This is a genomic window from Catenulispora yoronensis (assembly GCF_039531695.1).
Classification (GTDB): domain Bacteria; phylum Actinomycetota; class Actinomycetes; order Streptomycetales; family Catenulisporaceae; genus Catenulispora; species Catenulispora yoronensis.
In genome coordinates this window covers 96,481-153,263 of record NZ_BAAAQN010000013.1, presented here as the reverse complement: position 1 = coordinate 153,263, position 56,783 = coordinate 96,481, and the positions used below count along the sequence as shown (strand labels likewise).

54 protein-coding genes, 1 tRNA gene, 1 other RNA gene and 1 pseudogene (1 of these 57 running past the window's edge) are annotated in these 56,783 nt (G+C 70.7%); 27 read left to right on the top strand and 30 right to left on the bottom strand.

Annotated features, from left to right (window positions below; translation table 11 throughout):
* From gyrA to dnaA, 7 genes and pseudogenes are all read right to left on the bottom strand, one after another.
* On the bottom strand, nt 1–597 hold the start of the coding sequence (gene gyrA / locus ABD481_RS13945; RefSeq protein WP_344666071.1) for a DNA gyrase subunit A. 1,965 nt of this gene lie to the left of the window's left edge; the window shows 597 of its 2,562 coding nt (coding positions 1–597); the start codon lies at nt 595–597; the stop codon falls past the left edge of the window.
* Between the two features lie 135 nt (nt 598–732).
* Complete coding sequence (gyrB, locus tag ABD481_RS13940; protein ID WP_344666039.1) at nt 733–2,718, bottom strand: DNA topoisomerase (ATP-hydrolyzing) subunit B; 1,986 nt, start codon at nt 2,716–2,718, stop codon at nt 733–735.
* 560 nt (nt 2,719–3,278) lie between these two features.
* The gene (locus tag ABD481_RS13935) at nt 3,279–3,776 is read right to left on the bottom strand and encodes a DciA family protein (protein WP_344666038.1); all 498 of its coding nucleotides are present in this window, start codon (nt 3,774–3,776) and stop codon (nt 3,279–3,281) included.
* Nucleotides 3,773–4,918: a DNA replication/repair protein RecF gene (gene recF, locus ABD481_RS13930; RefSeq protein ID WP_344666037.1), complete on the bottom strand. Its 1,146-nt coding sequence runs from the start codon at nt 4,916–4,918 to the stop codon at nt 3,773–3,775. Before recF ends, ABD481_RS13935 begins: the two co-directional genes overlap by 4 nt.
* Before the next feature lie 38 nt (nt 4,919–4,956).
* Nucleotides 4,957–5,832 carry a phosphogluconate dehydrogenase (NAD(+)-dependent, decarboxylating) gene (gnd, locus tag ABD481_RS13925; protein WP_344666036.1) on the bottom strand — a complete coding sequence of 292 codons (876 nt, stop codon included), beginning with the start codon at nt 5,830–5,832 and terminating at the stop codon, nt 4,957–4,959.
* 82 nt (nt 5,833–5,914) lie between these two features.
* The gene (dnaN, locus tag ABD481_RS13920) at nt 5,915–7,099 is read right to left on the bottom strand and encodes a DNA polymerase III subunit beta (protein ID WP_344666035.1); all 1,185 of its coding nucleotides are present in this window, start codon (nt 7,097–7,099) and stop codon (nt 5,915–5,917) included.
* 778 nt (nt 7,100–7,877) lie between these two features.
* A pseudogene (dnaA, locus tag ABD481_RS13915) lies at nt 7,878–9,401 on the bottom strand (chromosomal replication initiator protein DnaA); the annotation flags it as partial.
* Nucleotides 9,402–10,057: 656 nt separating this feature from the next.
* Here dnaA and rpmH point away from each other — a divergent pair.
* The 8 genes from rpmH to ABD481_RS13875 all read left to right on the top strand — a co-directional run bounded on the left by rpmH (nt 10,058) and on the right by ABD481_RS13875 (nt 15,903).
* On the top strand, nt 10,058–10,195 hold the full coding sequence (gene rpmH, locus ABD481_RS13910) for a 50S ribosomal protein L34 (RefSeq protein WP_344666034.1): 138 nt from the start codon (nt 10,058–10,060) through the stop codon (nt 10,193–10,195).
* Between the two features lie 27 nt (nt 10,196–10,222).
* Nucleotides 10,223–10,573: a ribonuclease P protein component gene (gene rnpA, locus ABD481_RS13905; RefSeq protein ID WP_344666033.1), complete on the top strand. Its 351-nt coding sequence runs from the start codon at nt 10,223–10,225 to the stop codon at nt 10,571–10,573.
* Complete coding sequence (gene yidD, locus ABD481_RS13900) at nt 10,570–10,968, top strand: membrane protein insertion efficiency factor YidD (protein ID WP_344666032.1); 399 nt, start codon at nt 10,570–10,572, stop codon at nt 10,966–10,968. Before rnpA ends, yidD begins: the two co-directional genes overlap by 4 nt.
* The gene (gene yidC, locus ABD481_RS13895) at nt 10,965–11,954 is read left to right on the top strand and encodes a membrane protein insertase YidC (protein WP_344666031.1); all 990 of its coding nucleotides are present in this window, start codon (nt 10,965–10,967) and stop codon (nt 11,952–11,954) included. The genes yidD and yidC overlap by 4 nt, the downstream gene beginning before the upstream one ends.
* Nucleotides 11,955–11,969: 15 nt before the next feature.
* Nucleotides 11,970–12,545, top strand: a complete 576-nt coding sequence (locus ABD481_RS13890; RefSeq protein WP_344666030.1) for a Jag family protein — start codon at nt 11,970–11,972, stop codon at nt 12,543–12,545.
* 26 nt (nt 12,546–12,571) lie between these two features.
* Complete coding sequence (rsmG, locus tag ABD481_RS13885) at nt 12,572–13,309, top strand: 16S rRNA (guanine(527)-N(7))-methyltransferase RsmG (protein WP_425559167.1); 738 nt, start codon at nt 12,572–12,574, stop codon at nt 13,307–13,309.
* A gap of 427 nt (nt 13,310–13,736) precedes the next feature.
* Nucleotides 13,737–14,711, top strand: coding sequence for a ParA family protein (locus tag ABD481_RS13880; protein WP_344666029.1), 975 nt, complete (start codon nt 13,737–13,739; stop codon nt 14,709–14,711).
* Nucleotides 14,712–14,733: 22 nt separating this feature from the next.
* Nucleotides 14,734–15,903: a ParB/RepB/Spo0J family partition protein gene (locus tag ABD481_RS13875; RefSeq protein WP_344666028.1), complete on the top strand. Its 1,170-nt coding sequence runs from the start codon at nt 14,734–14,736 to the stop codon at nt 15,901–15,903.
* 472 nt (nt 15,904–16,375) lie between these two features.
* On the opposite strand, the gene ABD481_RS13870 is transcribed toward ABD481_RS13875, so the two are convergent.
* From ABD481_RS13870 to ABD481_RS13815, 12 genes are all read right to left on the bottom strand, one after another.
* A complete protein-coding gene (locus ABD481_RS13870) occupies nt 16,376–17,326 on the bottom strand; it encodes a D-alanine--D-alanine ligase family protein (protein WP_344666027.1) in 951 nt (316 codons plus the stop codon).
* Between the two features lie 235 nt (nt 17,327–17,561).
* A complete protein-coding gene (locus tag ABD481_RS13865) occupies nt 17,562–18,875 on the bottom strand; it encodes an aminotransferase-like domain-containing protein (RefSeq protein WP_344666026.1) in 1,314 nt (437 codons plus the stop codon).
* Nucleotides 18,876–19,101: 226 nt separating this feature from the next.
* The gene (locus ABD481_RS13860; RefSeq protein ID WP_344666025.1) at nt 19,102–19,854 is read right to left on the bottom strand and encodes a class I SAM-dependent methyltransferase; all 753 of its coding nucleotides are present in this window, start codon (nt 19,852–19,854) and stop codon (nt 19,102–19,104) included.
* Complete coding sequence (locus ABD481_RS13855; RefSeq protein ID WP_344666024.1) at nt 19,851–20,858, bottom strand: DUF371 domain-containing protein; 1,008 nt, start codon at nt 20,856–20,858, stop codon at nt 19,851–19,853. Before ABD481_RS13855 ends, ABD481_RS13860 begins: the two co-directional genes overlap by 4 nt.
* A gap of 547 nt (nt 20,859–21,405) precedes the next feature.
* Complete coding sequence (locus tag ABD481_RS13850; RefSeq protein WP_344666023.1) at nt 21,406–22,548, bottom strand: N-acetylmuramoyl-L-alanine amidase; 1,143 nt, start codon at nt 22,546–22,548, stop codon at nt 21,406–21,408.
* A 162-nt stretch (nt 22,549–22,710) separates the two neighbouring features.
* Nucleotides 22,711–23,037 (bottom strand): thioredoxin, encoded by a 327-nt coding sequence (gene trxA / locus ABD481_RS13845; RefSeq protein ID WP_425559166.1) that lies wholly within the window; start codon nt 23,035–23,037, stop codon nt 22,711–22,713.
* 122 nt (nt 23,038–23,159) lie between these two features.
* Entirely contained in the window at nt 23,160–24,113 is a 954-nt protein-coding gene (gene trxB / locus ABD481_RS13840) for a thioredoxin-disulfide reductase (RefSeq protein ID WP_344666022.1), read from the bottom strand.
* Between the two features lie 170 nt (nt 24,114–24,283).
* Nucleotides 24,284–25,228, bottom strand: coding sequence for an anti-sigma factor family protein (locus ABD481_RS13835; protein WP_344666021.1), 945 nt, complete (start codon nt 25,226–25,228; stop codon nt 24,284–24,286).
* Nucleotides 25,222–25,896, bottom strand: a complete 675-nt coding sequence (gene sigM, locus ABD481_RS13830; protein WP_344666020.1) for an RNA polymerase sigma factor SigM — start codon at nt 25,894–25,896, stop codon at nt 25,222–25,224. The genes ABD481_RS13835 and sigM overlap by 7 nt, the downstream gene beginning before the upstream one ends.
* Before the next feature lie 8 nt (nt 25,897–25,904).
* Nucleotides 25,905–27,677: a protein kinase gene (locus tag ABD481_RS13825; protein WP_344666019.1), complete on the bottom strand. Its 1,773-nt coding sequence runs from the start codon at nt 27,675–27,677 to the stop codon at nt 25,905–25,907.
* 183 nt (nt 27,678–27,860) lie between these two features.
* Nucleotides 27,861–30,698, bottom strand: a complete 2,838-nt coding sequence (gene murJ, locus ABD481_RS13820) for a murein biosynthesis integral membrane protein MurJ (RefSeq protein ID WP_344666018.1) — start codon at nt 30,696–30,698, stop codon at nt 27,861–27,863.
* Nucleotides 30,699–30,752: 54 nt separating this feature from the next.
* Nucleotides 30,753–32,897 carry a DUF6049 family protein gene (locus ABD481_RS13815; protein WP_344666017.1) on the bottom strand — a complete coding sequence of 715 codons (2,145 nt, stop codon included), beginning with the start codon at nt 32,895–32,897 and terminating at the stop codon, nt 30,753–30,755.
* Between the two features lie 55 nt (nt 32,898–32,952).
* Between ABD481_RS13815 and ABD481_RS13810 the strand changes: the two genes are divergently transcribed.
* Nucleotides 32,953–34,428: a CCA tRNA nucleotidyltransferase gene (locus ABD481_RS13810; protein WP_344666016.1), complete on the top strand. Its 1,476-nt coding sequence runs from the start codon at nt 32,953–32,955 to the stop codon at nt 34,426–34,428.
* On the opposite strand, the gene ABD481_RS13805 is transcribed toward ABD481_RS13810, so the two are convergent.
* From ABD481_RS13805 to ABD481_RS13795, 3 genes are all read right to left on the bottom strand, one after another.
* The gene (locus ABD481_RS13805) at nt 34,359–35,663 is read right to left on the bottom strand and encodes an MFS transporter (RefSeq protein WP_344666015.1); all 1,305 of its coding nucleotides are present in this window, start codon (nt 35,661–35,663) and stop codon (nt 34,359–34,361) included. The two genes, ABD481_RS13810 and ABD481_RS13805, sit on opposite strands and share 70 nt — an antisense overlap.
* A gap of 103 nt (nt 35,664–35,766) precedes the next feature.
* Nucleotides 35,767–36,063 (bottom strand): LppU/SCO3897 family protein, encoded by a 297-nt coding sequence (locus tag ABD481_RS13800; protein ID WP_344666014.1) that lies wholly within the window; start codon nt 36,061–36,063, stop codon nt 35,767–35,769.
* Entirely contained in the window at nt 36,060–36,356 is a 297-nt protein-coding gene (locus ABD481_RS13795; protein WP_344666013.1) for a type II toxin-antitoxin system VapB family antitoxin, read from the bottom strand. Before ABD481_RS13795 ends, ABD481_RS13800 begins: the two co-directional genes overlap by 4 nt.
* Before the next feature lie 85 nt (nt 36,357–36,441).
* Here ABD481_RS13795 and ABD481_RS13790 point away from each other — a divergent pair, with 85 nt between their 5' ends.
* The 3 genes from ABD481_RS13790 (at nt 36,442) to ABD481_RS13780 (ending at nt 39,143) form a co-directional block, all read left to right on the top strand.
* Entirely contained in the window at nt 36,442–37,062 is a 621-nt protein-coding gene (locus ABD481_RS13790) for a SigE family RNA polymerase sigma factor (protein WP_425559165.1), read from the top strand.
* A 30-nt stretch (nt 37,063–37,092) separates the two neighbouring features.
* A complete protein-coding gene (locus ABD481_RS13785; RefSeq protein WP_344666012.1) occupies nt 37,093–38,529 on the top strand; it encodes a hypothetical protein in 1,437 nt (478 codons plus the stop codon).
* A 116-nt stretch (nt 38,530–38,645) separates the two neighbouring features.
* Nucleotides 38,646–39,143 (top strand): FBP domain-containing protein, encoded by a 498-nt coding sequence (locus ABD481_RS13780; protein ID WP_344666011.1) that lies wholly within the window; start codon nt 38,646–38,648, stop codon nt 39,141–39,143.
* Between the two features lie 16 nt (nt 39,144–39,159).
* On the opposite strand, the gene ABD481_RS13775 is transcribed toward ABD481_RS13780, so the two are convergent.
* Entirely contained in the window at nt 39,160–39,621 is a 462-nt protein-coding gene (locus ABD481_RS13775; RefSeq protein ID WP_344666010.1) for a hypothetical protein, read from the bottom strand.
* 173 nt (nt 39,622–39,794) lie between these two features.
* On the opposite strand from ABD481_RS13775, the gene ABD481_RS13770 reads away from it, so the two are divergent.
* Nucleotides 39,795–41,105 (top strand): sensor histidine kinase, encoded by a 1,311-nt coding sequence (locus tag ABD481_RS13770; RefSeq protein ID WP_344666009.1) that lies wholly within the window; start codon nt 39,795–39,797, stop codon nt 41,103–41,105.
* Nucleotides 41,090–41,734, top strand: a complete 645-nt coding sequence (locus tag ABD481_RS13765) for a response regulator transcription factor (protein WP_344666008.1) — start codon at nt 41,090–41,092, stop codon at nt 41,732–41,734. Before ABD481_RS13770 ends, ABD481_RS13765 begins: the two co-directional genes overlap by 16 nt.
* 134 nt (nt 41,735–41,868) lie before the next feature.
* Here the strand turns inward: ABD481_RS13765 and ABD481_RS13760 are convergent.
* A tRNA-Ser gene (locus ABD481_RS13760) sits at nt 41,869–41,953 on the bottom strand.
* Nucleotides 41,954–42,006: 53 nt separating this feature from the next.
* Between ABD481_RS13760 and ffs the strand changes: the two genes are divergently transcribed.
* From ffs to ABD481_RS13710, 10 genes are all read left to right on the top strand, one after another.
* Nucleotides 42,007–42,103, top strand: an RNA gene (gene ffs, locus ABD481_RS13755) — signal recognition particle sRNA small type.
* 36 nt (nt 42,104–42,139) lie between these two features.
* Complete coding sequence (locus ABD481_RS13750; protein WP_344666007.1) at nt 42,140–44,692, top strand: DNA polymerase III subunit gamma and tau; 2,553 nt, start codon at nt 42,140–42,142, stop codon at nt 44,690–44,692.
* A 280-nt stretch (nt 44,693–44,972) separates the two neighbouring features.
* A complete protein-coding gene (locus tag ABD481_RS13745) occupies nt 44,973–45,314 on the top strand; it encodes a YbaB/EbfC family nucleoid-associated protein (RefSeq protein ID WP_344666066.1) in 342 nt (113 codons plus the stop codon).
* 20 nt (nt 45,315–45,334) lie between these two features.
* The gene (gene recR, locus ABD481_RS13740) at nt 45,335–45,934 is read left to right on the top strand and encodes a recombination mediator RecR (protein ID WP_344666006.1); all 600 of its coding nucleotides are present in this window, start codon (nt 45,335–45,337) and stop codon (nt 45,932–45,934) included.
* Entirely contained in the window at nt 45,927–46,463 is a 537-nt protein-coding gene (locus ABD481_RS13735; protein ID WP_344666005.1) for a DUF5063 domain-containing protein, read from the top strand. The genes recR and ABD481_RS13735 overlap by 8 nt, the downstream gene beginning before the upstream one ends.
* Nucleotides 46,464–46,647: 184 nt before the next feature.
* The gene (locus ABD481_RS13730) at nt 46,648–47,925 is read left to right on the top strand and encodes an aspartate kinase (RefSeq protein WP_344666004.1); all 1,278 of its coding nucleotides are present in this window, start codon (nt 46,648–46,650) and stop codon (nt 47,923–47,925) included.
* On the top strand, nt 47,922–48,983 hold the full coding sequence (locus ABD481_RS13725; RefSeq protein ID WP_344666003.1) for an aspartate-semialdehyde dehydrogenase: 1,062 nt from the start codon (nt 47,922–47,924) through the stop codon (nt 48,981–48,983). The genes ABD481_RS13730 and ABD481_RS13725 overlap by 4 nt, the downstream gene beginning before the upstream one ends.
* A gap of 159 nt (nt 48,984–49,142) precedes the next feature.
* Nucleotides 49,143–49,673 carry a SigE family RNA polymerase sigma factor gene (locus ABD481_RS13720; protein ID WP_344666065.1) on the top strand — a complete coding sequence of 177 codons (531 nt, stop codon included), beginning with the start codon at nt 49,143–49,145 and terminating at the stop codon, nt 49,671–49,673.
* Entirely contained in the window at nt 49,670–50,899 is a 1,230-nt protein-coding gene (locus ABD481_RS13715; protein WP_344666002.1) for a hypothetical protein, read from the top strand. Before ABD481_RS13720 ends, ABD481_RS13715 begins: the two co-directional genes overlap by 4 nt.
* A 35-nt stretch (nt 50,900–50,934) precedes the next feature.
* Nucleotides 50,935–51,531: a hypothetical protein gene (locus ABD481_RS13710; protein WP_344666001.1), complete on the top strand. Its 597-nt coding sequence runs from the start codon at nt 50,935–50,937 to the stop codon at nt 51,529–51,531.
* 83 nt (nt 51,532–51,614) lie between these two features.
* On the opposite strand, the gene ABD481_RS13705 is transcribed toward ABD481_RS13710, so the two are convergent.
* From ABD481_RS13705 to ABD481_RS13690, 4 genes are read right to left on the bottom strand one after another with little or no spacing between them, the layout of a single operon-like run.
* A complete protein-coding gene (locus ABD481_RS13705) occupies nt 51,615–52,097 on the bottom strand; it encodes a YchJ family protein (protein ID WP_425559164.1) in 483 nt (160 codons plus the stop codon).
* Entirely contained in the window at nt 52,084–52,311 is a 228-nt protein-coding gene (locus ABD481_RS13700; protein ID WP_344666000.1) for a DUF2277 domain-containing protein, read from the bottom strand. Before ABD481_RS13700 ends, ABD481_RS13705 begins: the two co-directional genes overlap by 14 nt.
* Nucleotides 52,312–52,371: 60 nt before the next feature.
* Nucleotides 52,372–53,325, bottom strand: a complete 954-nt coding sequence (locus ABD481_RS13695; RefSeq protein ID WP_344665999.1) for a M56 family metallopeptidase — start codon at nt 53,323–53,325, stop codon at nt 52,372–52,374.
* Between the two features lie 16 nt (nt 53,326–53,341).
* Nucleotides 53,342–53,701: a BlaI/MecI/CopY family transcriptional regulator gene (locus ABD481_RS13690; RefSeq protein WP_344665998.1), complete on the bottom strand. Its 360-nt coding sequence runs from the start codon at nt 53,699–53,701 to the stop codon at nt 53,342–53,344.
* A 161-nt stretch (nt 53,702–53,862) separates the two neighbouring features.
* On the opposite strand from ABD481_RS13690, the gene ABD481_RS13685 reads away from it, so the two are divergent.
* Complete coding sequence (locus tag ABD481_RS13685; protein WP_344665997.1) at nt 53,863–54,582, top strand: phosphatase PAP2 family protein; 720 nt, start codon at nt 53,863–53,865, stop codon at nt 54,580–54,582.
* Between the two features lie 57 nt (nt 54,583–54,639).
* Here ABD481_RS13685 and ABD481_RS13680 read toward each other — a convergent pair whose 3' ends face one another.
* Nucleotides 54,640–55,419, bottom strand: a complete 780-nt coding sequence (locus ABD481_RS13680) for an MBL fold metallo-hydrolase (protein WP_344665996.1) — start codon at nt 55,417–55,419, stop codon at nt 54,640–54,642.
* Nucleotides 55,420–55,454: 35 nt separating this feature from the next.
* Between ABD481_RS13680 and ABD481_RS13675 the strand changes: the two genes are divergently transcribed.
* Nucleotides 55,455–55,619, top strand: a complete 165-nt coding sequence (locus ABD481_RS13675; protein WP_344665995.1) for a hypothetical protein — start codon at nt 55,455–55,457, stop codon at nt 55,617–55,619.
* 42 nt (nt 55,620–55,661) lie between these two features.
* On the opposite strand, the gene ABD481_RS13670 is transcribed toward ABD481_RS13675, so the two are convergent.
* Nucleotides 55,662–56,114, bottom strand: coding sequence for a GatB/YqeY domain-containing protein (locus ABD481_RS13670; RefSeq protein ID WP_344665994.1), 453 nt, complete (start codon nt 56,112–56,114; stop codon nt 55,662–55,664).
* 88 nt (nt 56,115–56,202) lie between these two features.
* Between ABD481_RS13670 and ABD481_RS13665 the strand changes: the two genes are divergently transcribed.
* A partial coding sequence (locus tag ABD481_RS13665; protein WP_344665993.1) for a metallophosphoesterase occupies nt 56,203–56,783 on the top strand: 581 nt, incomplete at its 3' end.

Here is a 56,783-nt window from a genome sequence, read left to right as displayed (position 1 = left end):
CCGCTCGATCAGCGCTTCGAGGAGCTCCTCGTTGCCGGCCTCCGGGTTCTGCAGGAACCACTGGACGCCGTCGTTGACCTCGCGCAGGTTGTGGCTCGGGATGTTGGTGGCCATCCCGACCGCGATCCCGGTGGAGCCGTTCACCAGCAGGTTGGGGAACCGCGCCGGCAGCACCACCGGCTCGGAGGACCGGCCGTCGTAGTTGGGGCGGAAGTCGACGGTGTCCTCGTCGATGTCCCGCACCATCTCCATGGCCAGCGGCGCCATCTTGCACTCGGTGTACCGCATGGCCGCGGCCGGGTCGTTGCCCGGGGAGCCGAAGTTGCCGTTGCCGTCGACCAGCACCATGCGCAGCGACCAGGGCTGGGCCAGGCGCACCAGGGTGTCGTAGATCGGGGAGTCGCCGTGCGGGTGGTAGATACCCATGACCTCGCCGACGACGCGGGCGCACTTGTAGTAGCCGCGGTCGGGGCGGTAGCCGCCGTCGTACATCGCGTACAGCACCCGGCGGTGCACCGGCTTCAGGCCGTCGCGGACGTCCGGCAGCGCGCGGCCGACGATCACGCTCATCGCGTAGTCGAGGTACGAGCGCTGCATCTCCGTCTGGAGGTCGACCGGATCGATCCGGTCGTGCTGCGGCGTCTCGCCGACAGTTTCCGTGCTCAAGTCTCGATCCTTCGCTGTCAAGGAGAGGGTGGTGCTCCGGTCAGGTCGTTCCAGGACAGGTGCGGACTAGATGTCCAGGAACCTGACGTCCTTCGCGTTGCGCTGGATGAAGGTGCGGCGGGCCTCGACGTCCTCGCCCATCAGCACCGAGAACAGGTCGTCGGCCTGCGCGGCGTCGTCGAGGGTGACCTGGCGCAGGATCCGGTGCTCGCGGTCCATGGTGGTGATCCGCAGCTCCTCGGCGTTCATCTCGCCCAGGCCCTTGAAGCGCTGGACGGTCTCGTCCTTCATCCGCTTACCGGCCGCGACGCCCGCCTCGATGAGCTGGTCGCGCTCGCGGTCGGAGTAGGCGTAGTGGAAGTCGTTGTTCGTCCACTTCACCTTGTACAGCGGCGGGGCGGCCAGGTAGACGTGGCCGGCCTCGACCAGCGGCTTCATGAACCGGAACAGCAGCGTCAGCAGCAGGGTGTTGATGTGCGCGCCGTCGACGTCGGCGTCGGCCATCAGGATGATCTTGTGGTACCGCAGCCGGCTGATGTCGAAGTCGTCGTGCACCCCGGTGCCCAGCGCCGAGATCAGCGCCTGCACCTCGGTGTTCTGCAGCACCTTGTCGATGCGCGCCTTCTCGACGTTCAGGATCTTGCCGCGGATCGGCAGGATGGCCTGGGTCATCGGGTCGCGGCCGGAGCGCGCCGACCCGCCGGCCGAGTCGCCCTCGACGATGAAGATCTCGGTCTTCGTCGGGTCGTTGGACTGGCAGTCGGACAGCTTGCCGGGCAGCGAGGAGGACTCCAGCAGCCCCTTGCGCCGGGTGAGCTCGCGGGCCTTGCGCGCGGCCATCCGCGCGGTCGAGGCCTGGACCGCCTTGCGGACCACCTCGCGGGCCTCGTTCGGGTTCTCCTCCAGCCACTCGCCGAGCTTCTCGTAGGTCAGGCGCTGCACGAACGCCTTGGCCTCGGGGTTGCCCAGCTTGTCCTTGGTCTGGCCCTCGAACTGCGGCTCGGCCAGCTTGACCGAGATGATCGCGGTCAGGCCCTCGCGGATGTCCTCGCCGGCGAGGTTGTCGTCCTTGTCCTTCAACAGCTTCTGGTCGCGCGCGTACTTGTTGATGAGCGTGGTCATCGCCGCGCGGAAGCCCTCTTCGTGGGTGCCGCCGCCGTGCGTGTTGATGTTGTTCGCGAAGGTGTAGATCGACTCCGCGTACTGGCTGTTCCACTGCATGGCCACTTCGGCGGCGAGGGTCTTGTCCTTGTCCTCGCCGGCGACCTCGATGACGTTCGGGTGCACCGGCTCGCCCTTGCGGGCGTTGATGTGCCGCACGAAGTCGGCGATGCCGCCCTCGGCGTGGTACTTCACCGAGCGCTGCTCGCCGTTCTCGTCCCGGAACTCCGGGCGCTCGTCGGTGAGCGAGATCGTCAGGCCCCGGTTGAGGAACGCCATCTCCTGGAAGCGCCGGGAGAGCGTCTCGAAGGTGTAGACGATGGTCTCGAAGATGCCGGCGTCGGCCCAGAAGGTCGTGGTGGTGCCGGTGTCCTCGGCGACGCCGCCCTTGCGGACCTCGGACTCCGGGACGCCGTGCTTGTAGGACTGGTTCCACACGTGGCCGTCGGTGTGGACCTCGACGTCGACCCGGGTGGACAGGGCGTTCACCACCGAGACGCCGACGCCGTGCAGACCGCCGGAGACCTTGTAGCCGCCGTCGCCGAACTTGCCGCCGGCGTGCAGGATGGTCATCACGACCTCCAGCGCCGACTTGCCGGTCTTGCTGTTGATGCCGACCGGGATGCCGCGGCCGTTGTCGACGACCCGGACGCCGCCGTCGGCCAGCAGGGTCACCTCGATGGTGTCGGCGAACCCGGCCATCGCCTCGTCGACGGAGTTGTCGACGATCTCGTACACCAGGTGGTGCAGCCCGCGCTCCCCGGTGGAGCCGATGTACATGCCGGGCCGCTTGCGGACCGCTTCCAGCCCTTCCAGGACGCTGATCGAGTCGGCGTTGTAGGTGCCATCGGAGCTTGGGGTGGTACCCCCGGTCGGTTCTACGTCCGCCACGGCGCGCTGGCCCTTTCTCAAAGCACGGCCCGTTGCTGGGAGCACGCCGTCGGCGGACGAACCTCACCGGACAGTCGCGGCCCGACGCGAGCCGCGAAGGGGAAGACTTACGCCTCGTATTCTACCCTGCCCGACTGACTAAAGTGGCCCTCCTAGGGCCCTGCGAGGCCGCCAGAGACATTTTTTGCCCGTCTTTGAATCCCCCCTATGCGAGGGCGCCTGCAAGACGCTCACGGGACCGTCCTGCACGGTCTGAGGATGCGAGGGGGTGATTGTCACAGGTATAGACCGGTATAGCACCCGGTTGCGGCGTCGTCCGGCAACCGCGCCATGGCGATCGGGGCTGATGGCGCCGGGGATGCGACGGATCCGCCGCCGCGGGTCGCCCACGCGGTCCCGAAGCCGGGCTGAAGCCTCGCCAAAGGAGTCCGAAACCGGTAGCGGATCAAGGGCCGAGCCGGTGCCCCCCAACGCCGCTTGGCACCGGTGCTGCCGGTGCCGGTCCCGGGACCGGTCCCGGTGCTTCCGGTCGTGCCGGTCCTGCCGGTCGTGCCAACCCGTCACCGGCCGCCGGGACCGACGACTTTCAGGTTCGAGATCGCGCCGGCGGTGTCGCGGCCGCCGTGCGCGGCGCGCGAGGTGCCCAGTTCGGCGTTCAGCTTGGCCAGCAGCTGCGGCGCCAGCATCCGCAGCTCGGTGGCCCAGGCCGCCGAGTCGGTGCGCACGGTCAGCACCCCCTCGTTGAACTCCACCGGGGTGCAGTGCGCCGCGATGTGCCCGCCGACGATCTCCGACCAGCGGCCCATCACCCCGCCGACGGCGGCCGGAACGGTCCAGCCGCGGTCCTCGATCAGCCGCGGGATGGCCGCCGACAGCAGCTGCGGATCGCGTTCGTCCGGGCCGGATCCCGAGCGCTGGCCGGGGGTCGAGGTCCGGCGGCGGCCGTTCCAGCCGGCGCCGCCATCACGGCTGCGGGACCGGGCCGCGGCCAGGGCGGCGCGGGCCAGGTCCATGCCGGAGCCCTCGGCGCTCTCGCCGTCCACAGGCTGTGGATTCACGCGGGGCTCACCTCTCCAGCAGCGACCAGGTACTTCTGGCCGACGAGTTGCGGCGGGACGTCGTCGTCGACCGCGGCGGTGATGAGCACCTGGTCGGCGCCGGAAACCCGTTCGGCCAGCCGGCGACGGCGCTTGGCATCGAGCTCGGCGAAGACGTCGTCGAGGATCAGGACCGGTTCGCCGCCTTCGGATCCGTCCGAGCGCAGCAGGTCGTAGGACGCCAGCCGCAGAGCCAGCGCATAGGACCACGACTCGCCGTGGCTGGCGTACCCGCGCGCCGGCATGTTCTCCCCGGAGCCGGCGGTCAGCTCCAGCAGCATCTCGTCCCGGTGCGGCCCGACCAGGGTCACACCCCGGTCCAGTTCGCCGGGGCGGGCCTCGCCGAGCGCGGCCAGGAACTGTTCGGTCAGTCCGCTCACCGTTGTGTCCGGTTCCGGGGCGACGGTCGACCGGTACCCGATGCTGGTCGCGCCGCCCTCGGCGATCTCGGCATAACACTTGTCCACAAGTGGGGACAACGCTGTGACGAGGGCCAGGCGCGCGGCCACCAGCTCCGAGCCGGTGGTGGCGAGATGGTGGTCCCAGGCGTCGAGCGTCGACATGTTGGGGCCGGAGGTCTTGTTGCGCCGGGCCATGGCGGCGGTGCGCAGCAACGTGTTCCGCTGTTTCAGAACCCTGTCGTAGTCGGCGCGCACCCCGGCGTACCGCGGCCAGCGCGCGACCAGCAGGTCGTCGAGGAACCGGCGCCGCTCACCCGGATCGCCCTTCACCAGCGCCAGATCCTCCGGCGCGAACAGCACGGTGCGCAGCACCCCGAGCACCTCGCGCGGCCGCGGCACGGGATTGCGGTTCAGGCGCGCGCGATTCGCGCCGCCCGGGTTCAGCTCGATCTCCACAAGCTGGGTACGGCCTTCGCGCTCGACGTTCGCGCGCACTATGGCCCGCGGCGCGCCGAAGCGCACCAGTGGCTGGTCGGTGGCCACGCGGTGGCTGTCCAGGGTCGCGACGTACCCGATCGCCTCGACAAGGTTGGTCTTGCCCTGGCCGTTGGGGCCGACGAAGGCGGTGACGCCTCCCCCGAGCCCGAGCTCGAGGGAGGCGTAGGAGCGGAAGTCCGCCAGCGACAGATGCGTGACCCGCAAAGTGCGTCCTTCGCTCGGCCCGGTCCGTGCCGGGTTCCTTAGTCCTTGTGGACGGCGTGCCCGCCGAACTGGTTGCGCAGCGCGGCGACCGCCTTCATCTGCGGCGAGTCCTCCTGGCGCGAGGTGAAGCGGGCGTACAGCGAGGCGGTGATGGCCGGGGTCGGCACCGCCATGTCGATCCCGGCCTCGACGGTCCAGCGGCCCTCGCCGGAGTCGTCGGCGTAGCCGCGGATGCCGGACAGGTGCTCGTCCTCGTCCAGGGCCCGCACCAGCAGGTCCAGCAGCCAGGAGCGGATCACGGTGCCCTCGGTCCAGGACCGGAAGACCTCGCGGACGTTGGTCACCTGCGGCGCGGCCTCCAGCAGCTCCCAGCCTTCGGCGAAGGACTGCATCATGCCGTACTCGATGCCGTTGTGGACCATCTTGGAGAAGTGGCCCGCGCCGATCGCGCCGGCGTGCACGAACCCGCTGTCGCCCTCGGGCTTGAGCGCGTCGAAGACCGGCATCAGGCGGGCGATATCGGCCTCGTCGCCGCCGACCATCAGGGCGTAGCCGTTCTCCAGGCCCCAGACGCCGCCGGAGACGCCGGCGTCGACGAACGCGATGCCCTTGCCCTTGAGCAGCTCGCCGTGCTTGACGTCCTCGGTCCAGCGCGAGTTGCCGCCGTCGACCACCAGGTCGCCGGGGGACAGCAGATCGGCGAGCTCGGTGACCGTGGCGTCGGTCGGGCCGCCGGCCGGCACCATGATCCAGACCGCGCGCGGCGCCGGCAGCGCCTCGACGAGTTCCTTCAGGGAGCCGACGTCGGCCAGCTTGGGGTCGCGGTCGTAGCCGACGACGGTGTGTCCGGCACGGCGGATGCGCTCGCGCATGTTCCCGCCCATCTTGCCCAGACCGACCAGACCGATCTCCATCGTCTTCCCTCTTCTTCCTTCATCACCTGATCGAGTTGTCGGATACGACACTACGACCGCCGCGCGGCCCGTGCTTTCCGGGTCAGCCCGCGGACTGACCAGGGACACGCAGCGGCATCATCAGGTAACGGAATTCGTCCAGGGGTCCGGCGTCCAGGGCCGGGCGGCCCATGAGCACCGCGGGCTTGCTGGCGACGGTGAACGACAGCTGCGCGTACGGGGTGTCGATCACCTGCAGGCCGTCCAGCAGGAAGGCCGGGTTGAACGACACGGTGATGTCGTCGCCGTCCAGCACCGCGTCCATCGCCTCCGAGGCCTGGGCCTCGTCGCCGGCTCCGGCCTCCAGGGTGACCTCGCCCTGGGTGAAGGCCAGCTTGATCGGGGAGGTGCGGTCGGCCACCAGGGAGACGCGCTTGGCGGCCTCCAGGAACGGCCCGGTCTCCACGGTCGCGGTGATGTTGTACTCGTTCGGGAACAGCGAGCGGTACTTCACGAACTCGCCGGACAGCAGCCGCGAGGTCATCCGCCGGGCGCCCTTGCCGCCGCTGCCGGCGCCCTCGCCGGACTCGAAGCCGATCAGGCCCTCCCCGGCCTCGCCGGAGGACAGCGCCAGGCTGACCCAGTCGCCGCCGGTGAGGGCCTTGGCGGTGTCGGCCAGGATCTTGGAGGGGATCAGCGCGGTGGCCGTCATGTCCTCCTGCTCCGGCTTCCACTGGAGCTCGCGCACGGCCAGCCGGAACCGGTCGGTGGCGACCAGGGTGATCTTGTCGCCCTCGATCTCCACGCGGATGCCGGTGAGCATCGGGATGGTGTCGTCGCGGCCGGCCGCGATGGCCACCTGCGAGACCGCCCCGGCCAGCCCGGAGGCGGTCACGGCGCCGGTGGCGGTGGGCATGGTGGGCAGCGCCGGGTAGTCCTCCACCGGCAGCGTCTGCAGGGTGAACCGGGAGGAGCCGCAGGACACCAGGACCTTGGAGCCCTCGGTGCTGAACTCCACCGGGCGGTTGGGCAGGGACTTGGCGATGTCGGCGAGCAGCTTGCCGTGGATCAGGATGCGGCCGGGCTCGGTGACGTCGGCGGTGATCTCCGCGCGCGAGGACACCTCGTAGTCGAATCCGGACAGGGTGACCGAGCCCTCGCCGCCGTCGCCCTCGACGGCTTCGAAGACCAGTCCGGCCAGCACCGGGGCGGCCGGGCGGCTGGGCAGGGACCGCGCGGTCCATGCCACGGCCTCGGAAAGGACGTCGCGCTCGACCCGGAACTTCACCGGACACCGCCTTCTGCTTGCTTGCTGCTCGTCGGAACCAGCGTCCCATCATGCCGTGACCGACCCACAGGCTGTGAATCGTGTCGTGATGTCGCGAGGTTCCAGTGTGCCCCAAGCCGGGGCCTCGGCGGGTTGAAACGAGCGTGCGGCGGGAAGGGTTGTCAGAGCCACCTGGGAGAGTGAATCCGCCCCTGGAGCTGTCGGACGTCCAATGAGTGGTCCGCAGGTTTTCCACAGATGTGGGCCGAGACGATTCAAATCGGCCGACATAGCTATCTGTTTTGGTAGTAGTAGTAGGGGCTGTGGATACTGTGGATAACCGGTCTATGGGCAGCTCAGACCTATTTTGTTAGTCCACATTGCTTGTGCATTCAGCTGTGGAAAACAATTCATCTCTGGGGATAACCGATCGGTATCCACACGTCCACTCAGTTACGCACAGCGTTGTCCACAGGTTATCCCCAGTTTTCCACTGGCTTTTCCCCAGGCAGCCGGAATCTCCGGCAGGGCCGAGTGGGGGACATGTCGAACCTGTCGAACGTCGGGCCTTTGGGCGTCTCCTTAGCGACATAGAGCTTCGAAGCGGACATGCAGGACATTAGTCGACAAGGAGCTATGAAAGGTGGGAGGTTCGGGCCTCGGCGATCTTCGGCGTGTCGCTTTCCCGACTTCCCGGCTGCCCCGACCCCGGTTTCCCGACCCTGCCTTCCCGACCCGACCCATCAAAAAAGGTCCCCACCCGCCGTGTGGCGCGTGGGGACCCGGGATCCGGGGCCGGTCAGCCGGACTGCTTGATCCGGTTGGTGAGCTCGGTGACCTGGTTGAAGATGGCCCGGCGCTCCGGCAGCAGCGAGCGGATCTTGCGGTCGGCGTGCATCACGGTGGTGTGGTCGCGGCCGCCGAAGGCCTGCCCGATCTTGGGCAGTGACAGGTCGGTGAGCTCACGGCACAGATACATGGCGATCTGCCGGGCGGTGACCAGGATGCGGCTGCGAGAGGTGCCGCACAGGTCCTCCATGGTGATCCCGAAGTACATGGCGGTCTGCGCCATGATCGTCGACACGGTGATCTCCGGGCCCGCGGCGTCCGGCACCAGATCCTTCAGAACGATCTCGGCGAGCGACAAGTCGACAGGGGCCCGGTTCAGCGAGGCGAACGCGGTGACTCGGATCAGCGCGCCCTCCAATTCGCGGATGTTGGTGGAGATCTTCGAAGCGATGAACTCCAGTACCTCCGGCGGCGCGTTCAGGCCCTCCTGCTGGGCCTTCTTCCGGAGGATCGCGATCCGGGTCTCCAGCTCGGGCGGCTGGATGTCGGTGATCAGGCCCCACTCGAAGCGCGAACGGAGCCGGTCCTCCAGGGTGTTCAGCTGCTTGGGCGGCCGGTCGCTGGAGATGACGATCTGCTTGGAGGCGTTATGGAGGGTGTTGAAGGTGTGGAAGAACTCCTCCTGCGTCCCCTCCTTGTTCTCCAGGAACTGGATGTCGTCGACCATGAGGATGTCGACATCGCGGTAGCGGCGGCGCAGCAGGTCGCCCTTGCCGTCGCGGATCGCGTTGATGAAGTCGTTGGTGAACTCCTCGGTGGACACGTAGCGCACGCGGGTCTGCGGGTACAGGTTGCGCGCGTAGTGGCCGATGGCGTGCAGCAGGTGCGTCTTGCCGAGTCCGGAGTCGCCGTAGATGAACAGCGGGTTGTAGGCCTTGGCGGGGGCCTCGGCCACCGCGACCGCGGCGGCGTGCGCGAACCGGTTGCTGGAGCCGATGACGAAGGTCTCGAAGACGTACTTCTCGTTCAGCTTCGCGTGCTGCGCCTTGGCGCCGCCGGCCTCGTCCACCGAGGAGCGGGCCCCGGGGCTGCCGGTGGACAGCGCGAGGGTGGCCGCTATCGGGTCCGGCTCGGCGGGGGGCTCGGAGACGCGGGGCGGCGGGAGGGTGACCCCGCCGGCCATCGGACGCGAGGCCTCGGGGGAGTACGCCGGGGTTTCCCGGTGGTAGCCGGTGAGACGGTGCGCCTCGGCGGCGGCGCTGGCCACCGGCGGCGGCGTCCAGTGGTCCTGCGGCGACGCCTGCAGGAGGTGGGAACTGTGGGAGAGGTGCGACACCGGCGCGGCGGCCGGCGCCGGGGCGGGCGCGGCGTACGAGGGGGCCGGCGGATTCTCCAGTGTCTTGTCGACAAACAGGCTGAACTTCTTGATGTCCGGGCCGAGGATCGCTGTGAGATGCGCCATGAGCATCGGCTCCAGGCGCTGCTCCAGAACGTTCTTCGAGAACTCGTCCGGGATCGCCAGGACCACGGTGTCGCCGATGACGGCCACTATCTGCGGGATCATGAGGAACGCCTGCTCACTCTTGGTGAGCGATTCGTCGGCCTCCACCCGGGCCACGAACTCCGGCCACAGCGCCTTGGGATCGCCGGGACCGGCCGGCGGTGGCGGGACCGGGGTGTAGCCTTGCGGGTCGGACACGGCCGCGGCTCCTTCTGTGCTGTCAGCGGGTGGGTCGGGGCCGCTCCGGCGTCACGTTTCCACAGGCTTTCCACAGGTCGTGCACAACGGTGCGGCACGGTCCGGGACAGCGCGGGGGGTGGCCGCGTCGGTCATCGTATCTATCGTTTTCACTGGTCTCGCGCTTGTTGTAGGCTGCGGGTCCTCACAAAATGCGGGGTACCGCGCCCTTGCGGCGGTCCGCCGACCGTAGCCGGTACCCCGGGTTATCCACAAGTGCGGCAGCCCTGTGGACAATAGCCCGGAGGAGCCCCCCGGCGGGCGGGCCGACCTCGGGTTTGACCCTTCCGGGTGGCGGCACGTACCGTAAGCAGGTCGAGAAGTCGATTGCCGATGCCGCACGCCTGTGCGCTTCGGTGGTGCTCGACGATCCCGACCGTCTTGAAGAACGAAGACACCTCAAGCAGTGAGCCGCCCCCTGAAGGGCGCCAACGACACAGCGGAGCCCCCAAGTGAGCAAGCGCACCTTCCAGCCGAACAACCGCCGCCGCGCCAAGACCCACGGCTTCCGTCTGCGCATGCGGACCCGTGCCGGCCGCGCCATCCTGGCCAACCGTCGCGCCAAGGGCCGCGGCGAGCTGTCGGCCTGAGCCGCCGCGACCAGCTAAGGCCGCGCCGTGCTGTCCTCCGCCCATCGGATGCGGAGGTCGACGGACTTCGGTGCGGCGGTGCGCGGCGGACGGCGGGCCGGCCGGTCCACCCTCGTCGCGCACCTGGCGGTACCGTCCGACCCCTCGACCGCCGCTGACGCCCCCGCGCTGGCGGGTTTCGTGGTGAGCAAGGCCGTGGGCCCGGCGGTGGTACGGACCGCGGTCAAGCGACGGCTGCGGCATCTGGTCCGCGCCCGGCTGGCCCTGCTGCCTCCCGGGTCGCGACTGGTGGTCCGCGCGCTGCCGCCGGCCGCCACCGCGGACTCCCGGGCGCTCGGCGCCGACCTGGACTCCGCCCTGCGGAAGTTATTGCGATGAAGTACCTCTTGATGGGCCTGATCCGGCTCTACCAGATCGTTCTGAGCCCGATGGTGAACTGGCGCGGGCCGGTCTGCCGATACGAGCCCTCCTGCTCGCACTACGGCTACGAGGCCGTGAAGACGCATGGAGCGATCAAGGGCGGCGGCATGACCGTGTGGCGGGTGCTGCGCTGCAACCCGTGGAGCTCGGGCGGATACGATCCAGTCAAGCCCCGCGAGCCCCGGGGTGAGAAGAAAGACCGCCGGGCGCGGAACCTCTCGGACGCCGAGACGAGTTCCCCCGGTGGTGACACACAGACTTCCGACCGGACTGAAAAGGTCGGTATGACCACCAAGCCGGCCCGCGACGCGGCCCGGCCCGACCTGATGTCCAGCCGAGGAGCGCGATCGTGATCGACACAATCCTCTCGCCGATCATCTGGGCCACCAGCTTCGTCATGATGCTGTGGCACCGGGCGTTCGGAGCGATTTTCGGCAGCGACTCCTCGGCGTCCTGGGTGCTGTCGATCATCTTCTTGACGATCACCATCCGCGCGGCGATGATCCCGCTGTTCCGCAAGCAGATCAAGTCGATGCAGAACATGCAGCGACTCCAGCCGCAGATCCAGGCCCTGCAGAAGAAGTACAAGCTCGACAAGCAGAAGCTTCAGCAGGAGATGATGAAGCTGTACAAGGACAACGGGACCTCCCCGTTCGCCTCGTGCATGCCGATCCTGCTGCAGACGCCGTTCTTCATGGGCCTGTACCGGGTGCTGAGCCACGTGGCCTCCGGCAGCGCGGTCGGCGCGCTGTCCGCCGCCGACTCGCAGAGCGCGATGCACGCCTCGTTCTTCGGGGCCCCGCTGTCGCTGAGCTTCCTGCACCACACGCCGGCGCAGATGGCCAAGATCGGCGTCACCTCGGTGACCAACCTGCAGGTCGTCGCGATCGTGATGGCCATCGTCTACGCCACGTCGCAGTTCCTGACGCAGCGCATGATGATGGCGAAGAACACCAACCTGGACAACTCCGTCCCGAACCCGATGATGCAGAGCCAGAAGATCATGCTCTACGTCATGCCGTTCGGCATGCTGTTCTTCAGCCTGAACGTCCAGATCGGCGTCGTGCTCTACCTGATGACCACCAACGTGTGGACCATCGGCCAGCAGTTCTACACCCTGCGCAACTCCCCCATGCCCGGCAGCCAGGCCGAGAAGGAGATGCTGGCGCGCCGCAAGGCCAAGGAGGAGCGCAAGCGCGAGGACCAGATCGCCAAGGACCCCGAGGCCGCCAAGGAGCTGGCCGCCGCGAACGGCTCGTCCGCCACCCAGGACAAGGTGCCGGTCTCGCGACAGCGCCAACAGCCGGTCCGCACCAGTCGTAGCAAGCGCAAAAAGTAGAGGAGCGGCACTCCCATGAGCGACACCACCGCGGTGACCGAGGCCGAGGCCTCCGAGCCCGCCCTGGACGACGCGGCGCCGGAGAAGGCCGACAAGCCGGCCGAGACCCAGGCCGAGCGGATCGCCCGCCTGGAGCGCGAGGGCGACATCGCCGCCGACTACCTGGAGGGCCTGCTCGACATCGCCGACCTGGACGGCGACATCGACATGGACGTCGAGGGCGACCGGGCCTCGGTGTCCATCGTCGGCGGCAAGCTCTCGCACCTGGTGGGCGGCGAGGGCGAGGTGCTGGACGCGCTGCAGGAGCTGACCCGGCTGGCCGTGCTGCGGGAGACCGGCGAGCGGTCCCGGCTGATGCTGGACATCGACGGACACCGGGCCACCCGGCGCTCGGAGCTGACCCGGATCGGCAGCGAGGCGGCGCGCCAGGTGGCCGAGACCGGTACGCCGGTGAAGCTGACCGCGATGTCGCCGTTCGAGCGCAAGGTGGTGCACGACGCGGTGGCGGCCGCGGGCCTGCGCAGCGAGTCCGAGGGCGAGGAGCCGAACCGCTGCGTGGTCGTCCTGCCCTTGATGTCGCCGTCGGTCTGAGGACCGAGCTGGGACATAGTGGAGACATGCGACCCTCTTCCCAGCCCTCCGGCTCCCCCGGCGGCGACCCGACCGAACTGATGTTGGGACCGGCGCCGGCGGCCGTGGTGCCGGTGTTCGGCGACCGGGCGGCCGACGCCACCCGGTACGCCGAGATCCTGGCCGGCCCCGGGGTGACGCGCGGGCTGCTCGGCCCGCGCGAGGTGCCCCGGCTGTGGGAGCGGCACATCCTGAACTGCGCGGTGGTCGGCGAGCTGCTGCCCGCCGACCTCGCCGTGTGCGACGTCGGCTCCGGGGCCGGGCTGCCCGGCATCGTGCTGGCGCTGGCCCGTCCCGACCTCTCGGTGACGCTGCTGGAGCCGCTGCTGCGCCGGACCCTGTTCCTGGACGAGGTCATCGACCTGCTGGGGCTGGACAACGTGCGGGTGCTGCGCGGCCGGGCCGAGGAGTTCGCCGGCAAGGAGCGCTTCGACGTGGTGACCTCGCGGGCGGTGGCGCCGTTGGATCGGCTGGCCGGCTGGTCCCTGCCGCTGCTGCGCGGGGGTGGCGAAATGGTGGCGCTCAAGGGCGGCTCGGCCGAGGCCGAACTGGCCGAGAGCGCGGACCTGTTGGCCAAGCTCGGCGCGACGCGCTGGAGCGTGCAGACGGTCGGCGCCGGGATCGTGGATCCGCCGACCACGGTGATCCGGGTCGGGATCGATCAGGAGCTCCAAGTGCGGAGCCCGAAGAAGCCGCGGCCGAAGAACCGGCGGCCCGGGCGCTGAGCCTTCCCCATGTTTCACGTGAAACGAGAACCTCGTTTCACGTGAAACATGGGTGATCCCGCCCCGCCTTTCTCCCCGGGATCGGTGATCCCGGGCGGATTCCGCGATGTTTCACGGGAAACACTGCCCTTCGTTCGTTCTGGGGGGAGCGAGTACGGCAGACTGTTGCTTCGTAGCTTTCTTGAGCACAGACTTCCGCGTGTCCCATGACAGGAGTCCTTCCGTGGCCGGACCCGGCAATGAACACCGAGAGCACCAGGGGGTCGACCCGCTGCTCGCGCAGTCAGTGGTGGACAGCCTGAACGACGAGCCCTATTACCCCGCCGGGACCACAGATGTCATGGCCACCCCTCCGGTGGACCTGGATTACGAGTCCGGACACGTTCCCGCGGGAGCCACTCCCTCCGCACACTTGCAGGTACCGCACATGCCGCCAGCTTCCCTTCCCGTTCCGGGGCCGTCCGCCGGAAACGACGCCGACACCCCGATCGCCCGCCAAGCCGCCGCCGCCATAGAGGCGCTGTCCGGCGTGACCCGACTGCCCAGGCCGGACAAGACCCGCGTGCTGGTCGTCGCCAACCAGAAGGGCGGCGTCGGCAAGACCACGACGACCGTCAACCTGGCCGCCTCGCTGGCCCAGGCCGGCGCCGACGTGCTGGTGATCGATCTGGACCCGCAGGGCAACGCCTCCACGGCGCTGTCCGTGGAGCACCACGCCGACGTGCCGTCGGTCTACGACGTCCTGATCGAGCGCTACTCCATGGACGAGGTCGTCCAGCAGGTGCCGGAGATCCCGAACCTGTACTGCTGCCCGGCGACCATCGACCTGGCCGGCGCCGAGATCGAACTGGTCTCGATGGTGGCCCGGGAGAGCCGGCTGGGCAAGGCGCTGTCCGGCTACCAGAAGCGGATGGACTACATCCTCATCGACTGCCCGCCGTCGCTGGGCCTGCTGACGGTCAACGCGATGGTGGCCGGCGCCGAGGTGCTGATCCCGATCCAGTGCGAGTACTACGCGCTGGAGGGGTTGAGCCAGCTGCTGCACAACATCGAGCTGATCCGCGGGCACCTGAACCCGGAGCTGCACGTCTCGACCATCCTGCTCACCATGTACGACTCCCGGACCCGGCTGTCGACCGAGGTCGCCGAGCAGGTGCGTACCCACTTCCCGAACGAGGTGCTGTCCTCGGCGATCCCGCGTTCGGTCCGGGTCTCCGAGGCGCCCTCCTACGGGCAGACGGTGATGACCTGGGACCCGGTGTCCACCGGGGCGATCGCCTACCGCGACGCGGCCCGGGAGATCGCCGAGCGCGGCGCGTCGCAGCTCCCGATGGACGGCATGAACGATTTCCGGGCCGACATCGAGTACGGTGGGGCGTCCCTGCACAGCGGTGGGCAGTGAGCAGCACGATGGGAGAGCAGTGGTGAGCAGCAGCCGACGCGGACTGGGCAAGGGCCTGGGGGCTCTGATCCCCACTGGTGCGCCGCCCTCGATACTGTCGGAGAAGACCCGGGCCGAGTCGGCGAGCGATGTTTCACGGGAAACATCGCCCGATGTTTCCCGTGAAACATCCGTCGCCACCGCTCCGGTCCGCACCGCGCTGGGCTCGCTGCCGATCGACACCGACCCCCCGACCGAAACCCCGGTGACCCGGGCCCCCTCGGTCCCGGCCCCCGCCGCGAGCCCGGAGTCCTTCGCCACCGAGCTGCCGGACGGCCTGATGCCGGTCCCGGGCGCCTCGTTCGCGGAGATCCCGCACATCCAGATCCGGATGAACCCGGTGCAGCCCCGCTCCGAGTTCGACGAGGACGCGCTGGCCGAACTCGCGGCCTCGATCCGGGAAGTCGGGCTGCTCCAGCCGATCGTCGTACGGCAGCTGACCGAGCCGGACGGGGACCACCGCTACGAGCTCATCATGGGTGAGCGCCGCTGGCGGGCCAGCCAGGAAGCCGGCCTGGAAGCCATCCCGGCCATCATCCGCGACACCCGCGACGACCGCATGCTGCTGGACGCGCTGCTGGAGAACCTGCAGCGGGCCCAGCTGAACCCCCTCGAAGAGGCGGCCGCGTACGACCAGCTCCTCAAGGACTTCGACTGCACGCACGAGGTGCTGGCGGCCAAGGTCGGCAAGTCGCGCCCGCACGTGACCAACACCCTGCGGCTGCTGACCCTGCCCTCCGGTATCCAGCGCCGCGTCGCGGCCGGCGTCATCACCGCCGGGCACGCCCGGGCCCTGCTCGGCCTGAAGTCGGTGGAGCACCAGGAGGAGATCGCCGGCCGGATCGTGAAGGAGAACCTCTCGGTCCGAGCCGTGGAGGAACTCGCGGGCATGAGCCGCTGGGACTCCGCGGCCCTGGAAGCCGCCCTCAACGAGAACCCCGAGGACTACCTCGACTTCACCGACAAGCCCAAGGGCAAGAAGGTGCGCTCCGGCAGCCGGATGCCGATCCTCCAGGAGTACGGCGAGAAGCTCTCCGACCGCCTGGAGACCCGCGTCAAGGTCGACATCATGCAGAAGCGGGGCCGGATCACCATCGAGTTCGCCGGGATAGAGGATCTCAAGCGGATCGGCAAGACGATCCTCGGCGAATAGCGAGCAATGTTTCACGGGAAACCATGACCCGAGGGCCTGGCGGAGCACCCGCCAGGCCCTCAATGTTTCCCGTGAAACATCGCAGCGGCGGTTTCACGACGAGCGCGATGAACCGCCGGCCCGGATCGCTCGGCAGCCTCAACGACGGATGTTGGCGCGAGACGGCTCCGGTCATGGCCGCGACGGCTTCTGGAGACTCGCGTCTCGCCGCAAACAGGACGACTTCCTAGGCCACACTCAGGTGCGTCGAAGCTGGAAACGCCGTATGCCCGGACGTCGGCAGTGGAGTCTCTTCGGACGGGGAGCGATGTTTCACGGGAAACATCGGGCGATGTTTCCCGTGAAACATGGGGGCTCCGCGCGATCGGTGTCCCCAAACGGCGCGGTCCTCGCGGCTCCTAAAGGGCGTAGGTGCTGCGAGGACCGTGGGAGTGGGCGGGCTCAGTGATGTGGTTTCCCGTGAAACATTGGCCTACTTGGTGGCGGCCACCGTCTCGACGAGGTCGCGGTAGAGCACGCCGAGGTCGAGGTCGGCGGCGCCGGCGGCCAGGGGGAGGAGGCTGGTCTCGGTGAGGCCGGGGGCGACGTTGACTTCCAGGAACCAGGGGGTGCCGGCGTCGTCGAGGATCAGGTCGGTGCGGGAGATCCAGGACAGGCCCAGGGTGTTGTGGGCCTGGACGGCGAGGTCCTCGACGGCCTTCATCTCGGTGGCGTCGAGGCGGGCCGGGGCGAAGAACTCGGTCATGCCGGCGGTGTAGCGGGCGGCGTAGTCGTAGATGCCGGAGTCGGCCACTATCTCGACGGCGGGGAGGGCTCGGGGGCCGTCGCCGGTGTCGACGACGGAGACCGCGATCTCGCGGCCGGTGATGTGGCGCTCGATGAGGGCGGTCTCGTCGTAGGCGAAGCAGGCGACCATCGCGGCGGGGAGTTCTTCGCGGGTGCGGACGGCGGCCGCGCCCAGCGAGGATCCGCCGCGGGCGGGCTTCACGAACAGGGGCAGCGGCAGGGCGGCGGTGACCGCGTCGAGGACGGCCTGGGTGCCGAGGTCCCGGAAGGTGGTCTTGGGGATCGCGACCCAGTCCGGGGTGGCCAGGCCCGCGGCGCGGATCGCCTCCTTGGCGGACGGCTTGTCGAAGGCCAGGCGGCAGGCCGCGGGCGAGGAGCCGACATAGGGCACGTCCAGCAGGGCCAGGATGCCCTGGATGGCGCCGTCCTCGCCGGTGGCTCCGTGCAGGGTGGGGAACACGGCGTCCGGACGGTCGGCGAGCAGCGCCGGGAGCAGCGCGGCGTCGATATCGCGGATCTGCACCTCGACCCCGGCGCCGCGCAGCGCGTCGGCCACCCGACGGCCGGATCGGATCGAGACGTCGCGCTCGTGGCTCAGGCCACCGGCCAGGACGACGACACGGCCCAGGTCGCTCATTGCAATCACAGCCCTTCCAAGGCGGGTTCTTCGAGACCGATCATGCCAGCACTCGGGGCTGGACCGGCGGTCGTGTTTCCCGTGAAACATCGACCGGTCGCTCCCGGGTACCCGATGTTTCCCGTGAAACACCGGATACCGGGAGTCGGTTCCACGGTCGCCCAGCGATGTTTCACGTAAAACACGGCGCGATGTTTCACGGGAAACATCGCGCCGAGACGGGCGTTTCGAGCTGCTAAGCCAGATCCGGTCCGGGCGTGTCGATCGCCTCCCGGCCTTCGAGCGCCCGGGTGGTGTCCTGCCCGAAGGCGGCTCGCAGCTCCATCTCCTCACGCAGCACATCGGCGAAGCGCCGCACCCCCTCCCGGATCCGCTCCGGAGTGGGGTAGCAGTAGGAGAGCCGGAGCGAGGAGGCGCCGAAGCCGTCGGAGTAGAAGCCGGTGCCCGGCACGTAGGCCACCCGGGCGGTGACCGCACGCGGCAGCATCGCCTTGGAGTCCAGCCCCGGGGGCAGGGTGACCCACACGTAGAACCCGCCGTCCGGCCGGGTCCACGTGACACCGGCCGGCATCAGCTCGGACAGCGCGGTCAAAGTGGCGTCGCGCCGTTCCCGGTAGAGCTCGCGGAACGCCTTGATCTGCTCCTGCCAGGGCTGGGTGCTCAGGTAGCGGGAGATCATCATCTGCGAGAAGGCCGGTGGGCACAGGTTCGCGGCCTCGGCGGCCAGCGTCAGCTTCTCGCGCACCGCGTGCGGCGCCAACGCCCAGCCGACGCGGAAGCCGGGGGCGAAGGTCTTGGAGAACGAACCGAGGTAGATGACGTTCTCGGTGTCCAGGGAACGCAGCGCGGGGTAGGTCTCGCCCTCGAACCCGAGCAGACCGTACGGGTTGTCCTCAAGGATCAGGATCCCGGCCTCGCGACAGATCTCCACGATCTCCGGGCGCCGCTCCACGGCCATCGTCACACCGGCCGGGTTGTGGAAGTTCGGGATCGTGTAGAGGAACTTGATGCGGCGCCCGGTGGCCTGCACCGAGGCGATCGCGGCCCGCAGGTTGTCCGGCACCAGGCCCTGGTCGTCCATCGCGACGTGGACCACCTGCGCCTGGTACGAGGCGAAGACGCCGAGCGCGCCGACGTAGGAGGGCCCCTCGGCCAGGATGACGTCACCCGGGTCCACGAAGATCCGGGTCACCAGGTCCAGCGCCTGCTGCGAGCCGACGGTGGCGATCACGTCGTCGGGGTGGCCCTCGACGTCCTCCAGCCGCATGATCTCGCAGATCTGCTCGCGCAGGGTCTCGTCGCCCTGGGCCCCGCCGTACTGCATCGCGACCGGACCGTTCTCCCGGATCAGCTGCTCGGCGACGGTGGCGATGGAGTCCATCGGCAGCGCCGCGAGGTTCGGCATACCGCCGGCCAGCGAGACCACCTCGGGCCGGGAGGCCACGGCGAAGAGAGCTCGGATCTCGGATGCGGTCATCCCGCGGGTCCGGGCTGCGTAGCGGTCGACGTACGAGTCGAGCCGGGAACCTGGACGCTGCGGGAGTTCCATATCACTCCTCCATGGAGTCGGAAGGTGGGTTGCGCCTGTTGTTCCCCCAAGTCAAGCAGGCCAGGCCATCATCGTGTGGCCCGGTCCGCCTTTTCGGTGACGTGTGACGGGACTAACATCCCCCTGGCGGACATTTCGCGGCGATGTTTCACGGGAAACATCGTCCTGCGGGGTCCGGAAGGGAGTTCGGGGGATGCGGGGGCGGACCGGTGTCGGGACGCGGGCGCTACGCGCCGCGTTCTGGTTCAGCGGCGGCGTGGCCGTCGGCTTCGGGAGCGGCCTGATCCGGCCGCACCGGCTCACGTGGGTCGACCGCGACCGCGCGCAGCCGGAACACGGTCTCGGTGGCGCCGGAGCCCAGCCGCCGCGCCCACGACGAGCTGATGGTCTCCAACTCCGTGTGCGGCACCAGGCGGACGTCGGTCACCTGCCAGCCGAACGCGGCCAGACGGTCGGCCAGGCCGGTTGACTCCACGGCCTCCGGGGTCAGCTCCGGCAGGTCGCGGATCTCCAGCGGGACCGGCTCGCGCCAGATACTGGTGCCGATGGACAACTCCAGCGGCGCGCCGTCCTTGGCGACCGCGCGCAGTCCGGAAAGCACGTCGTCCTCCCCGAGCACCACACCGCGCAGCAGCTTGCCCCACGGCATGAGGACGGTCACCTCGTCGGCCACGCCGGACAAAGCAGTCGGCACGGTCTCGATCGCGGCGTTCACCAGAACCAGGTTCGGCGCCCCGCCCTTGGCGGGCTTGCGCGCGGCCCGCACCGCGGTCTCGGCCATCCGCTGCCACGCCGGGTCCACGCCGATCACGGTCCACTCGGGGTGGGCGACGGCCTGCCGGTAGGCGGTGCGGGCATCACCGGTGCCGACGTCCACCAGGACGTGGTCGGAGGCGGCCAGCGCGGCGGCGAGTTCAGCCGGGTCCAGGTCGACGAGCTTCTTGCCGGCGAGGACCTTCAGGCGGGAGGCGGTGTTCATGACGGTTCCCGGTCTTGCTCGGTGAGCAGGGCGTAGAGCTTCTTGCGGGTGAGGCCGAGCGGCGCGAGGGCCTCGGTCAGGGTCCTGGGGGCGATGCCGGCCCCGGTCAGCGCCCGCGCCACCGCGGCCAGGTCGACCAGCCCCGTGTCGTCGGCCGCCGGGCCGACGACCACGAGCGTGCCGACCGCCGCCACCGCCTGATCGGCGGTCGTGGGCTCCACAGCGGTGCCGAGATCGAGCTCTGAGGTGTCCTCGACCCAGATATCGCGTCCGGCGAGCAGCGACACAGGCATAGCGTCAGGCATACGGAAGACAATGGGCGTTGCAGGGAGCGTAGAGAGCCGCTGCGGGGCTCCGAGGTAGGTGTAGGGGTGCGGAGGTAGACCTGCCGCCAAGAGGGCTTCCAAGGGCTTGTACGGCCCCGCGACGGAAACCCGGGTGCCCAGAGCCGTCGCTCGTTCGAGTGCTGTGACCGTGGCAGCGGCTTCCTTCGGCGGAGCACCCTCCGCGATGACGAGCTCCGCACTCCCCTGCTCGGCGAGATCCTTCATCGCCGGCAGGCGCGTCCGCTCCCCGAACGACACCCGCAGCAGCGGCCTGACGTCCCCGAGCTCCTCCACGGTCAGGCTGACTTCACGGTCCGGATCGGTCAACGCCTCGGCGAACTCCGTGGGCAGATCTTCGGCCGTCAGTGTGGAGTCCACCGCCAACGTGTCCGCGTCCAGACTCCTGCTCCGCCGGATCACCACCCGATCAGTGACCGCCCGCCATGGGTTCAGCGTGGCCTCGCCACTGACCGCCGGCAGCCCTTTGGTCTCCAGCGTCAGCCGCACTCGCCCCCGCATACCCGCGAGCCCCGGATCCAGTACGGTCCCGACGGCCAGAACACACGTCGCCCGCGAACTGACTTCCGACTCGGCGGTCAACTCGAAGGTCTTCGCATGGGTCGCCCGGATCGCGGGATGACCGCGGCCGACGAGCACGACGTGGTGGGAACGCGACACTGTTCCAGGGTAGGCCCTCGGGGACCGCCCGCCCCGATCTCCGGGGCCCGCCCCGACCTGAGCGCCCCGCCGCTCCGGGGGAATCGGGTGCCGCTCCTCGGCGCCCCGAGCGTGTACCGCGCTGAAGTATTGAAAGCGACAGGTCCTGGAGGACTCCGCCCCGGAAGGGATGCCGGCGATCACGGCGCTGTCGGCCTTCGCCCCGCTCCTTGAGGACGACCCGGACTTGCTCCCCGCAGTTCACAACAGGTGCGTCTCGGCCGGCGCCCCGCGCCCCGCGGCCGACGATCTGAGCGAGATATTCGCGTCCGGAGACCGCGGATCGTGTCGAAAAGGCTGGGGCCCATGGGCCCCAGCCTTTTTGGTTCAAGCCCCGTTCCTGGAGCGCTCCGCCGCGTTCCGGAGTGTTCCGGAGCGCCCCGGCGTGACCCGTGCCCGTGCCCCGCTGCCCCGCCCGTCGCCCCGGATCCGCCCCGGTTCCGCCCCCGGGCCCCGGCCGGGCCCCGACTCCGCCCCGCGGATCCGCCCCGCCCCGGCGGGGCGGTCCCTATCGCGCCCGGAGCTCCGCCAGGCGCAGGATCCCGGTCGGGGCGTCCGACTCCGGCGGCAGGTACAGCCGCTGGACCGCGACCACTATGGCGTCGGCGCAGGACTCGCGGAAGCGCTGGGAGGCGAGCAGGGCCGCGTCGTGGGTGCTGGTGAGGTAGCCGAGTTCGATGCGGACGGCCGGCATCTGGGTGTAGCGCAGGAGGTCCCACGTCATGCCGTGGGTGCCGAGGTTGGCCAGGCCGGTGCGGGCCGTGATCTCGCGCTGGACCAGGCCGGCGAACCGCTCGCCGGTGGGGGAGCTGTGGCCGAAGCGGTCGTTGCCGTAGTAGAACGCGGCGACGCCGGAGGCGGCGGGATTGGCGTGGGAATCGCAGTGCAGGGAGATCAGGAGGTCGGCACCCACCTCGTTGGCCTTCTCGGCGCGGCGGCGCTGGTCCGGACTGCCGCCGGCGCCGCGGGTGAGGTGGGTGGTGACGCTGAGCTTCTCCAGGCGGGCGCGGACCCGGTCGGCGATGTCGAAGACGATCTCGGACTCGGTCAGACCGGTGCCGGTGACGCCGGTGTCCGGGCCGCCGTGGCCGGGGTCCAGGACCACGGTCTTGCCGGGCAGGGCCGGACCGGAGGACTGGATGGCCTCCGATTCGCGCATCGCGTGCAGCAGGCCGCCGCCGGCCATCCGGCGGTTCAGGCGGTTCAAGGCCTGCACGGTCGGCAGGTCGGTGACGCCGTCGGCGGGCAGGCCCACGTTGCGCTGGAACTCGCGGACCGCGGCCACGGTGGCCCGGTCGTAGGCGCCGTTCACCCGGCCGCAGTCGAAGCCCAGGGTGAGCAGGGAGCGCTGGAGTTCGGCGACGTCGTCGCCGAACGGGGGCTCGTCGGCGGGCACCAGGTCGCGGTCGCCGAGGCGCCAGGACGCCTCCTCCAGCAGGCGCAAGGTGCCCGGGGTGACCAGCCCGTCGACCGTGGTGCGGCGGGTCTGCTGGAAGTGCCGGACCGCGGTCTCCACCGCCTCGTCGAACACCGCCTCGCCCTGGACCGGGATGGCCCCGGCGTCGATCAGGCCGAGACGGGCCAGGCGTTCGCGGATCGCGGCCACCGCGGGCCCGGTGTCGCCGCGGCGGTAGGTCGGTTCAGTGGTCACGGTCCTCTACCCTACGCACTCTGTCACTCCGGACTCCGGCAAAGCGGGAAGGGACGGCCGATGTGGCCGTCCCTTCCCGGTGAATCTCGGCGGATCGCGGCGGATCTCGGTGAATCTCGGCGCGCCCGCTCCGATCGCGGGGACCCGACCCGAGGGGCCGGATCAGCCGACGTAGTCGGACAGGTCCTTCAGCAGCAGCGCCTTCGGCTTCGCGCCGACGATGGTCTTCACGACCTCGCCGCCCCGGTAGACGTTGAGCGTCGGGATGGAGCGCACCCCGTACTTCGCCTGGGTCAGCGGGTTCTCGTCGGTGTTGAGCTTGACGATGTCGATCTTGTCGGCGTGCTCGGCGTAGATGGCCTCCAGCACCGGCGCCACCTGGCGGCAGGGGCCGCACCACGGCGCCCAGAAGTCGACCAGCACCGGCTTGTCGCTCTGCAGCACCTCCGCATCGAAGGTCGCGTCGGTGACTGCGCGGATGTCGCCCATGATGTGCTCCTCATTGCTAGTACGGTCCCGGTGGGGAGAGTCGGCGGGGTGTGTTTCACGTGAAACAGCGTCGGCCGGGGACGGCCGGGACCGCTCGGGTCCGATGTTTCACGGGAAACATCTCAAACAGTGACGCTCTGGTGGTGCGCCAGCTGGGACAGGTGCCGCTCGGCGTCCAGCGCCGCCGAACAGCCGGTGCCGGCCGCGGTGATCGCCTGCCGGTAGGTGTGGTCCACGACGTCGCCGCACGCGTACACGGCCGGCAGGCTGGTGCGGGTGGTCGGGGACTCCACCGTGATGTAGCCCTCGTCGTCGAGGTCGAGCACGCCGTCGAACAGCTCGGTGCGCGGCAGGTGGCCGATGGCCACGAACAGCGCGCCGGCCGCCTTCAGCGTCTCCTCGCCGGTCTTCAGGTTGCGCAGCCGCACGCCGGTCACCTGGGTGTCACCCTCGATGCCGACCACCTCGGAGTCCCAGACGAAGGAGATCTTCGGGTTGGCGAAGGCCCGCTCCTGCATCACCTTGGAGGCCCGGAGCTCGTCGCGGCGGTGCACGACGGTCACGGTCTGCCCGAACCGGGTGAGGAACAGCGCCTCCTCCATGGCGGTGTCGCCGCCGCCGACCACCACGATGTCCTGGCCCTTGAAGAAGAACCCGTCACAGGTGGCACACCAGGACACGCCCTTGCCGGACAGCCGCTTCTCGTCCGGCAGGCCCAGCTCCTTGTACGCCGAGCCGGTGGCGACGATCACCGTGTGCGCCCGGTGCACGGTGCCGGCCGAGTCGGTGACCAGCTTTATGTCGCCGGCCAGGTCGACCGCGGTGATGTCGTCGAAGACCAGCTCGGCCCCGAAGCGCTCGGCCTGCTTCTGCATGCTGTCCATCAGGTCCGGACCCATGATCCCCTCGGGGAAGCCCGGGAAGTTCTCGACCTCGGTGGTGTTCATCAGCGCGCCGCCGGCGGTCACGGAACCGGCGAACACCAGCGGATTCAGCCCCGCACGCGCGGTGTAGACCGCGGCTGTGTAGCCCGCCGGTCCCGAACCGATGATGATGACGTTGCGGATCTCGCTCACGTGAGCCTGGCCTCTCGAATTCCTGGGGCAGCTGGAAGGTGCCGGTTGGCTCAACCGATCCTAGGCAAGATGCATTCCCGGCAGCGCCACGTGCCGCGGTTTCGCCCATCCGTCTTCCCCCGCCAGCGCTCCGGCGAACGTCCGGCGGCAGGGTTTCCTCGATGTGGCGGTTACGGGCGGGAGATCTCGCTCGTGTACAACACAGTGCCCGGACCCGGGGCGGTGCAGCTGGCGGTGGCCACGACGTACACCGCGGCGTGCGCCGGATCACCGGGCTTCGGGTAGACGAGCAACTCCGCCGCCTGCCCGGCATATGTGATGGACGCCATGCCCAGCGGCGTGGTGCCCCCGAACCCGGGCGGCGGGCACTGGAAGGACGCGGTGTCGGTCTTCATCCCGCTGCTGCCGCTGCCGACGGCCTGGTTCTGGCGGATCCGCCCGAGCAGTTGCTGGGCCTGCTGGTCGATATCCGGTCCGGTGGCGACGCTGGGCGGGGCGTCGATCTCCCCGCCGGGCGGAGTGCCGCCCGGCGCCAGCCCCGGCGCCGACGCGGACGACGGGGTCGACGGTCGCGGAGCCACGGCGTTCGGAGCCGCGCCGCCGGCCGCCGGGCTCTGCCCCGCCGGGGCGCGGTTCGCCGAATCGGCGCCGTCGGCCAGGGAGGTCACCGTGCTGCTCTTGGCCGTCGAGGAGCCACTGCCGCCGGCGTTCAGGGCGGCGATGCCGGCGAACGCACCGGCCACCACCAGGCTCGCCCCGGCCAGGCTGCCGAACACCAGGCGGAACCGCCGCGAGCGGCGCGGCGCCGCCGAGTGGTGCGGTTCGGCGGACCCGGTCGCCTGCGGGGTCAGCGGCGGCTCCCGGTGCAGCGCCGCCTCGATCCGGATCGCCACCTCCGCCGGGATCGGCGTCGGCTCCGGGGCCAGGAACTCGGCCAGACCGCTGACCGAATCCATGGTGAGCAGCGCGAAGTCCTCGGCGCACTGGTCGCAGGAAGCCAGATGCCGCTGGGCGGCGTCGGTCTCGTCCGGCCCGAGCAGCCCGTCGTACAGGTCCGCCATGCGGTCCGGGTCCAGGTGGGTGTCCGGTCCGGAAGCGGCGGGGTCGATCACCATCCGGCCGTCCCTCCTTCCCGGCGATCATCACGTGTCGAGATTTTGACGCGGGAGCCCGCGCTTCGGTTCCCCGGGTCCGGATCCGACGGATCCCCCATGCTGCCGTCGCGCAGATGCCGCAGCAGCGGCAGCAGCTTGGCCCGGGCCCGCGCGCAGCGGCTCTTGACCGTGCCGGGGGCCACGCCGAGCGCCCGCGCGGTCTCCTCCACGGTGTACCCCTCGACGTCCACCAGCACCAGGGCCATCCGCTGCTCCTCCGGGAGCGTGGCCAGGGCCGTGGTCAGGGCCAGGCGCAGATCGGCGTTGGCGATGTCGTCGGTCGGGCCCGGCTGCCGCTGCTCGGTCTCCACCTCGGGCAGCGGCACGGTGGGGCGGGTGGCGCGGCGCCGGATCCGGTCCAGGCAGGCGTTCACCACGACCCGGTGCAGCCAGGTCGTGACCGCGGAGTCGCCGCGGAAGGAGCCGGCCGCCCGGTAGGCCGAGAGCATCGCGTCCTGGAGCGCGTCGGCGGCCTCCTCCGGATCGCCCAGGGTGCGGACCGCGACCGACCACAGCCGGTCGCGGTGCCGCCGGAACAACTCGCCGAACGCCTCGGCGTCGCCCGCGGCGTGCCGGGAGAGCAGCTCCCGGTCGTCGAGGAGGCCGAGGTCGGCGCGCCGGTCAGCCATCGGTCCGGTCAGGACGCGGTGTTGAACTTCACGGCGCTGATCGAGTCCCCGTAGCGGTTCCCGTCGTCCTTGCCGCACTTTATGCCGTGGTCCGGATTCGCGGCGACCGGCAGCGGCTTGACGAACCAGACCAGCACGAACCGAGTGGTCACCGGGCTGGTCGCCTTCAGGGCGACGGTGGTGGAGTCCGCGGTGGCGGAGGCGATCTTGGTGAAGCCGGTCGGGGCCTTGTCCGGCACCACCGCCGGCGGCGCGGTCACCGAGGCGTCGGCGGCCCACATCTCCAGGCCGGCCCCGGCGGTGCCGATGGTCACCGACGCGTTCGAGATGCTCTTGGCCGAGCCCAGGTCGAAGACCAGGCCGGTGCCCTTGGGGTTGCCGCCGACCGTCGGCCAGGCCTGGCAGTACTGCGCGGTGAACCAGCCCTTCTCGGAGATCTGGTTGTTGACCAGGTAGCCCTTGCCCTCGGTGGTGTCGTCCGAGTCGTAGAGCGAGACCGAGGTGTAGGCCACGTCGGCGGACGCCGCGGAGGTGGCTGAGCTCGGGGCCGAGCTCTGCGTCGTGGAGGTGCTCGGACCGCCGTTGTTGGCGTTGTTCTTGTTCTTGTCGCCGCCGAACATCGTGTAGGCCAGCAGCGCGATCGCCACCACCGCGGCCACCGCGCCGACGCCGATCATCGTCGAGCTGCCCCGGCCGCCGCCGGAGCCGCCGGAGTGTCCGGAGCCGCGGCTCCCGCCCCCGGAGCCGCCGCGGTGGCCGCGCGGGGCGTAGTCGTCGTCGTGGGCGCTCGGCCGGTGCGCGCCGCCGCCGCTGTATCCGCCGGGGCTCGTGCTGCCGCCGTGGCCGGCCGCCGGGCGCGGCGGGGCGGCCTGGTAGCTGGGCGCGACCTGGGGCATCGCGGTGGTCGGCCGGTTGGCCGAGGCGGCCGGCATCACCGTGGTCTGCTGATGGCGCAGCGGCGCGGTCTGCGGGGTCGAGGGCAGCGGCGCCTCGTAGCGCGGACGGGGCAGCTGGGCCAAGGCGTCGGCGACCTCGGTCGGGCTCTGGAAGGCCGGGCCGGCGCTCTGGTCGCCGAGGATCCGCAGCACCACCTCGTCCAGCTGCGGGGTGACCTCCGGGCGCAGTTCGCTCGGCGGCGCCGGCTGGGCCTGCGGGCGCTTGCCGGTGAGCAGCGCGTAGGCCAGCTCGCCGATCGCGGCCAGGTCGGTGCCCAGCGGGTCGCGGGAGACCGTGCCGGTCAGCGCGGCGGCCAGGCACAGGTCGAGGATCTTCACCTCGCCGGTGTCGGTGCGCAGCACCGTCTTGGGCGACAGCCGCAGGTGGGCCAGGCCCTGGTCGTGCGCCTCGGCCATGGCCCGGGCCAGCTCCGTGGTGATCCGCACGGCCTCGCTGATCGGCACCGGCCCGCCGGCCAGCACCTCGCCCAGGGTGTGGCCGTCGTGCAGCCACTCGGTGATGACGTAGTAGAGGACGTCGTCCGGGACGGCGTCCAGGACCTGGACGAAGTGGTTGTCGGCCATGGCCGCGGCGGCCCGGGCGGCGGCCATGAAGGCCTCGGCCCGGGGCTGGTCCGAGCGCAGCAGGTGGATCCGGCTGGGCCGGTTCAGCTTCTCGTCGGCGGCCAGCCAGGTGACGGCCGGTCCGGTGAGGTGCAGGACGCGTTCCAGGCGGTACCGGCCGTCGAGCCGGTCGCCAGCGGAAACGCCGAGGGACCGGATCAGCGCCTCGGCGTCCGCGCCGACGCCGCCGTCCGGATCGGTGGTCTGGTCCGCGGCTGCCACATGACTCCCTGGTCCGTGCATGCTCTGTGGCATGGTCTCGTCATCCCCGCCTCATGCTATTAGGTTTCGTGCCGTCCCCGTGGTCCGTTGCCCGACCCTCATCTGTGCAGACTGTCCAGACTCCCCGCGGGTTGCCCGGCGCCGGGTCTCGAATCGGCCAACACTTCCCAACGATTCGGGCCGCTACCGTCCGAACTTGGCGCGGACCGAGCCCAGCAGCTGTTCGACCTCCTCCACCCGCATCAGCCGGGAGCACACCAGGAACAAGGCTCCGAGTATGGTCCCGCCGGCCAGCAGCGCGACAGTCGATCCGAGCCAATTCTGACCGACCATACGGTTTACGTACAAAGCGACGATGAAGGCCGCCGCACCGGCCACCGCCGAGGCGGCGATCAGCCGGACGTAGGTCTGGGTGATGCGCCGCGAGTCCAGGCCGTGCAGCCGGCGCTTGAGCTTCTGCGCGGTGATCACCAGGCCGATGCAGTAGGCGACGCCGTACACGAAGCACATCGCCACCACCGCCCAGCGCTCCTTGTCCGAGCCGCGCAGGCTGTAGAACACGATCGAGCTCAGCGCCACGTTCGCCGCCGAGATCCAGATGTTGATCGTGAACGGGCTCTTGGTGTCCTCGAAGGCGTAGAAGCCGCGCAGCATCAGGAACTGCGCCGAGAACGGGATCAGGCCCAGGCCGAAGGCCGAGAGCATGTAGCCGATGATGTGCGCGTTGTCGATGTCCATCCCGCCGTGCTTGAACAGCACCACGGCGATCTGCGGGCCCAGGGCCAGGAACGCGAACGCCGCCGGGACGATCGCCACGCCGGTGACCCGCAGGCCGTAGGAGATGTCCTCGCGCACCGAGGCCAGGTCGTTGCTCACCGCCGCGCGGCTCATCCGGGGCAGCAGCGCGGTGATCACCGAGACGGTGATCAGCGCCTGCGGCAGGCCCCAGATCATGTAGGCGTTGTTGTAGGCCGCCACGCCCCAGTGCTCGTAGCCGGCGTTGCCGACGTCGGAGGCGTAGCGCATCACCACGGCCAGGCCGATCTGGTTCACCAGGACGAACAGCAGCGTCCACTTGGCCAGTGTGATGGCGTGGCCCAGACCCGCGTTGCGCCAGTCGAAGCGCAGCGTGAGCCGGATCCCGGCGGCCTTGAGGTAGGGCAGCAGGGTCAGCGCCTGGACCGCGATGCCCAGGGTGACGCCCAGGCCCAGCAGCCGGACGTCGGCGGCCGGGATGGTGGAGGCGGTCAGGTCCTTGTCGTGGTTCAGGTACCAGTAGGCGCCGGTGGAGGAGATGACCACGACGTTGGTCAGCACCGGGGTCCACATCATCGGGCCGAACCGGCCCTTGGCGTTGAGGATCTGGCCCAGCACCACGAACAGGCCCAGGAAGAAGATCTGCGGCATGAACATCCGGCCCAGATCGATGGCCAGCTGCCGGTTCGCGCCGGTGAAGTTGGCGAACAGGTCCACCAGCTGCGGGGTGAACAGCTCGGTGAACACGGTCAGCACCAGCACCCCGGTCAGGATCAGGGTGAGCAGCCGGCTGGCGTAGGCCGTGCCGCCGTCCCGGTCCCGGTGCATCGAGCGCACCAGCTGCGGCACGAACACCGCGTTCAGCGCGCCGCCGATGATCAGGATGTAGAGCATGTTCGGCAGGTTCAGGCCGATGGTGTAGGCGTTGCCGATGCCGGCCGTGCCGATCGCGGCGACCAGCAGGAACTGCCGCACCAGGCCGGTGGTCCGGGAGGCCAGGGTGCCCAGGGCCATCAGCCGCGAGGCGCGGCCGACGCTGGGCTCGGCCGGGGCCTGGGCCGGACGCGGCTCGGCGGTGGTGGTCCCGGCCCGCTCGCGGGCGCCCGCCTCGGACGGGGCGCCGTCGCGCGACCCGGGGCCGGTGCCGGCCGGACCGCCGGGATGCCGGGTCGCCGGTCCCTGCACCCGGCCGCGGCGTGGCGGTATGAGGGCTTCGAGGTTGCTGGGGTTGGCCCGGCGCGGGGCGACGGCCATCGACGGGATCGGCGACAGGTCCCACCGGGTGGCGCTGACCGCGTCCTCGTAGTCGTCGCGCCAGTCGCGCTCGTGCGGGGCCTCGGGGTTGTCCTGCTGCTCCGGGGGCGCGGCCTGCCAGGACGGCGGCTGCTCGGCGCCGCCGCGACGGTCTCCGCCGCCGCGCTGGTCGCCGCCACGGGGGTCGCCGCCACGGGGGTCGGCGGCACGGGCATCGGCGACCTCGTCGCGGAACAGCGCGCGGTTGTCCTCGACGGGGCGGCGGCCGTGGGACGGGCTGCCCGGGGCGGCCGGACTGCCGGCGAACTGCTGGGCGGCACGGGGATCAGGGCGCTGCCCGTGGGAGGGGGCGCCGGGCTGACCCTGAGCAGGCTGACCCTGGCCGGGCTGCTGCCCGAAACTCGGCTGCTGGCCGAAGCTGGGCGGTGCCGCGCCCGGTCGGCCCGGGGCGGGCTGCTGCCGGCCGCCGTGCTGGGGGCCGGCGTACTGCTCCCGGACTCCCGGAGTACCGGGGGCGCCGCTGATCGGCTGGCCGGTGCGCGGATCGAACTGCGGCCGGTGTTGGGGCTGGCCGGGCTGACCAGGCTGGTTCGGCTGACCCTGCGGCGGCGGGGCGCTCTGGCCGGCACGCGGGTCCGGGGTCAGCGGACGGCCGGTCTGCGGATCGAAGCGCGGCTCCGGCCGCGGCGTCCACGGCTGCTGCGACGGGGGACCGGCCGACGCGGCCGGCGGAGCCTGCCGGGGATCCGACGGCCCGGGACCGCCGGACCCGACCGGCGGAACCTGGCGCGGGTCGACCGGCCGGGGACCGTTGGGCGCGGCCGGCGGAGCCTGGCGCGGATCGGTCGGCCGCGGATCGGTCGGCCTGGGATCGGCCTGCCGAGGATCGATGTGACGAGGATCACCCCCGTCGGGGTGCCCGGAACCGCCCTGCGGAGTCCGGAGCGGCCGCGGGTCCCCGTCCTCGCGCGTCGGCTCCGGACGCCACAGATCGCCGCCGTCGCTCGTCATATTTCCAGCGCTCCCCGCGTCCGTGGTGTCGGTCGTCCGATCAGTGTCGGTGTCTCAACTTGCCATTGTGTCCTGTGCGGAGGCGTGTTGGGCGCGCTTGGCGCGGTAGACGCGCAAACCGATCAGCGCGACCAGCAGTACTCCGGAGCCGATCATCAGGCCGAGGGCGATGATGCCGATCCGGCTGACCTTGACCGGGATGATCGCCGTGCCGTTGTGGTCCTTCAGTTTCGTGTGCAGGTCAGTCGGATAGTACGTGCAGTCGGCGGTGCCTTCCGAACAGGTGTAGAGAGTGGCCGTCAGGTGGACGGTCTGGCCGTTGCCCTCGCCCTCGACGCGGATCCGCACCGTCTCGTTCTGCCCCGGGGCCACGCTCTGCAGCTCCGGTTTCTCCGGCACCTTGAGGTGCACGCTCTGGTCGGAGTGCGCCTGCACGTACACGCTTACCGTGGAATTCGTCTTGTTGAGGATGCTGACCGGGACCGTCCCGGACTTCCCGGACAGCGTCAGGGTCTGGTTCTGCTCGCCGATCGTCACCAGCCCGTGCTCGGCGACCACGGTGCTGTAGACGGTCCCGGTGAACGCCTTGTCCCCGTCGTGGCTGCGCCACCAGGTGGCCACCGGCCGGAACGGGACCGCGTCGTCGCGCTGGTGGTTGGGGTCCATGATCGAGTGCAGCGCGTGGTACAGCTTCTGGCTGTCCGAGGCCGAGGCCACCACGTCCGGGGACAGGTTCGGTGTGTCGGTCTTGGCCGCCAGCGGCGAGGACGGCGCCGCGATCGGCTTGGTGTCCAGCACCTTGCCCAGGTCGTCCAGCCCGACCCACTGGTCGCTCTGCCCCAGCTTCTCGGCCGCCGCGATGGCGGTGGCCAGCGGCGGGGTCGGCGTGAAGTCCCGCGGCGGCGCGACCACCAGCACGCGGTCGGTGTAGTCGCCGGCCAGCAGCGCGGTCTGCGCCAGCCACAGCTGTCCGGCCAGCACCCCCGGGGTGTTCAGCTGCGGCTGGCCGGCCGGCGCCGTCTCGGCGGCGAAGACGTTCGACAGGTAGGTGTCGTAGACCACGGTGTTCGGGCTCTGCGGGAGCGTGACGTGCGCGGACTTCCAGGAGTACACGACGTTCGAGGACAGCAGCGTCACCAGGTCCGGCGCTCCGGAGCCCTGGAGCGCCTTCAGCGTCGTGGCGTCGGCCTGGCCGTCCGCCGGCCAGGCGATGGTCTGCTGCTGCCGGCAGCCGCCGGTGGTGAGCGGCTCCTGGACCTGCAGGGCCTGGCCGAGCAGGTTCGGGTCGCCGGGGCTGTGCGCCAGCGTGGTCAGGTCCGGATCGGCGTAGGGCAGGTTCCAGCAGTTCTGGGGCTGCGCCGAGGCGAACAGCGCGTGCGCGGCGTTGTACCAGTACTTGGGATCGGACCCGTCGTCGCCCTGGGCCTGTGCGGAGCCGTCGGCCGCGGCCGGGAAGAAGCCGTTGGACAGCTGGTCGGCGGTGTAGAGCACGTCCGGGTCCAGGACCCAGTTGACCGGGAACTGCTGGCCGTACTGCAGGATCCGGTCCAGCCGGCCGTCCGGCTTGAACTGGTCGGCGGCCTGCGGGTCCGAGACGATCGGCGCGGCGGCGCTGTTCGCCGTCTTCTGCCCGGTCAGCCCGGGCATCCCGACCACCGGCCAGAGCAGCGCGACCCGGGCCTTCTTGGTCCCGGACGCGGCCAGCGGCTTCCACACCACGTAGGTGCGCTGGCCGCCGAGGAAGTCGCCGTACTCGGTCTTGACGTCGACGTCGATCGCGTAGATGCCGGCCGCGGGGTGCTTGCCGCCGAACAGCTCGGACTCGGTCGGCGTCAGCTTCCAGGGCCGCGGCGTGCCGGGCGCCAGCTCCGGGAGCTTGACCGTCGACTTGGACACCACCAGCGAGCCGCCGCCGGTGGCCGAGCCCATCGCCGAGCGCGCCCCGACCACCGAGCGCCGCAGCTCGACGACCACGTTCTTCAGCGGTGTCGACTTCAGGTTCTGGATCTGGCCGGAGAACGTCATGGTCTTGGTGAGGTCGGCGAAGTCCGGGATCTGCGGGTCCACGCCGCCGATTCCCACCGCGACCTCCGGTTTGGCCGCCGGGGCCTGCTCGGCGTGCGCACTGCCGAGCGGGAGGCTCGCGGCACCCAGGAACAGCGCGAGGGCAAGGAGCGCACGGCAGGCTCGGCTGGTCACCCGACGAATGGTAGTCGGGCCCAACGCCGCGCCCCGACACGTAAACTTCGACACCATGCACACCGACCAGCAGCGACGCCCGGAACCGCATCTTGACCAGGCACAGCGGGCCGCGGTAACAGAACTGCTACGAGTGGCGCCGGTGGTCGGGGAGCTGGCCGGGCGCTTCGCCGCCGCCGGGCACACCCTGGCGCTGGTCGGCGGCCCGGTGCGGGACGCGCTGCTGGGACGGTCCAGCGACGACCTCGACTTCACCACCGACGCGCGCCCGGAACAGGTGCTGAAGCTGGTGCAGGGCTGGGCCGAGGCGGTGTGGGACGTCGGCATCGCGTTCGGCACCGTCGGCGTCCAGAAGCACGGCGCGAAGCTGGAGATCACCACCTACCGGTCCGAGGCCTACGACCGCGACTCGCGCAAGCCCGAGGTGGCGTACGGCGACTCCATCGAGGACGACCTGTTCCGCCGGGACTTCACGGTGAACGCCATGGCGGTGCGGCTCACCGCCGATCCCGGGGACTTCGAGTTCGTCGACCCCTACAACGGCCTGCGCGACCTGGACGAGGGCGTGCTGCGCACCCCCGGCACCCCGGAGATGTCGTTCTCCGACGACCCGCTGCGCATGATGCGCGCCGCCCGCTTCGCCGCGCAGCTCGGCCTGGACGTCGCGCCGGAGGTCCGGCAGGCGATGAGCGAGATGGCCGAGCGGCTCACCATCGTCAGCGCCGAGCGGGTGCAGGTCGAGCTGTCCAAACTGGTCACCGCGCGGAGCCCGCGGTTCGGCCTGGCGCTGCTGGTGGACACCGGCCTGGCCGACCATGTGCTGCCGGAGCTGCCGAAGCTGCGGCTGGAGATCGACGAGCACCACCGCCACAAGGACGTCTACGAGCACACGCTCACGGTGCTGGAGCAGGCGATCGACCTGGAGACCGACGGCCCGGACCTGATCCTGCGGCTCGCGGCGCTGCTGCACGACATCGGCAAGCCCAAGACCCGCCGCTTCGAGCCCGGCGGCGGCGTGTCCTTCCACCACCACGAAGTGGTGGGCGCGCACATGACGGCCGCGCGGCTGCGGAAACTGAAGTACAGCAAGGAGATCATCGAGGACACCTCGAAGCTGGTCGAGCTGCACCTGCGGTTCCACGGGTACGGCGAGGCCGAGTGGACCGACAGCGCGGTGCGCCGCTACGTGCGGGACGCCGGTCCGCTGCTGGAGCGGCTGCACAAACTGACCCGCTCGGACTGCACGACCCGCAACCGCCGCCGTGCGCTGATGCTGGAGCACGCCTACGACGACCTGGAGCGGCGCATCGCCGAGCTGCGCGAGCAGGAGGAGCTCGACGCGATCCGCCCGGACCTGGACGGCAACGAGATCATGGAGATCCTCGGGATCAAGCCCGGACCGGAGGTCGGCGTCGCCTACAAGTTCCTCCTGGAGCTGCGCATGGACCGCGGCCCGGTGGATCACGACACGGCGGTCGCCGAATTGCGGTCCTGGTGGGCCGAGCGCGAGGCGGAGCGGAACCAGGCGTAAGCGATTCCGCCGATCGCGTACACGGCGACGGTCCCCCAGACGAGCGTCAGGGATTTTCCTGACGGAGGAAGCGCGGCGGCCGCCACCGCGGCCGCCGCCACGAAGGCTCCGTTGAAAAGCATGTCGTAGATGGAGAAGACGCGTCCCCTATAGGCGTCGTCGATGTTGCGCTGCACCAGCGTGTCGGTGCAGATCTTCTGACCCTGGGCGAGGAATCCCTGGACCAGCGCGCCGATCATCAGCGGGACGACCTGGAACCACGAGGCCGACGCCGCCAGCGAGATCCCTGAACCGATCATGCATACCGTGATCCAGGTCGACAGGCGGAGGTGGCGCAGGACGACCGGAGTGGCGACCGCGGAGATGAAGAAACCGACCCCGGAGATCCCGACCGCGGCGCCGAAACCGCGCAGGCCGGCGTTGGTGTCGTGCGAATCGTTGAAAGTGTTGCGGAACAAGAGCAGGACCATGATCGTGGTCAGGCCGTAGCAGAACCGGTTGGCGGTGATCGCCGCCAGCGCCGCGGCCGCGGGCTTGCGTTCCCTCAGGTGCTCCAGGCCTTGCCACAGACCGCGTGCGACGATCTTCAGCTCGCTCCAGGTGGAGGCGCCGGGGCGCTCGTCGGGGCCGAGGGCGTCCCGCGGCATGGAGCGCGCCACGAACGAGCCCCCCATATAGAGGACCGCCGCGATGACGAGGATGAGCGCGTTCGCGCCGTCGCCGTCCCCCACCAGGGCGCGGACCGCGACGCCGACCGCGCCGCCTAGGGTCGCCGCGATCGTCCCGGCGGTGGGGGACACGGCGTTGGCGACGATGAGCCGTTCGTTGTCCACAGCCTGTGGAAGCGCGGCGGACAGTCCGGCGAGGATGAAGCGGTTGCAGCTGAGGACCGCCAGCGCGGAGGTGTAGAACAGGGGACCGCTGTCGCCGGCGAGGACCTGGGTGGCCACGACCAGCACGATGCCGGCGCGCAGCAGGTTGGCGTACAGCAGCACCTGGCGGCGGCGCCAGCGGTCCAGGAAGACGCCGGCGAACGGGCCGATGACGGTGAACGGGATCAGCAGCAGGGCGAAGGCCTCGGCCACGTCGCCGGCCGTCGCCTCCTTTTCCGGGGAGAACACGACGAAGGCGGCGAGAGCCACTTGGAACACGCCGTCGCCGAACTGGCCGACCAGGCGGGTCCCGAACAGTCGCCGGAACAGCCCGGACTTCAGCAACTCCCGGAGATCGTGCATCTTCGCAGCGTAGCGTCAGGAGGATGGCGGACGCCCGCCGATGGGCCGGGGGCCGCCGGGGTCGTGGTGCGCGCGGCGCGCGGGTTATTCGGCGGATGGCGGGTTATTTGGCGGCGGCCAGGCACAGCGTCTTGGTGCCCGCCTTGTCGACCACCGACATGATCACGTTCGGGTAGGCGTCGCAGCCGTTGCTGTCGCCGGTCGACAACGCCGCCGCCACCTTGAACGCCGCGTTCCCGGCGTCGCAGCCGACCTTCTTGAAGCCGCCCTTGAGCGGGGCGGTGATGCAGTCCCCGGCCTTCGCCGCCGAGGGCCCCGGCCGATTCGCGAACCACAGCGCGCCGCCGAGCAGCGCGACCACGACGAGCACCGCGGAGAGCGTGACTATGCGGCCCTTCACTCGTCGAGGTCCAGTACTCGGGCGTGCAGCACCGTCCGCTGCTGGAGCGCGGCGCGCACCGCGCGGTGCAGGCCGTCCTCCAGGTAGTAGCCGCCCCGCCAGTGCACGACGTGCGCGAACAGGTCGCCGTAGAACGTGGAGTCCTGGGACAGCAGCGCGTCCAGGTCCAGGTGGCGTTTGGTGGTGATGAGCTGGTCCAAGCGGATCTGGCGCGGGGCCACCTCGGCCCACTCCTTGAAGGAGCGTCCGTGGTCGGGGTACGGCCGCCCTTCGCCGATGCGCTTGAAGATCACTGCACCAGGGTAGCCGGAGCACCCCGGGAAGGCGTCCGTCGGTCGGCAAAGAGGACACAAAATCGTGACCGTACGGGGCCGGACGGTGATCTCCGGGCTGTGGTGGGAAAACGGCCTCGGCGGAAAAATTAAGGACGGCGTACGAACCCGCTCCGCGATCACGGGAGTCGACAGGGATGTGAGACTGAACAAGGGAAGCCGCGGCACGGACCGTCCCGACCACCGGGAGGAGTTCCGCGAGTTCGCCGTGGCGAGCCAGAGCCATTTGCGGCGATCGGCCTACCTGCTCTGCGGCGACTGGCATTTCGCAGAGGATCTCGTCCAGATCGCGTTCGACCGCATCTATCGGCACTGGCACCGGGTCCGCGCCGCGGACAATCCGCATGCTTACGCCAGCCGAGTGGTCTTCCGCTGCTATCTGGACTCCCGGAAGAAGCACCTTGACATGGTGCCCGTGGCACATCTCCCGGAGCCGGCGGCCCGTGGCGACTCCACCGACACCCGCCTCACGGTCCTCGAAGCGCTCGCGCGACTCCCGCCCCGCACCCGCGCCGTCGTGGTGCTGCGGTATTGGGAGGACATGAGCGTGGAACAGACCGCGGAGATCCTCGACCTCGCCCCGGGCTCGGTGAAAAGCATGGCCAGCCGGGGGCTGGGGTTGTTGCGGGTGCGGTTGGCCGATCTCGCCCGGACGCCCTCCGGCTGAGGCTGAGCAGGATCGAGGAAACGACTGAGCATGGACATCGAAGATTTCGAAGCAAGCGAGGACGCCGCGGTGCGCGGGGTGCTCGGCACGGCCTTCGGCGTCGCCGAGCCGCCGTTGCGGGACCTCGCGAGCGGGTCCATCGCCCGCGGGGACTCCGCGCGCCGCCGCAACCGGGTGTTCGCCGTCGGCGGCACCGCGCTGAGCGTGGTGGCGGTGGTCGGGACGTTCGCGGTGGTGGCCGGGACCGGCGGGGAGGGCCGGAGCAGGACGGCGGGCGCGTCGGGTACGGCGAACGCCTCGCCCCCCCGATCGGTGGCCGAGCAGGCCACCGACGAGGCCGACAAGGTGCAGGACGTCCGGACGCGGCTGCCGGTTCTGTTGCAGCCGCTGCTGCCGGCCGGGGTCACCGTCCGGCCGGCGCCGTCGGACTACATGGTGCTGAGCCAGAACACCTTCCTGCTGACCGGGCCGGACGGTACGACGAGGCTGAGCGCGACCGGCGGCACGGTGGATTGGATCCCCGACCAGGACCGGATGACGGGCTGTCTCCAGGTCGGCACCTGCGACGTCCACAAGGTCTCGGGCGGGACGGTGTACGTCAACGACGTCAGCCACACGGCTGCCGACGCCTCCGGGGGGCTCCAGGACTCGCTCAAGCCCGGTACCTCCAACCAGATCGTGGGCCGCGAGGTCTGGATGACGTTCATCCCCAACGACCGGAGCGCCCAGTACCTCCAGTTCCGCCAGGCCACGGCCGTCGCGGTGCCTCAGTACCTGGAGAAGGCCCCGGTCGGATGGACCGAGGCGTGGCCGCCGGTGGCACCGGTGAAGGACGGCTTCAACGCGAAGGGGGTGCAGTTCTCCGCCGACGCCTTCGCCGCGTTGGCCGTCCGTCCGGGGATCGACAAGGTCGAGACCTTGCTGGACGGGAAGTCCGCCGCCTCGCCGGAGGCCGTGCAGGCGGTCGACGACGTCAACCGCCGGCTCTCCGGCCTGATGAAGCCGGTGCTGCCGCCCGGGGTGGAGCCGAGGGTGTATGTCCAGCCCGGTGGGGCGACGATGCTCCTCACCGGGCCGTCCGGCGACAACACGCTGCAGATCTCGACCGTGGAGCGGGAACATACGCCCTTCACGCTGGCCCAGGCCTGCCCCAGTGCGGCCGAGGCGCAGAACTGCGAGCAGCACGCGGTGCCCGGAGGCCGGGTGCTGACCTGGTCGATGGTGTCCAACGGCGACGGGAAGACGGGTACGTCCCGCAAGCCGACCGACTTCCAGTACTGGTACCTGCCCGACGACGCCAGTCAGCCCGCGGTGGACTTCATGCTGTCGACCGTCTCCGCCACCGGCGACTCCTCAAATCCGGTGACCACGGACGATCCGCTACTGACGGTGGGGCAGTTCAGCGCGGCGGCGAGTCGCACGCAGCTGGCCGATATCGCCGCTCAGGTGGTCGCGCTGGTGAAGTGACCGAGTGCTTCGGCGCCATGGCCCAGGGCCTCGGACGGGTTTCCGTCCGAGGCCCTTGGACATTCGCCCGCGATATCCCCTTTACCGAGACGATCAAGCGGGGTTAGCTCGATCTCATGCGCTCCGCGACTGAAGACGAGATCCGCGCCAGCTTCGCCAACTGCACCCAGGGTGAGGCCTCGCGCATCCCGATGCCTCGTGATCTGACCGCCACGCCGTGGCCGGACCTGGACTTCCTGGGCTGGCGCGACCTTGGAGCTCCCGACCGCGCCTACCTCGTCGCGCCGCGCGGCGACGACGACCTGATCGGCATCGCCCTTCGCACTGCCACTACCCGCAAGGATTTCCTGCGCCGGAACCTGTGCTCGCTGTGCTTCACCACGCATCAGGGCGGCGGCGTCGCGCTGATGACCGGTCGCAAGGCGGGCGACCCGGGTCGCCAGGGCAACTCTGTCGGCCTCTATATGTGTACGGACCTGTCGTGTTCTCTATATATCCGTGGAACCAAGTCGCCCGGCCGTGACGCCCGTATGGCGGAGACGCTAAGCGTTGAGCAACAGATCGACCGGATGATGGGCAAGCTTGAGGGCTTCTTCAAGCGTTTGGCGGTCTAGAGCGTGTTTTAGAACCCTAGGCGGCGTCACGCACCGCGGCACTGCGGGTAATGATGGCGACCGCGACCAGTGCCAGGGCGGACAGGCCCTGGAGGACGGCGTACCAGGCCGGGCACAGACCGGGGATCAGGTCGACGCCGATGAGCGCGATCGGCATGACCGTCGCCAGGGTGCGGATGTGGTCGAGGGCTGCGGGGGAGCCCTCGGAAGCCTTGGTGGCGAACCGGTGGAGCATCGGTGCGATCGCCAGGAGGATGCCGCCGCGGACCCACATGAACGTGGTCACGGTGTGGTGGGTGAAGGACATCACGGCGACTGTGCCGAGGACGATCGCGCTGATCGCGCCGAAGAGGACCACGTACTTCTTGATGGTCTCGAAGGCCGTGGTGGCCGTGGTGGCCGCAGTGGTTGCGGTGGTCGCGGTGATGGTCGTGGTCGTGGTCGTGGTCGGGATCGCGGTCGCCGTCTTGCTCGTCATGATTTCTCCTCCGTGTCGTTGGTGATCTCAACGGTAGGAAGCGGCGGATCAGCGCGGTATGCGTCTGGCCACACACCCGGGTGGGGCTGGACCCACTCTCGGTCTGAACTGTGCGGATGCGGGCTCTGCGGCACGCACAGTGGGAGCATCGTCGAGAGCGGAGGGATCAAGGAATGAAGCAGTCGGGTGCGGGGTCGGTCGGGTGGGTGGTGCGGACCGGGCTGCGAATCGGGGTGCTGATCGGCGCGGGGTTTGTGCGGGCGTGTGCGGTGGCGGCTGTCTGTCTGGCGATACCGGTGTTGTGGGGCGGCGCGGTGGTGCTGGGGATCTGGTGGGGTGTGGCCAATCCGTGGTCGTGGCTCGTCCCGGTGGTGATCGTGGCCGTGGGCACGCCGGTTCTGGCGCGTCCGGTGTGCAGGGCTGTCCGGTACCTCGTCGCGCGCTGGACCGGGACCGTGATCCCCTCCGGGTACCGGGAGGCCGGGCCGGTGACGCGGATGGCCACGGGCTACTGGTGGAACGGCTTCTCCTACGAGCGCACTCGCCGGGACGCCGTCATGGACCAGAAATGGCGGGTGCGCTGGCTCGATCCGGCGAACTGGCGTGACCTGCGGTTCTCGGTGATCGCGCCCTTCACCGCGGGCCTGGTCGCTGCCGTCCCGCCGGGCGGTGCGGTGGCGGCGGGGTTCGGACTGGCGGGGGCGGAGGCGGGGTCGCCCCTGGTCAGGGTGGTCGGGGTGGTCGCGCTGATGGTGGCGGTCGGCTCCGCGCCGTTCGCGTGGCGGCCGGTCGAGCCGGTCGCGGTCCGGTTCCTGCGGCCCTCGTCGGCGATGGCCCTGGCGGAGCGGGTGGAGGAGCTGACCGCGCAGCGGGCCGACGTGACGGTGGCCCAGGCCGCCGAGATCCGCCGGATCGAGCGGGATCTGCACGACGGCGCCCAGGCCCGGCTGGTCGCGCTCGGCATGTCGCTGACGGCGGCGCAGCGGCTGATGGACACCGATCCCGACCGGGCCCGGGCCCTGATCCGGGAGGCGCAGGCCGGCGCCAAGGCCTCGCTGGCCGAACTCCGGGAGCTGATTCGCGGCATCGCGCCGCCGGTGCTGAGCGAGCGCGGGCTCGTCGACGCGATCCGCGCCCTCGCGCTGGACATCCCGTTGGAAGTGGAGGTCGCGGTCGCCGCGGAGCGGCCGCTGCGCCTGGACCCGCCGATCGAGGCCGCGGTCTACTTCGGCACCGCCGAGCTGCTGACCAACGCCGCGAAGCACGCGCGGGCGACCCGGGCGCGGATTTCCCTGAAACGCAGCGAATCCAGCGTGGTCGTCGAGGTCTGGGACGACGGCCGCGGCGGCGTGGTGGTCCGCCCCGACGGCGGCCTGGCCGGTCTGCGGCGCCGGCTCGGCGTCTTCGACGGCACCTTGGAGATCACCAGCCCACCCGGCGGCCCGACCAGTGCGGTCATGATGGTGCCATGCGAATCCTCGTAGCCGAAGACCTCTATCTCCTGCGCGACGGCCTCGTGCGCCTGATCGAGGCCTGCGGCCACGAGGTCGTCGCCACCGCGGTCACCGGCCCGGAGACGCTGGACGCGCTGCTCAAGATCCGCCCCGACGTGTCCGTCGTCGACGTCCGCATGCCGCCGACCCAGACCGACGAGGGCCTGCGCGCCGCCCTGGCCGCCCGCGCCGAGGTGCCGGGACTGCCGATCCTGATCCTGTCCCAGCACGTCGAACAGCTCTACGCCCGCGAACTGCTGGCCGACGGCTCCGGCGGCATCGGCTACCTCCTCAAGGACAGCGTCTTCGACGCCGACCAGTTCATCGACGCCCTGGAGCGCGTGGCCGCCGGCGGCACCGCCATGGACCCCGCGGTGATCGCGAAGCTGCTCTCCAGCAGCACCCCGAGCACCCACCTGGACCGCCTCACCGACCGCGAACAAGCCGTCCTCGCCCTGATGGCCGAAGGCCTGTCCAACCAGGCCATCGGCCGCCGCCTCTTCCTCAGCGAGAGCGCCGTGGGCAAGTACACGACCTCGATGTTCGGCAAACTCGGCATCCTCGACGACGACGACACCAACCGGCGGGTCCGGGCGGTGCTGACGTATCTGAACAAGTAGCTGAGGCGTCTGAACGAGTAGTCGGCGGAGCGCGATGTCCGGCCGCCAGCAGCCGGACCTCGCATGCCGCGCCAATGACGAAGGCCCGGACAGCGTGGCTGTCCGGGCCTTTCGTACGCCCACTCGGGCGGAAGCGGAGGATACGAGATTTGAACTCGTGAGGGGTTGCCCCCAACACGCTTTCCAAGCGTGCGCCCTAGGCCACTAGGCGAATCCTCCGTCGAGAAGCATACCCGATGTTCGGGATGGCTCCGCACTCCTATATAGTTGTCCTCGGACTCCCATGCGGCGTCATCACACTCAACTCCCCCAGGGCTTGACGGCAGCAAGGGTCGGTGTGCTCTGGCGGGTGCATGGGGGTTCCTTTTTTGTCCGGATGTCGGTGTCAGCAGATACCTTGGCTACGTGTCTCTCGCGCTCTATCGCCGCTATCGGCCCGAGACCTTCGAGGAGGTCGTCGGCCAGGACCACGTCACGCTGCCGTTGCAGCAGGCGCTTCGGAACGGCCGGGTGAACCACGCCTACCTGTTCAGCGGGCCGCGGGGGTGCGGCAAGACCACCAGTGCGCGGATTCTGGCGCGGTGTCTGAACTGTGAGCAGGGGCCCACGCCGACGCCGTGCGGGAGCTGCCGGTCGTGCGTGGAGCTGGCGAACGGCGGGCCGGGGTCGATCGACGTGATCGAGATCGACGCGGCTTCGCACGGCGGGGTGGACGACGCGCGGGATCTGCGGGAGCGGGCGTTCTTCGCGCCGGCCGCGTCCCGGTTCAAGATCTACATCATCGACGAGGCGCACATGGTGACCTCGGCGGGCTTCAACGCGCTGCTGAAGGTGGTGGAGGAGCCGCCGCCGCATCTGAAGTTCATCTTCGCCACCACCGAGCCGGAGAAGGTGATCGGGACCATCCGGTCGCGGACCCACCACTACCCGTTCCGGCTGATCCCGCCGGGGGTGCTGCGGGAGCACCTGGCCGACATCACCGCGCGGGAGGGCATCAAGGTCGAGCCGGAGGTGCTGCCGCTGGTGGTGCGGGCCGGTGCCGGGTCGGCGCGGGACGCGATGTCGGTGCTGGACCAGCTGCTGGCCGGCTCCGACGAGTCCGGGGTCAGCTACGCCATGGCCACCGGGCTGCTCGGGTACACCGACGCCGCGCTGCTGGACCAGCTCGTCGAGGCCTTCGCCGGGCACGACGGCGCGGCCGTGTTCCGGATGGTCGACCAGGTGGTGGAGAGCGGGCACGACCCGCGCCGGTTCCTGGCCGACCTGCTGGAGCGGTTCCGGGACCTGGTGATCCTGAACGCGGTCACCGACGCCGCCGGGGGCGACCCCGGCGCGGCCCGCACGCTGATCGACGTTCCCGACGACCAGTTCGAGCGGATGAGCGCCCAGGCGCGCGCGTTCGGCGCGGCCGAGCTGTCGCGCGCGGCGGACCTGGTGAACACGGGGCTGACCGAGATGCGCGGGGCGACCGCGCCCCGGCTGCTCCTGGAGCTGGTGTGCGCCCGGGTGCTGCTGCCCGGCGCCGACCCCGGCGAGCAGGGGATGGCCGCGCGTCTGGACCGCCTTGAGCGGCGCGGGGTCGTGATGGGCGCGGCCGCTCCGGCGCCGATGGCCCCGATGGGGGCGCCGGGTGCCGGGCCCCGGGTGGTGGAGGACGAGTACGACGAGGCGCCGGCGGTGGCTCGCCGGGCGCCGGCGCAGCAGCAGCAACAGCCGCAGCAGTCGTATCAACAGCAGCAGTCGAACCAGCAGCACCAGCCGCACCAGCAGCACCCGGCGCAGCCCGCCCCGCCCCAGGGCGGCGCGGGGCAGGGCAGTGCGGGGCAGGGCGGTTCGCTGGGCACGCCGCCGTGGGAGAACCCGGCCCAGAACGCCGCGCCCCCCGCCGCCCCGGCTTCCGCCCCCGCCGCCCCGACTGCTCCCACCGCAGGTCAGCGCGGCTCCGGAGGCACTCTGGGCACACCGCCCTGGAGCCAGGACCCCGGCCCCGGCGGTGCCCCCGGTTCCCCTGGCGCCCCCGGAGCCTCCGGGAGCGGTGCCCCGGCATCGGGGTTCGACGCCGGTATGTCCGCCGCCGCCTCCGACGCCCCGCCGTGGGCGGCCGAGGAATCGGCGTCCGCCCATCCGGCTTCCCCCTCGGCTTCCCAGGCGCCGCCCCAGGCCGCCCCGCCCGTCCCGGCCGCCCCGCAGACTGCCCCGCAGACTCCGCCCCCGGCCGCCCCGCAGCCCGCTCCGTCCCGCTCCGGCATCGACATCCGCGGCATGTGGCCGGACCTCCTGGAAGAGGTCAAACGCCGCGACGGCCGGGTCAGCTGGATGCTGCTGAGCCAGAACGCCCAGGTCCTCGGCCTGGACGGCGACCGGCTCCAGGTGGCGTTCATCAACGCCGGCGCGCGGGACCGGTTCGTCGGCCGCGGGACCTCCGACACGCTCCGCCAGGCGGCCAACGACCTGTTCGGCTTCCAGTGGCAGGTCGACGCGATCGTCGACCCGTCCCAGACCCCCGGCACGTCGATCGCGCCCGGTGTCTCCATGGCGCCCCCGCCCCCGGCCCAGATGCCTCCGCCGCCGAGCGCGTATCAGTCCTCGCAGCCGTCGGCGCCGCCGGCCCCGCGCGAGTCCGAGGCGTCGCAGCAGACTGGTTCCGCGCCGCAGCAGCAGACCTCCCAGCCGTCGTCGCCCGCGCCCCCAGCGGCCGAACCGCACCACCAAGCCCAAGCTCAGGCCCAAGCCCAGAGCCAGCCCCAGACCCAGCGTCCGTCGGCGCAGTCCGCCCCACAGCAACCGCAGCAACCGCAGCAGCCGCAGTCTCCCCCTTCGCCCCCGCCGGCCCCGGCGGTGCGTCCCGAGGACGACGTCGTCTCCGAGGACGACGAAGTCCTCGCCGAGGACAACGCCACAGCGCACGAACTCGTCATCCGCGAACTCGGAGCACAGCGCCTGGACTCCGAGGACTGATCTCCGCCCCCGACTCCACCCCCGTCTCCGCCCCCCATCTCCGCCCCGCCGGACCGGGGCATCCCACCCGTTTCCGGCCGTCGGTTTTCCGCCACCAGGAACCTCCCCAGGCCCCCGCCCGTTCTCGACGCCGATCGTTCCGGACCGGGACACGCGGTATTGGCCGCCCCAGTCCCGGAGCGCGTATGGTCGAGTACGACTTCACATAGCGGCACGAATAGCGGCATGAACAGGAGCTCGCACAGTGGCTTTCCCCGACGCGACCGGCCCCGCCGGCGGCATGCCGGATCCCGGCAGCTTCGACCTGCAGGGCATGCTCGGCCAGGCCATGCAGATGCAGCAGCAGATGATGGAGGCCCAGCAGGAGCTGGAGAACACCGTCGTCACCGGCACCGCCAGCGGCGGCCTGGTGACCGCGCGGGTGACCGGCACCGGCGACCTGGTCGGCCTGGACATCAAGCCCGAGGCCGTCGACCCCGAGGACACCGAGCTGCTCGCCGACCTGGTGGTGGCCGCGGTGCGGGACGCCCGCGCCGCCGCCGACCGGCTGGCCTCGGAGAAGATGGGCCCGCTCGGCGGCGGCATGCCGGACCTGGGCAACCTCGGCAACCTCTTCGGCTAGGGCGGGTCGGGGAACAGCGCATGTACGAGGGTGTGGTCCAGGACCTGATCGACGAACTCGGGCACCTGCCGAACATCGGCCCCAAATCGGCGCAGCGGATCGCCTTCCACCTGCTGCAGGCCGACCCCGCCGACGTCCGGCGGCTGGCCGACGTCCTGGTCCGGGCCAAGGAGCAGGTGCGGTTCTGCGCCGTCTGCGGCAACGTGACCGAGAGCCCGGAGTGCCGGATCTGCCGCGATCCGCGGCGCGACCCGGCCAGCATCTGCGTCGTCGAGGAGTCCAAGGACGTCGTGGCCATCGAGAAGACCCGCGAGTTCCGCGGCCGCTACCACGTGCTCGGCGGCGCCATCTCGCCGATCGACGGGATCGGCCCGGACGACCTGCGGGTCCGGGAACTGCTCAAACGCCTGGCCGACGGCACCGTCACCGAGGTGATCCTGGCCACCGACCCGAACCTGGAGGGGGAGGCCACCGCCACGTACCTGGCGCGGCTGATCAAGCCCATGGGTCTGAGGGTGACCCGGCTGGCATCGGGCCTGCCGGTGGGTGGGGATCTGGAATACGCCGACGAGGTCACCCTCGGCCGGGCGTTCGAGGGGAGAAGGCAGCTCGATGTCTGAACCGATGACCTCCGACGACTTGTCGGACTTCGCGATCGAGATCCACGACCAGGTCACGTCCTTCCTGCTGTCGGTGCGCGCGGTGGCCCGCGGCGACGCCCCGGAGTCCAGCGTCCCGATCCTGCTGCTGGAGACCTCGCAGCTGCTGCTGGCCGGCGGCCGGCTCGGCGCGATCCGGGACGTGGTCCCGGACGAGCGGTTCGAGACCGACGCCGGGCCCGACCCGGACCTGGACGAGCTGCGCGAGAAGCTGGCCGGGCTGCTCAAGCCGGTGAACACCTACAAGGAGGTGTTCGACCCGCTGGCCCCCAAGTCCGAGATCGAGACCCGGCGCATCTCCGACGACCTGGCCCTGGTCTGCGCCGACCTGGCGCACGGCCTGGCGCACTACAAGGCCGACCGGGTCACCGAGGCGCTGTGGTGGTGGCAGTTCTCCTACCTGTCCAGCTGGGGCCCGGCGGCCTCGGCGGTGCAGCGCGCGCTGCTGTCCGTGGTGGCCCGCTCCCGGCTCGGGGCCGCGACGGTCTGACCTGGGACGGCGGGTGGTCCCGGCGCCGATCCCACATGGTGAGAGCTCAGGGCTGTCTCAGCAGCCCTGATTAGACTCGAACGCGGCGGGCCGCCCTTTGGCGCGGCCTGTCGCGGCCCGCGGCGCCGAACGCCGCGCCCGCCGCCCGAACCGCCGCACCAGCCTCACCCGAGGGAGACACCGCGTGGGCCTCATCGTCCAGAAGTACGGAGGCAGCTCCGTTGCCGACGCCGAGTGCATCAAGCGGGTCGCCAAACGGATCATGGAGACCCGGCGGGCCGGTCATGAGGTGTGCGTGGTGGTCTCGGCCATGGGCGACACCACCGACGAGCTGATCGACCTGGCCAAGCAGGTCTCGCCGATCCTGGAGGGCCGCGAGTACGACATGCTGCTCACCGCCGGCGAGCGGATCTCGATGTCGCTGGTGGCGATGGCCATCAACTCCATGGGCGGCGACGCGCGCAGCTTCACCGGCTCGCAGGCCGGCGTGATCACCGACCAGTCCTTCAACAAGGCCCGGATCACCTCGGTCACGCCGGGCCGGATCCGGGCCGCGCTGGACGAGGGCGCGATCACCATCGTGGCCGGCTTCCAGGGCGTGTCGGAGACCACCAAGGACATCACCACGCTGGGCCGGGGCGGCTCGGACACCACGGCGGTGGCGCTGGCCGCCGCGCTGGGCGCCGACGTCTGCGAGATCTACACCGACGTGGACGGCGTGTTCTCCGCCGACCCGCGGCTGGTGCCCACGGCCCGTAAGCTGCACCGGCTGCAGTACGAGGAGATGCTGGAACTGGCCGCCTCCGGCGCCAAGATCCTGCACCTGCGCAGTGTCGAGTACGCCCGGCGGTTCAACGTCCCGATCCACGTCCGCTCCTCGTTCTCCCAGCACGAGGGCACCTGGATCCGGGCCAAGGAAGACAAGGTGGAAGGAGAGACCGTGGAGCAGGCCATCATCGCCGGAGTCGCCCACGACACCAGCGAGGCGAAAGTCACGGTGGTCGGCGTCCCGGACAAGCCGGGGGTGGCGGCGCAGATCTTCCGCACCGTCGCCGATGCCGAGCTGAACATCGACATGGTGGTGCAGAACATCTCGGCGGCGGCCACCGGCCGCACCGACATCTCCTTCACCCTGCCGGTCGGCGACGGCCGCAAGGCGATCACCGCGCTGCACAAGGTGCAGGAGGCGATCGGCTTCGAGTCGCTGCTGTTCGACGACCAGATCGCCAAGGTGTCGCTGATCGGCGCGGGCATGAAGTCGCATCCCGGGGTGACCGCGGTGTTCTTCGAGGCCCTGTCCCAGGTCGGCGTGAACGCCGAGATGATCTCGACCTCGGAGATCCGCATCTCCGTGGTCTGCCGCGCCGACGTCGTCAAGGACGCCGTCGCCGCCCTGCACACCGCTTTCGGCCTGGACGCCGAGAGCGCGGAAGCCGTGGTTTACGGAGGCACCGGCCGATGACCAGTAAGAAGCCCACCCTCGCCGTCGTCGGCGCCACCGGCGCGGTCGGCACCGTGATGCTGGACCTGCTGTCCACCCGCGAGGACGTCTGGGGCGAGATCCGCCTGATCGCCTCGGCCCGCAGCGCCGGCCGCAAGCTGGTCTGCCGCGGCCAGGAGATCGAGGTCGTGGCGCTGTCCGAGGAGGCCTTCGAGGGCGTCGACGTCGCGATGTTCGACGTGCCCGACGAGGTCTCGGCGCGGTGGGCGCCGATCGCCGCCGTCAAGGGCGCGGTGGCCGTGGACAACTCCGGCGCGTTCCGGATGGACCCGGACGTGCCGCTGGTGGTGCCGGAGGTCAACGCCGCCGCCGCCCGCAACCGCCCCAAGGGCATCATCGCCAACCCGAACTGCACCACCCTGACCATGGTCGTGGTGCTCGGCGCGCTGCACCAGCGCTACGGCCTGAGCTCGCTGGTGGCCTCCTCCTACCAGGCCGCCTCCGGCGCCGGCCAGCCCGGCATCGACACGCTGCGGGCCCAGGTGGCCAAGGTGGCCGGCACCAACCTCGGGACCCACCCCGGCGACCTGCGCGGCGTGGTCGGCGACCTGGGCCCGTTCCCGGCGCCGCTGGCGCTGAACGTGGTGCCGTGGGCCGGCTCGCTCAAGGACGACGGCTGGTCCTCCGAGGAGCTCAAGATCCGCAACGAGTCCCGCAAGATCCTGGGCCTGCCGGACCTGCGGGTCTCGGCGACCTGCGTGCGGGTCCCGGTGATCACCACGCACTCGGTGGCCGTGCACGCCACCTTCGAGAACGAGGTCACCGTGGCCGGCGCGCACGAGATACTGCGGGCCGCGCCGGGCGTCGTCGTGCTCGACGACCCGGCGGCCGGGGAGTTCCCGACCCCGGCCGACGTGGTCGGCACCGACCCGACCTGGGTGGGCCGGATCCGGCGCTCGCTGGACGACCCGAAGTCCCTGGAGCTGTTCATGTGCGGTGACAACCTGCGCAAGGGCGCGGCGCTGAACACCGCGCAGATCGCCGAGGTGGTCGCGGCCGAGCTCACCGGGAAGCTCTGAGAAAGTCTGAGAATTCTGCGCCGAGGCCGTACCTTCGGGTACGAATAGACGCATGCTTGTGTCGGTACACCCCCGTAGGCGGTACAACTCTACGGGGGTGTTCTGTGTCTAACCGTTGTGAGCGCAGAAGTCTTCGCGGTGCGGCCGCCGTGGCCGGGGCTGCCGGTGACGGCTGACTCCGGCGCCGCCAAGGTCGGCGACGTCAGCGTGGACCTGCTCACCCGGACGTACCGCGACCACTACGCCGCCCTGCTGAAACTCGCCGCTCTGCTGCTCGACGACGCCGCTTCCTGCGAGGACGTCGTGCAGGAGGCGTTCATCCGTGTGCACAGCGCCCGCACCCGGGTCCGGGATCCCGAGAAGCTGCTGGCCTATCTGCGCCAGACCGTGGTGAACCTCTCGCGCTCCACGCTGCGCCGGCGGCTGATCGGCATGCGGCTGGCGCCCAAGCCGATGCCGGACATGGCCAGCGCCGAGGAGGGCGCGTACGACCTGTTGGAGAAGGACGCCCTGATCCAGGCGCTGCGGGGCATCCAGCGGCGCCAGCGCGAGGTGCTGGTGCTGCGCTATTTCGCGGATCTGACCGAGGCCCAGGTGGCCGCTCTGCTGGGGATCTCGATCGGGTCGGTCAAGGCATACGGGTCTCGGGGGATCGAGGCCCTTCGGGTACGGATGGAGGCGTTCCGGTGAGCGCGCCGCACGAGGACGACGACCGGACGCCGGTGCCGCCGGACGGGGACGGCTGGACGCCGACGTCCTTGGACGGCGATCCCGGCCTCGACGATTCGGCCGTCGACGCGCTCGGCGCGCTGCTGCGTGAGCGCATGCAGCAGGCGGTGGCCGGGCTGGAGCCGCAGGGCGCGGCGCTGGAGATGCTGCGGCGCGCCGTCCCGGCCCGGCGCCGCCGTCGGCACGCCGCGCTGGCCACCACGGCGGTCACGGTGTTCGCGGTCGGCGCCGGCGCGATGCTGGCCGCCCGCGGATCGCTGCTCGACCCCCCCGAGCCGAGGCACGCCGGCGGCACCGAGGTCGGCAACCTGATGAGCACCGGGACCAGCGGCGCGCCCGGCGGCGGCTCCGGACACGGGCCGGATCCGATCAGCGGGCAGCAGAACACCGCGTCGGCGTCGCCGAGCAGCGCGACGGGGACGTCGGCGACGTCGTTGTCGCAGACCACGAAGGGGCCGCCGCCGTCGGTGTCGTCGGCCGGACCGGCCTCCGGCGCGCCGGCGCTGTCGCCGTGTCAGAGTTCCTCGGTGTCCTCGGTCGTCGGGACGCAGACCTCGGTGGGCGGCATCGTCTACGAAACCGTTGTCGGGACAGTGAAATCGGCCTGCACGCTGACCGGGACGCCGGCCTTGAGCGTGTCGGGTGGCACCGGCTCTGGCGGTACTGGCGCTACCGGCGGTACCGGCGCCCTCGGGCGTGTGACGCAGTACAAGCCCGATCCCGCGGTGACGCCGTTGCTGGCCGGGCTGCCGTCCGGGCAGACGCTGATCCTCGCTCCCGGCGACCGGTTCGAGTTCCGCTTCGCCTGGGTGCCTTTGGCCTGCGCGGTCCAGCCGTCGCCGACGATCGTGCCGACCACCGTCGCGACGACGGGATCCCCGGCCAGTCCGACGGTGGTGCCGACCACCCCCGGCTCGTCGGGCGGTGCCGTGGCCACTCCCACCGGGCCGACGCCGACCCGGCCGACGCCCGCCTGGACCACGGCGACGTCGACAGCGCCCGCGGGATCCTCGTACTCGGTGTCGTACGCCGTCTCCGGGACACAGTCGCAACAGACTGCGATCTTCAGCGCGGCATGCGGCGCCGCCCTTTATGTCACCGACTATTTCCCGCCGGACGGGAAGAGTACGAGGCACGGGACCGAAGGGTCGGCGACGGCTACGACGGCCCTATCGGCCGCGCACTAACGGGATCTTTATGTGAGGGCTGTGAGCCTCGCAGCATGAGGCTCACCAAGAAGCGCGGCGGCGTGATCGCCGCTGTCGTGATGGCCGGCGGTCTGACCGCCGCGAGCGCGACTTCGGCCTTCGGCGCCGCCCCGGCGCACAGCTCCAAGACCCAGCTGGGACCTCGCCATGGAACCCACCAGCGGTTGGGGATGCACGGCGAGCGGACCGTGAAGGGTAAGGACGGCAAGAGCGTCGTTCATGAGTGGCAGACCGGGACGGTCACCGCGGTCAGCGGCGACACGGTCACCGTCAAGAGCACCGACGGGTTCACGTTGACCTGGACCGTCGACGCCACTGCCAAGGCGCACTTGGGTGGCAGGGGTGCTAAGGGCGCCAAGGGGGGCGCCAAGGGCGCTCAAGGCGCACCGTCCAAAGTCGGCGACAAGGTCGTCGTCGAAGGGGTGAAGTCCGGTTCCGTGAACCAGGCGCGCTTCGTCGTCGACCGCACTGCCCGGCAGGCGGCCAAGGCTGCCAAAGCCGGTGCCAAGCCCGGGGGCAAGGACACCAAGAAGACGCCGTCCACGGGCAAGCACCACCGGCCCGCAGGGTCCACCAGCCAGGACGGAAAGGTTCCGGCGCGCGACGCCTGATCTTCCCGTCTTCCAGCCGGACTCCGGTGTCCCCACAAAACAACCCCACCCCGGAGTCCGGCTTCACTCTTTCGGGAGCCGTTTCACAATGCGCTGAGGTAGACCCAGTTCCCGTCCTCGCGGACGAACGAACTGTTCTCGCGCAGCGAGTCGGCGTGGCCGGATTCCGTGTAGCGCGCGATGAATTCGACGGTGCCGTCGGTGTTGAAGGCCGTTCCGCCGGTGGTGCCCACGATCTCCAGACCGGTCCAGCGGGTGCGCGGATCGAGGTCCAGGTGCGCCGGGCGGGTCGAGGAATGCCATGACCGCAACAGGTACGCGGCATCGTTCACCGCGAAGGCGCTGTAGCGGGAGCGCATGAGTTGCTCGGCTGTGGCGGCTGTCGCGCGGCCGTCGTGAAGCGCGCCACAGCAGTCGGCGTAAGGCTTTCCGGTGCCGCACGGGCAGACGGTCGGGGCCGGTGGTTGGTGCTGGGACCGACCAGAACCCGTGTGATTGCTGGGGTTCCTGTGCTTGTCGCGGCCGCGGCCGGACCCGCGACCGGACCCGCGGTCAGTGCGCGGCACTCGCGGCCTGCCCGCGGATCTCCAGGTGGTCCAACAGGTCCTGGGTGGCGGCGGCCACCGCGGCTACCGCGGCGTCGAAAGCCTCGGTGTTGGCCTTGCTGGGCGCGCGGAAACCACTGATCTTGCGGACGTACTGGAGGGCGGCGGCGCGCACGTCCTCCGCGGTGGGGTCGGCGACATACGGTTCTCGGAGCGTCTTAATCGAGCGGCACATAGCTTCAGGCTAAACCGGGCCGCCGACGTTCGCGGGTGCTGAATGATGCGCAGTGCACACTCAGCGGCGAGTGTCGTGCGGATGCGCGAGATGCCAGGCGGCGCGCGCGGAGTCGAAGAGGTGGTCGGTCGCGCGGGCGGAGTCGACCGAGGACCAGACGGTCGCGGCGATGGCGATGCCGACGACGGCCGCGAGGGCCCGGCGCCGGGGCGGGGGCGGGGCCAGCAGCGCGCGGACCCGGGCACCGACGTGCGCTTGGGCCATCGCCGGGACGGTGCGCGGCAGGTTGGTCAGGGCGGCCCGGCCCAGGGCCCGGGCCAGCACATGGCGGTCGCCGACGGCCGCGGCGGCGTCCTCGTCGGCCCAGCGCTCGGTGGCCGCGGTGACGGCGTCGGGCAGCCGCCACAGCAGCGGGTTCGCGACCGCGGCCAGATGCGTGAGCAGCAGGTACAGGTGGTGGCGGCGGCGCAGGTGGGCCTGCTCGTGGGCGAACATGGCGCGGCGCTGGGCCTCGTCGAGGGTGCGGAGCAGGGCGTCGGTGGCGACGATCCGCGTCGGGATCGCGGCGTGGCCGGGCAGCGGCGGGATTCCGGGCACGGCGAAGGCCTGGGCGCGGGCGTCGTGGATCACGGTGATGCTCGCCGGCTGCGCGGCGAACGCCTTCGCCAGGCGATAGGTGCGCACGGTCTCGTGCCACAGCCGGATCCCGGCGCGGACCCCGAAGGGCAGCAGGCCGAGCAGGGCCAGGCCGGCCACGGTGCCGACGAGCGGGCTGATGGCGCCGTGGCCGAGGACGGTGTCGGAGAGCCGGCCCTCGGCGGCGACGCCCGGGACGCGCAGCAGCGCGCAGGTGGCGAGCAGGGTCAGGGACGCCAGCGAGGTGACCGCGGTGGCCAGGGCGGCGGCGGTCAGCAGCACGGTGGCGACGGCCGGGGGCAGGCGGCGGCCCAGGGCGGGGCCGGCCGCGCCGAGGAGGAGGGCGGCGAGCAGGGGGAGGTAGACGGTGGCCGTCATCGGCCCGGGTCCCGCGTCATGGCAGCTCGCCCAGCAGTTCGCGGATCACCGCCGCGTCGTCCGCGGAGATCTCGCCGAGGAACTTCGACAGCACGGCCGGCCGGTCGCTGCTGCCCTCCAGGGCCGCGCGCATCGCCTCGGCCGCCAGGTCGGACTGGGCCACGACCGGGGAGTAGGCGTAGGCCTTGCCTTCGCGGACGCGGGTGAGCATGCCCTTGTCGTGCAGGCGGTCCAGGATCGTCTTCACGGTGGTGTAGGCCAGGCCGTCGCCGAGCCGCTCCTGCACCGCCGCCGGGGTCAGCGGATCGGCCGAGGCCCACAGCGTGGCCAGCACCTCCTGCTCCAGCGCGCCGGCCGGTCTGCGTCCGGTGCTCATCAGGCGGTCTCCTCCCTCATCCCCGCGGGCTCGGCGGTGTCGTCCGCATAGATGCTACAGCTTGTAGTAGATTGCGGGATGGGAACCCCGTGTTCACCGGGTGTTCACCTGTACTGCCGCACTGCGCATGGGCCGCGCCCCCCGATCGTAGGAGTATCCCGATGCCGAAGGTACGCCACTGGCTGGTGATCCCGCTGACCCTGTTCACCGGGGCCGTGATCATCGGCCTGGTGGCCGCGCACACTTCGGCGACCCGGAGCACCGAGCTGGCATGGGACGCGCATATCCAGGAGTTGCGCACCGGCTGGCTGAACCGGGTGATGCTGGACCTCGCCGACGCCGCCGCGCCGGTCGCCGGGCTGGTGATCCTGGCGCTGATCACCATGTACTTCCTGTGGCGCGGCAACCCGGTGCAGGCGGTGGCGACCTTCCTGGTGATCGCGGTCGGCTGGAACAGCTCGCAGATCGCCAAGCTGATCGTGGCCCGGCACCGGCCGCCGACGGTCTACTCGCTGGCACCGGAGACGGGGTCGAACTCGTATCCGTCCGGGCATGTCGCGTTCGCGGTGTCGTTGGCGATCGCGGTGTGCATGCTGGCGGCCGGTACCCGCTGGTTCCGGCTCACGGTGGCGCTCGGCACCTTGTGGACGCTGCTGATCGCGTTCAGCCGGCTGTACATCGGGGCGCACTATCCGCTGGACGTGCTGGGCTCGGTGCTGGTGAGCGTCGCGGCGATCGTCCTGCTGACCGGGCTGTGGCACGGCTGGATCGCCGGCAATCTCTGGCGGGTGCCGCTGCTGGCGCGGTTCGGGCCGGTGCCGGGGCCGGTGGCGGTGGCCGAGACCGCTTCGGTGGGCAGCGGGGCGCCGCGTTCCAACTGAACGCCGACGCCCCGTGCGGCTTTCGCTTCTGGTTCCGCTAAGGCTTCAGATAAGGCTTCAGAATGTCGCCGACTCGCCCGGCTTGAGCAGGTGCAGCCGGTCGCTCAGCCCGGCCGCGGCGAAGGCCGCCACCAGCTGCTCGCCGCCCTCGCTGAAGTGCGCCCACTGCTCGAAGTGCAGCGGCACCACGGCGCCGGCCTGGAGGATCGTCGCCGCTTCGGTGGCCGCGGCGCTGGTCAGGGTCAGGTAGGCGTCGCCCATCAGCGGGGTGCGGGCGCCGCCGGCGAACAGCAGGGCGACGTCGATCGGGGCGTAGCGCTCGGCGATCTCCCGGACCCGGTCCAGGGAGGCGTTGTCGCCGCTGACGTAGACCGTCGGCAGGTCGGTGCCGGTCAGCAGGAAGCCGGTGACCTCGCCGACCACCGGTTCGCTGCCCTCCGGGCCGTGCAGCGCCGGGAGGCCGGTGACCAGGGCGGTGCCGCCCTCGGGGCGGTCGAACTCCTGGCTCACCCAGTTCGGCAGGCCCAGCACCGCGCCGCCGAGGCGCTCCTCGGCCGACCGGGTGCTCAGCACCAGGCGGGCGGTGTCGAGGTAGTCGCGGCCGCCGCGGTCGAGGTTGTCCGGGTGCTGATCGTGGGACAGCAGCACCACGTCGACGGCGCCCACCTCGTCGGCGCTCAGGGCGGGTCCGGCGGTCTTGGTCAGGACCCGCTTGCCGACCTGGTAGTCGCCGGGCGGGTCGAAGGTCGGATCCACGAGGATCTTGACGCCGCCGTAGTCGAGCAGGGCCGAAGGGCCACCCAGGGAGCGGACGGTGAAGGAATCCGGAATCGCCATGGATCAACACTAGAACGATCACGCCGGGAACGGAGGTGGCCGCGGCGTCGGCCGGATCGCTCCGGTCCGGACGCCGCGGCCACTGGTGCGGTGGTGCGGTGGTGCATGCCAGTGTGCGCGCATCGATCAACTGGTGGATCAGTGATCTGATCAATGATCTGATCTGCGAACTGGTCTGCGAAGTAGTTCCCGCGATCTGATCCGCGATCGGATCCGCGTCGGCCACCGGCGCGGGTCTTTCCTCAGGCCAGCGCGGCCTTCACCGCGGCGGCGACCCGGCCGCCCTCGGCGCGCCCGGCGATCTTCGGGTTGAGCGCCTTCATGACCAGGCCCATGCCCTTGGGGCCCTCGGCGCCGGTCTCGGCGATCGCCTCGGCGACCAGCGCGGACAGCTCGTCGTCGGAGAGCTGGGCCGGCAGGTAGCGGGCCAGCACCTCGCCCTCGGCCTTCTCCCGCTCGGCCTGCTCCGGGCGTCCGCCGTCGGCGAAGGCCTCGGCGGCCTCACGGCGCTTCTTCGCTTCGCGGGTGAGCACCTGGACGACCTCGTCGTCGGAGAGCTGGCGCGCCTCCTTGCCGGCCACCTCTTCGTTGCCGATGGCGGTCAGTGCCATCCGCAGCGTGGCGGTCACCAGCTCGTCGCGGCCCTTCATGGCGGCGGTGAGGTCGGTGCGGAGCTTTTCCTTCAGCTCGGTCATGATCATCCCTTCTCATCTGCACCCCAAGTCTGTCACCAACTCCCCCGGTCCGGCCGCGCCATTTCCGGCGGCGCCGATAATGGAGGGCATGCGCAAGCTCGTGACCGTCCCCCTGACCCTGGCCGGAGCCGCCGCCGCCGGCCTGGCCTACGCCCACAAGGTCGAGCCCAACCTCTTCCGTCTCCGCCGCTACGAGGTACCGGTCCTGCCGCGCGGGGTCCGTCCGCTGCGCATCCTGCAGGTCTCGGACATCCACATGATCCCGGAGCAGTACCGCAAGGTGCGCTGGCTGCGCTCGCTGGCGGCGCTGGAGCCGGACTTCGTGATCAACACCGGCGACAACCTCTCGCACCCCGAGGGCGTCGGCTCGGTCCTGGACGCCCTGGAGCCGCTGATGGAGCTGCCGGGCGTGTTCGTCATGGGCTCCAACGACTACCTGGCGGCCAAGCCCCTGAATCCGGCCAAGTACCTGCGCGGCGGCGACCCGAGCAAGCGCACCCGCGGCCTGGGCCCGCTCAACGACTGGCAGCGCCTGCGCGACGGCTTCACCAAGGCCGGCTGGCTGGACCTGACCAACCGCTCCGACCGCCTCACCCTGCCCGGCGCGGCCGGCCCCACCCTCGGCCTGGTCGGCGTCGACGACCCCCACATCCGCCGCGACGACTACGC

Coding starts and splice junctions, on each gene's coding strand:
- ABD481_RS13810 (WP_344666016.1), top strand. CDS start 32,953: ATGCACACCGACCAGCAGCGACGCCCGGAACCGCATCTTGACCAGGCA.
- yidD (WP_344666032.1), top strand. CDS start 10,570: ATGAAGTACCTCTTGATGGGCCTGATCCGGCTCTACCAGATCGTTCTG.
- ABD481_RS13725 (WP_344666003.1), top strand. CDS start 47,922: ATGACCAGTAAGAAGCCCACCCTCGCCGTCGTCGGCGCCACCGGCGCG.
- sigM (WP_344666020.1), bottom strand. CDS start 25,896: ATGGCTGACCGGCGCGCCGACCTCGGCCTCCTCGACGACCGGGAGCTG.
- ABD481_RS13765 (WP_344666008.1), top strand. CDS start 41,090: ATGCGAATCCTCGTAGCCGAAGACCTCTATCTCCTGCGCGACGGCCTC.
- ABD481_RS13890 (WP_344666030.1), top strand. CDS start 11,970: ATGAGCGACACCACCGCGGTGACCGAGGCCGAGGCCTCCGAGCCCGCC.
- ABD481_RS13680 (WP_344665996.1), bottom strand. CDS start 55,419: ATGGCGATTCCGGATTCCTTCACCGTCCGCTCCCTGGGTGGCCCTTCG.
- gnd (WP_344666036.1), bottom strand. CDS start 5,832: ATGGAGATCGGTCTGGTCGGTCTGGGCAAGATGGGCGGGAACATGCGC.
- ABD481_RS13860 (WP_344666025.1), bottom strand. CDS start 19,854: ATGAACACCGCCTCCCGCCTGAAGGTCCTCGCCGGCAAGAAGCTCGTC.
- murJ (WP_344666018.1), bottom strand. CDS start 30,698: ATGACGAGCGACGGCGGCGATCTGTGGCGTCCGGAGCCGACGCGCGAG.
- ABD481_RS13670 (WP_344665994.1), bottom strand. CDS start 56,114: ATGACCGAGCTGAAGGAAAAGCTCCGCACCGACCTCACCGCCGCCATG.
- ABD481_RS13780 (WP_344666011.1), top strand. CDS start 38,646: ATGCGCTCCGCGACTGAAGACGAGATCCGCGCCAGCTTCGCCAACTGC.
- ABD481_RS13685 (WP_344665997.1), top strand. CDS start 53,863: ATGCCGAAGGTACGCCACTGGCTGGTGATCCCGCTGACCCTGTTCACC.
- ABD481_RS13695 (WP_344665999.1), bottom strand. CDS start 53,325: ATGACGGCCACCGTCTACCTCCCCCTGCTCGCCGCCCTCCTCCTCGGC.
- ABD481_RS13700 (WP_344666000.1), bottom strand. CDS start 52,311: ATGTGCCGCTCGATTAAGACGCTCCGAGAACCGTATGTCGCCGACCCC.
- ABD481_RS13870 (WP_344666027.1), bottom strand. CDS start 17,326: ATGAGCGACCTGGGCCGTGTCGTCGTCCTGGCCGGTGGCCTGAGCCAC.
- ABD481_RS13880 (WP_344666029.1), top strand. CDS start 13,737: ATGCCGCCAGCTTCCCTTCCCGTTCCGGGGCCGTCCGCCGGAAACGAC.
- ABD481_RS13805 (WP_344666015.1), bottom strand. CDS start 35,663: ATGCACGATCTCCGGGAGTTGCTGAAGTCCGGGCTGTTCCGGCGACTG.
- ABD481_RS13735 (WP_344666005.1), top strand. CDS start 45,927: ATGTCTGAACCGATGACCTCCGACGACTTGTCGGACTTCGCGATCGAG.
- recR (WP_344666006.1), top strand. CDS start 45,335: ATGTACGAGGGTGTGGTCCAGGACCTGATCGACGAACTCGGGCACCTG.
- ABD481_RS13775 (WP_344666010.1), bottom strand. CDS start 39,621: ATGACGAGCAAGACGGCGACCGCGATCCCGACCACGACCACGACCACG.
- ABD481_RS13710 (WP_344666001.1), top strand. CDS start 50,935: ATGAGGCTCACCAAGAAGCGCGGCGGCGTGATCGCCGCTGTCGTGATG.
- ABD481_RS13835 (WP_344666021.1), bottom strand. CDS start 25,228: ATGGTGATCGACCCCGCCGCTTCCGGACCGGACACCCACCTGGACCCG.
- ABD481_RS13690 (WP_344665998.1), bottom strand. CDS start 53,701: ATGAGCACCGGACGCAGACCGGCCGGCGCGCTGGAGCAGGAGGTGCTG.
- rsmG (WP_425559167.1), top strand. CDS start 12,572: ATGCGACCCTCTTCCCAGCCCTCCGGCTCCCCCGGCGGCGACCCGACC.
- trxA (WP_425559166.1), bottom strand. CDS start 23,037: ATGGGCGACATCCGCGCAGTCACCGACGCGACCTTCGATGCGGAGGTG.
- ABD481_RS13770 (WP_344666009.1), top strand. CDS start 39,795: ATGAAGCAGTCGGGTGCGGGGTCGGTCGGGTGGGTGGTGCGGACCGGG.
- ABD481_RS13745 (WP_344666066.1), top strand. CDS start 44,973: ATGCCGGATCCCGGCAGCTTCGACCTGCAGGGCATGCTCGGCCAGGCC.
- ABD481_RS13865 (WP_344666026.1), bottom strand. CDS start 18,875: ATGGAACTCCCGCAGCGTCCAGGTTCCCGGCTCGACTCGTACGTCGAC.
- ABD481_RS13785 (WP_344666012.1), top strand. CDS start 37,093: ATGGACATCGAAGATTTCGAAGCAAGCGAGGACGCCGCGGTGCGCGGG.